This is a genomic window from Mesorhizobium sp. M0698, assembly GCF_040320455.1.
GTDB lineage: Bacteria > Pseudomonadota > Alphaproteobacteria > Rhizobiales > Rhizobiaceae > Mesorhizobium.
The window spans coordinates 332,940-388,895 of record NZ_JAMYPQ010000002.1 but is presented as its reverse complement, the minus strand read 5'-3'; the positions used below and the strand labels follow the sequence as shown (position 1 = coordinate 388,895).

Below are 55,956 nucleotides of genomic sequence, written 5' to 3'. Positions count from 1 at the left end.
GCGGCGTGCCGTCCGGCTTCGTCGCATCGAACGTTATCGCGGCATCGGCGCCGGCGACCGACACGATGGTGCGGGCAAGGTCGGCAATGGTGATGTCTTCCCCAGAGCCGACATTGATGTGGCTGTCGCCCGAATAATTCTTCAGCAGCCAGACCAGCGCGTCGGCGGCGTCGTCGACATGCAGGAACTCACGCATCGGCGTGCCCGATCCCCACACCTCCAGGGTCTTGCGGCCGGCGCGCCTGGTCTCGTGCGCCTTGCGCATCAGAGCGGGCACGACATGGCTGGAATTGAGGTCGAAATTATCGCCCGGGCCGTAGAGATTGGTCGGCATCGCCGAGATGTAGTCGACGCCGTATTGGCGCCGATAGGCCTGGCACAGTTTCAGCCCGGCGATCTTGGCGATCGCATACCATTCGTTGGTGGGTTCGAGCGGCCCGGTCAGCAAGGCGTCCTCGGAGATCGGCTGCGCCGCGAATTTGGGATAGATGCAGGATGAACCGAGAAACAGCAGCTTCTGCACCTCGTTGCGGAAGGCGCTATCGATGACATTGTTCTGCATGACGAGATTGTCCTGCAGGAAATCGACGGGAAGCCTGTTGTTGGCCAGGATACCGCCGACCTTGGCCGCCGCCATTACCACTGCATCCGGCTTGCGGTCGGCCATCCAGCGCCGCACGCCGGCCTGGTCGAGAAGATCGAGCTCGGCGCGCGAGGCGGTCAGGACCTCGCAATCCTCATCGGCCAATCGGCGCAGGATGGCCGAGCCGACCATGCCGCGATGTCCGGCCACGAAAACGCGCTTGCCCTGAAGGTCGAAGGTCATCAGCTTACCCCAATGCAGAACGGCAGCTATGCCAGTTGGCCGGCGGAGCGCCGGATCGGCTTCTCTGTTGCCGGACGCATACCGCATACAGATTTGCCCAGACAAGGCAAATCGCAAAGCCACCCGAAGCAACCTTTGGATCGGACGCTGTAGCGCTCGCGATCAGACGCCCGCTACCGCGCAGAGGCTTGTCATTCTGGCAATGGCAAGCTCGGGGTCGGCCAGCAACCCTGCCTGGTCGGCAAGGCGAAAGACATCGGCATAGTGACGGATGCCGCGCGCCGATTGCATGCCGCCGATCATCGAAAAATGCTCCTGGTGGCCGTTCAGCCATGCCATGAAGATGATGCCGGCCTTGTAATATTCGGTGGGCGCCTCGAAGATTTTGCGCGACAGCGGCACTGTCGGGGCCATCAACGCGTCATAGCCGGCGCGGTCGCCGTCGGCCAGCTTTGCCAGCGCTGCATTGGCGACCGGCGCGATCGCATCGAAAATGCCGAGCAGCGCGTGCGAATGTCTGTCGCCGTCGCCGGCGATCAGCTCGGGGTAATTGAAATCGTCGCCGGTGAACATCAGCACGCCCTCAGGCAGCCGATCCCTGAGCGCAATCTCCTTGCCGGCATCGAGCAGCGATATCTTTATGCCTTCGACCTTGCCGGCATGGCGTTCGATGATCGCGACCACCGTCTCCAGCGCAGTTTCGAAGTCGCTGCTGCCCCAGTAGCCTTTCAGCGCCGGGTCGAACATGTCGCCCAGCCAGTGCAGGATGACCTTGCCGGAGGCCTGGGACAGGATGCGGTCGTAGACGCCGATATAGTCGTCGGGGCCTTTGGCGACCGCCGCCAGCGCCCGGCTGGCCATCATGATCGCCTTGCCGCCAAGCCCTTCGATGAAGCCGAACTGTTCTTCATAGGCCGCGATGACATCGTCTAGCCTGCTGGCGCCCCCCGGCGCCAGATGGTCGGTGCCGGCGCCCGACGCAAGATCGGCGCCTTCGACGCTGCGCGCCTCGGCGATCGAGCGGCGGATCAATTCCTTGGCATTCGCCCAGTCGAAACCCATGCCGCGCTGAGAGGTGTCCATCGCTTCGGCGACACGGAAGCCAAGCCGCCAGAGGTGACGGCGAAACGCCATCGTCTTGTCCCAGTCGACCGCGGGCCTCGACCACGGATCGGTCATGGCGAGGGGATCGGCAACGACATGGGCGGCGGCGTAGGCGATGCGCGAGAAGCGAGCGCCGGCCACAGGCTGCACCGGCTGGCCGACAAGCCGGCAGCGGACACGGCCGGCGCCTTCCCCGGGCAAGGTGATGTCCATGGCTCTCTCCCTTACCAACGCCTATTAAATGGAACGTTCCAACAAATCAAGATATTTTGCCCCTGCCTCGTGCAGCGAAAATTGCTGCATCGCAGCAGCCGAAAGCCCTGCTTGCCCGAGGATTGCGCCACCGAGCCGCATTTCCCGGGTTCGCAAAAACGCGATTGACTCAAATGCGCAGCATGGATTAGATCGTTCCAATAAAATCGCACAAGAAACCACCGGGAGGACAGATCTGGATGGCCAGCCGGGCCAAGGCAACGATACTCGACATCGCCCGTGAGGCGGGCGTGTCCAAGTCGACGGTATCGCTGGTGCTGCAAGGCAGCGGGCTGATCCGGCCCGAAACCGCGCTCAAGGTGCGCAAGGCGATCGAGGACGTCGGCTATGTCTACAACCGCGGCGCCGCCAATCTGCGCAAGGCCCATTCCAACGTCATCGGCATGGTCATCAACGATCTCACCAATCCGTTTTTCGCCGAGCTCGCGGTCGGCATGGAGCGCGTCTTCCAGTCGGCCGGCGTCGTGCCTTTCATCGCCAATACGGCTGAAAACCCGGTGCGCCAGGAAGAGGTGCTGAAATCACTGATGGAGCAGGGTGTCGCCGGGCTCGTCGTGTCGCCGGCGCGCGGCACCACGCCTGGCGCGTTCCGTCGCCTTGAGACCGCAGGCGTTCCGGTCGTCTTCGTCATGCGCCGGCTTCCCGAAAGCCGTATCCCGGTGATCACGCCCGACAATCATCGCGGCGCCTATCTCGCCACCGCCCATCTGATCGGCAAGGGCCATCGCCGGCTGGCCTTCTTCGGCGGCTCGTCCGACCTTGTCGTCTATCACGAGCGCCTGGGCGGCTTTCGCGCGGCCTGTGAAGCGCTCGGCATCGAACCGGCCGACAGGCTGGTCTTCGAGGGCGAAACCAGCCGCAAGGGCGGTATTGCCTGCCTGGAAACCGCACTTGCCATGGCCGCGCCGCCGACCGCGGCCCTTTGCTTCAACGATGCGGTCGCCTTCGGCGTCTTGCTGGCGCTGCGCAAGCGCGGCCTGGAACCCGGCGCGGACTTTGCCGTCGTCGGCTTCGACGATGTCGCCGAGGCCGAGCACTATATGCCGGCGCTGACCAGCGTCGCGGTGAACACCGCCGGCCTCGGCGAGCGCGCCGCCCATGTCGTGCTGAAGATGATCCAATCGCGCACCACGCGCGCCGAGGATCATATCGGCGCCGTCAACCTCGTGGTCAGGGAAAGCTGCGGCCCCGATCGCAAGGAGCATGGCTGTGCAGGAATGGGAGACGCGGCATGACCGTCAGTTGGGGGCTGATCGGCGCCAGCACGATCGCAAGACAGTTCATGATCGGCGCCATCCGCGCGCAGAAGGACGGCGAGATCGCCGCGGTGATGAGCTCCAGCCCGGAGCGCGCCGCCACTTACGCCAGTGAAAACCGCATTCCGGCGGCGATCTCGACGCTCGACGCCCTGCTCAAATCCGATATCGACGCCGTCTACATCTCGACCACTAACGAATTGCATCTCGAACAGGCACTCGCCGCCATCGAGGCGGGAAAGCATGTGCTGTGCGAAAAGCCGCTGGCGCTGACCAGCGCCGACGCGCGCAAGATGGTCGCGGCGGCCAGGGCCGCCGGCGTTGTGCTCGGCACCAATCACCATCTGCGCAATGCCGGCTCGCATCGGGCGATGCGCGAAGCGATCGCTGCCGGCCGCATCGGCAGGCCGATCGCCGCGCGCGTCTTCCACTCTGTCTATCTGCCGGAAAACCTGCAGGGCTGGCGCATCACCAGGCCGGACGCCGGCGGCGGCGTGGTGCTCGACATCACCGTCCACGATGCCGATACGCTGCGCTTCGTGCTCGGCGACGATCCGGTCGAGATCTCGGCATTCACGCAATCGGCCGGCATGGCCGCCGGCGGACTGGAAGACGGCGCCATGTGCCTCTGGCGCTTCGCATCGGGCGTCATCGCCCAATCGCATGAGGGCTTCACGACAAAATTCGCCGGCACCGGCTTCGAGGTGCATGGCAGCGAAGGCTCGCTGATCGCCAAAAATGTGATGACGCAGAAGCCGGTCGGCTCGGTCTTGCTTCGCACGGCACAGGGCGAGGAGGAATTGAGCTTCGACCGCGAAGACCTCTATGCCCGTTCGCTGCGCGAATTCCACGCAGCGATCCGTGGCGACGGCCAGCCGTCCGCCACCGGCGAGGACGGCGTCTGGTCGCTGACATCAGCCGAGGCGGCATTGCAATCGGCCAGGTCCGGAAACGCCGTTGCCATCGACCCGAAGCTCGGGAGCGCCGCGTGAGCAAGCTCGTTTCAGCGGCTGAAGCTGCCGGCCTGATCAGGGATGGCATGGTCGTTTCCGTGTCATCGTCGAGCGGCCTCGGCTGTCCGGATGCGGTGCTGGCCGCCGTCGGCGAGCGCTTCGACGCGGAAGGCCATCCCAGGGACATCACGACGCTGCATCCGATCGCCGCCGGTGACATGTACGGCATCAAGGGCATCGACCATCTAGCCAAGCCCGGCCTGTTGAAGCGCACTTTGTGCGGCTCCTATCCGTCCGGGCCGTCATCGTCGGAACCGCCGCAGATATGGAAGATGATCGGCGACAATTCGGTCGCCGCCTATAACGTGCCGTCCGGCATCCTGTTCGACATGCATCGCGAGGCCGCGGCCAAGCGCCCCGGCGTGCTGACCAAGGTCGGGCTCGATACCTTTGCCGACCCGCGCCATCAGGGTTGCGCCATGAATGCTGCCGCCAGCGAGCCGATCGTTTCGGTGCAGCAGTTCGACGGCGAGGAATGGCTCTATTTCCGCTCGATCGTACCGCAGGTCGCGATCATCCGCGCCACCACGGCGGACGAGCGCGGCAACCTTACCTATGAGCATGAGGGTGCCTATCTCGGCGGCCTCGAACAGGCGCTGGCCGCCCGCAACAATGGCGGCATCGTCATCGCGCAGGTCAAGCGCGTCGTCGAGAACGGCACGCTGAAGCCGCACAATGTGCGCGTGCCCGGCGTGCTGGTCGACCATATCGTGGTGGCGCCCGACCAGTTGCAGACGACGCTGACGCCTTACGATCCGGCCATCTCCGGCGAGATCTTCCGGCCACTGTCGAGCTTTCGCAACGCCGAGATGAACGTCCAGAAGGTCATTGCGCGCCGCGTCGCCATGGAGCTTGCCGACGGCATGGCGGTCAATATCGGCTTCGGCATCTCGGCCAATGTGCCGCGCATCCTGCTCGAGGAAGGCCAGCACGGCAAGGTCACCTGGGTCATCGAACAGGGCGCGGTCGGCGGCGTGCCGCTGCTCGATTTCAAGTTCGGCTGCTCGTCGAATGCCGACGCCTTCATGCCTTCGCCGCACCAGTTCATCTATTTCCAGGCCGGCGGCTTCGACGCCTCGCTGCTGTCCTTCCTGCAGATCGACCGCCACGGCTCTGTCAATGTCTCGAAGCTTTCGGCGCGGCCGCATGTCACCGCCGGCGCCGGCGGCTTCGTCGACATCACCGCGCGGGCGAAGAAGATCGTCTTTTCCGGTTTCTTCAATGCCGGCGCCAAGTTGTCGCTTGCCGGTGGCGGCATCCGCATCGACCAGGAGGGCAAGGTCAAGAAAGTCGTCGGCGAGGTCGAGCATATCTCCTTCTCGGGCAAGCGTGCCGTCGCGCAGGGACAGGATATCACCTATGTCACCGAGCGCTGCGTGATGAAGCTGACGCCTGCGGGGCTGATGGTGACCGAGTTGGCGCCGGGCATCGACCTCGAGCGCGATGTGCTGGCGCAGGCCGAGATCCCGCTCGCCGTCGCCAACGACCTGAAAGTGACGCCGGATGCGCTCTACCGGGACCGGCCGATCGGCCTATCGCTCAATGGCGGCGCGTCGCTTGGAGGCGCACATGGCTGAGCGTCTGGTAACCTTTGAAACCGACGGCGCCATCGGCATTGTCACGCTGCGCCGGCCGGAGAAATTCAACGCGCTCGATATTCCGATGCTGCGGGCGCTGGAAGCGGCACTCGACGAGGCCGAGACAGCAACCGGCGTCCGCGTCGTGCTGGTCTGCGGCGAAGGCAAGGGCTTTTGCGCCGGCGGCGACGTCGAGGCTTGGGCGGAAATGAGCGCCGCCGATTTCCAGGTGCAATGGGTGCGCTACGGCCATCGCGTCTTCGACCGGCTGGCGCGGCTGCGGCAGCCGACGATCGCCGTGCTTGCCGGCCATGCGCTGGGCGGCGGGCTCGAACTGGCGGCCGCTTGCGACTTCCGCGTGGCGGAAACACAGGTGAAGCTGGGGTTCCCCGAAACCTCGATCGGCGTCGTTCCCGGCTGGTCCGGCACCCAGCGCGCCGTGCGCCGCTTCGGCGCGCAGGCAGTGCGGCGGATGGCGCTCGGCGGCGAGGTGTTTCTGGCTACCGAGGTTCTTGCTCTGGGGATTGTCGACCGGGTGGTCGAGACCGGCAAGGCGTTCGCCGAAGCCAAGGCCTGGGCCGGCAAGATCGCCGAGCGCGGCCCGCTCGCGACCGAAGCCGCCAAGCTGATGATTGCCATCGCCGAGGGCGAAGAGAGTGCTGCCGCGACCGAAGCGCTGGCCAGCGGCTTCATCGCGCTGACAAGCGATCTCAGAGCCGGCGTCGAGGCTTTCAAGGCCAAGCAGAAGCCGGCGTTCTCGAGATCTTAGGGACCTGGAAATCACATGAACGCACCCCTCAACATCGCCATGCCCGCCGAGGCAGCCGCAGCGCCGAAAAGCTACCGGCTGCTGATCGGCGGCAGGTTCGTCGACGCCCAGGACGGCCGCACACTGGAGCGTAGCAGCCCCGGCCACGGCTTCACCGTCTCGCGCTATGCACACGCCGGCGCGGCGGACGTAGAGGCTGCGGTTCAGGCCGCGCACAAGGCCTTCGAGACCGGCCCGTGGCCGCGCATGAAGGCCGCCGAACGCGCCACGATCTTGCTCAAGGCTGCTGACCTGATCGAGGCGCGGCTGGACGAGATTGCCCGGCTCGACGCGCTGGAATCCGGCAAGCCGATTGCGCAGGCGCGCGACGAGATCGGCGGCGCCGTCGACATCTGGCGCTATGCCGCGGCACTTGCGCGGACGCTTCACGGCGAAAGCTACGCCAATCTCGGCGATGCCATGCTCGGCGTCGTGTTGCGCGAACCGATCGGCGTCGTCTCCATCATCACGCCGTGGAATTTCCCGTTCCTTATCGTCAGCCAGAAACTACCCTTCGCGCTCGCCGCCGGCTGCACGGCGATGGTCAAGCCGAGCGAGATGACCTCGGCCTCGACCTTTGTGCTCGGCGAGATCCTGATGCAGGCCGGCTTGCCGGACGGCGTCGTCAACATCCTTGCCGGGTTGGGCGCCGATGTCGGCGCACCGATGGTCAGCCATCCGCTGGTCGAGATGGTGTCGTTCACCGGCTCCACCCGCGTCGGCAAGATGACCATGGCGTCTGCCGCCAACTCGCTGAAGAAAGTCGCGATGGAGCTCGGCGGCAAGAACGGCCAGATCGTCTTTTCCGATGCCGACCTCGAGGCCGCCGCCGACGCGGCGGTGTTCGGCGGCTTCTTCAATGCCGGCGAATGCTGCAATGCCGGCAGCCGGCTGATCGTCCATGAGGCGATCGCCGACGAGTTCCTCGGCGCCGTCAAAGCCCTCACCGCCAAGGTGGTTGTCGGCGACCCGCTCGACGACCGCACCAAGGTCGGCGCGATGATCTCCGCCGACCATATGGCCAAGGTCACCGGCTACGTGACGGCAGCGGAAAACGGCGGCGGCCGGATCTGTAGCGGCGGCAATCAGCTTGCTTCGAGCGCCGGCCAGTATCTTGATCCGACCATCGTTCGCGACGTCACCGAAGACATGGCCATTGCACGCGAGGAAGTGTTCGGTCCGGTGCTCTCGGTGCTGACTTTTGAATCGATTGAAAGGGCGTTGCACATCGCCAACAACACGCCCTATGGTCTATCGGCGGGCGTGTGGAGCGCCAGCATCGATACCTGCATGTCGGTGGCGCGGAATGTGCGTTCGGGAACCGTTTGGGTGAACACGTTCATGGAGGGTTACCCCGAACTGCCTTTCGGCGGCTACAAGCAGTCCGGTCTCGGACGCGAACTCGGCAAGTGCGCCGTCGAGGACTATACCGAGGAAAAGACAATCCAGTTTCATCGCGGCCAGCGCACCGGATGGTGGGTCGGCTGAGTTGGGAAGAACCCGGTGGGCATCCGCCGGTCGTGTGAGTTCAACAAGGGAGGAAGTACATGTTGCGCAAACTGCTTATCGGGACGGCTCTCGCATCGGGCGTTGCGTTCGCGGCCCATGCCGAGGACGTCAAGGAAGTCCAGATGCTGCATTGGTGGACGTCGGGCGGCGAAGCTGCCGCTCTGAACGTGCTCAAGCAGGATCTGGCCAAGGAAGGCTTTGCCTGGAAGGACGTGCCGGTGGCCGGCGGCGGCGGCGACGCCGCCATGACCGCGCTGAAGGCGATGGTGGCAGCGGGCAACTACCCGACCGCCTCGCAGATGCTTGGCTATACCGTGCTCGATTACGCCGCAGCCGGCGTTATGGGCGACCTGACCGAGACGGCGATAAAGGAAGGCTGGGACAAGTCCGTTCCCGCGGCCCTGCAGAAATTCTCCGTCTATGACGGCAAGTGGGTCGCGGCTCCGGTCAACGTCCACTCGGTCAACTGGCTATGGATCAACAAGGCGGTGATGGACAAGATCGGCGGCACCGAGCCCAAGACCTTCGACGACTTCATTGCGTTGCTGGACAAAGCCAAGGCGGCGGGCGTCATCCCGCTCGCGCTGGGCGGCCAGAACTGGCAGGAAGCGACAATGTTCGACTCAGTCGTGCTGTCGACCGGCGGGCCTGAGTTCTACAAGAAGGCCTTCAACGACCTCGACGAGGAGTCGCTGAAGTCCGACACGATGAAGAAGTCGTTCGACAATCTCGCCAAGCTCGTCACCTATGTCGACCCGAACTTCTCGGGCCGGGACTGGAACCTCGCCACCGCCATGGTCATCAAGGGCGATGCGCTGGTGCAGGTGATGGGTGACTGGGCCAAGGGCGAATTCAACGCCGCCAAGAAGGTCCCGGGCACCGACTTCCTGTGCTACCGCTTCCCGGGCACCGACGGCAGCGTCGTCTACAACTCCGACATGTTCGGCATGTTCAACGTTCCGGAGGACCGCAAGGCCGCCCAGATCGCCCTGGCCACCGCCACGCTGTCGAAGAGCTTCCAGTCGGCCTTCAACGTCGTCAAGGGCTCTGTTCCGGCCCGCACCGACGTGCCGGACACCGATTTCGACGCTTGCGGCAAGAAGGGCATGGCCGACCTGAAGGCCGCCAATGAAGGCGGCACGCTGTTCGGTTCGCTGGCGCAGGGCTATGGCGCGCCTCCCGCGGTTGCCAACGCCTACAAGGATGTCGTCTCGAAATTCGTGCACGGCCAGATCAAGACCTCGGACGAGGCCGTGACCCAACTGGTCAGCGCGATCGAAGACGCCAAGTAAGGCACCCGCCCATGTGAATGATCTCCCCGGCGCAAGCCGGGGAGATCCCCTGCGGCGAGGTTTTGCGGTTGCGCCGACCGGCACGCTTTCGTGCCGCAGAGCCCGAGACAGCAGAATTCCGGACCCGCCATACGGAATGGACAGATGAGCACAGTTGCTGAAACCAGTATCACGCTGACGCCGGAGCACGATGCCCGTCCGGGCGCCACGGTGCGCTCGCGCCTTCAGGACGCGCTGCCGAAGCTCGTGCTGGCGCCGAGCTTCGCCGCCACTATCGTCTTCGTCTACGGCTTCATCCTGTGGACGATCTATCTGTCCTTCACCAATTCCAAGACCTTTCCCTCCTATGCGATCACCGGGCCACGCGCCTATCAGCGGCTATGGCGCTGGACTTTCGAAAGCGATCCGCCGTCCTCCTGGTACACGTCGATCACCAATATGGGGATTTTCGGCTTCCTCTATATTTCCATCTGCCTGGCGCTCGGCCTGTTCCTGGCGATCCTGCTCGACCAGAAGATCCGCGGCGAAGGTGTGCTGCGGCCGATCTACCTCTACCCGATGGCACTGTCGTTCATCGTCACCGGCGTTGCCTGGAAATGGTTTCTGGACCCCGGCCTCGGCCTCGAGCAGACGCTGCACCAATGGGGCTGGACGAGCTTCCATTTCGACTGGATCAAGAACAAGGATTTCGTCATCTACACAGTGGTCATCGCCGGCGTCTGGCAGGCGTCGGGCTTCATCATGGCGATGTTCCTGGCCGGCCTGCGCGGCATCGACGGCGAGATCCTGAAGGCGGCGCAGATCGACGGCGCCACCACCTTCCAGCTCTACCGTCGCATCGTCATCCCGCTGCTGCGGCCGATCTTCCTGTCCGCCTTGATCGTCCTCGCGCATCTCGCCATCAAATCCTACGATCTGGTGGTCGCGCTGACCAGCGGCGGGCCGGGCGGTTCGGCCTGGCTGCCGTCCAACTTCATGTATGAGTACACCTTCAAGCGCAACGAGATGGCCGTCGGCTCCGCCAGCGCCGTGATCATGCTGATGACCATCACCGCGATCATCGTTCCCTATCTCTATTCCGAGCTTCGGGAGAAGCCGCGATGAGCGCCGTGGCCACTCCTGCTCGCCAGAGCACTGGCGGTATCAGCGCCAGGACGGTCAACCGTATCGTCATCTACGGGCTGCTGGCGCTATTCGCGCTGTTCTATCTGATGCCGCTGTTCGTCATGCTGGTGACCTCGTTCAAGACCATGGACGAAATCCAGAACGGCAACATGCTGGCGCTGCCGCAGGAGCCGACCTTCGCACCTTGGATAAGGGCGTGGAGCGAGGTTTGCTCGGGTCTCACCTGCGTCGGCATGAAGGGTTATTTCTGGAACTCGATCAAGATGGTGGTTCCGGCGGTCATCATCTCGACCCTGCTCGGCGCGCTCAACGGCTATGTGCTGACGAAGTGGCGCTTTCGCGGGGCGACGCTGGTGTTCGGGCTGATGCTGTTTGCCTGCTTCATTCCGTTCCAGTCCGTCCTCTTGCCGATGGCAACGATCCTCGGCAGCCTCGGCCGGTTCGGCGTCAAGCTGCAGAACGCGACCGGCCTCACCTTCGGCTTCGGCAATCCGACCGTGAACCTGGTGTTCGTTCACGTCGTCTACGGCATCGGCTTCACCACCCTGTTCTTCCGCAATTATTACGAAGCGTTTCCGAACGAGCTGGTGAAGGCGGCGCAGATCGACGGCGCCAGCTTCTTCCAGATCTTCCGGCGCATCATGCTGCCCAACTCGCTGCCGATCATCGTGGTGACGGTGATCTACCAGTTCACCAACATCTGGAACGACTTCCTCTTCGCTTCCGCCTATGCCGGCTCAGGCGACGTGATGCCGATGACGGTGGCGCTGAACAATGTCGTCAACACCTCGACCGGCGTCGTCGAATACAACGTCAACATGGCGGCGGCGATGATCGCCGCGCTGCCGACGCTCCTCGTCTACGTGCTCGCCGGCCGCTATTTCGTGCGCGGCCTGATGGCCGGCGCCGTCAAAGGATAATCGCATGGCTTTTCTGGAAATTGACGGGCTGAAGAAGCGTTTCGGAGCGGTCGAGATCCTGAAAGGCATCGACCTCGACCTGGAAAAGGGCGGCTTCCTCGTGCTGGTCGGGCCTTCCGGTTGCGGCAAGTCCACGCTGCTCAACACTATTGCCGGCCTGGAAACCATCACCGAAGGGGAAATCCGCGTCGACGGACGCACGATCAACGATCTCCACCCCTCCAAGCGCGACATCGCCATGGTCTTCCAGAGCTACGCGCTCTATCCGAACATGACGGTTGCCGGCAATATCGCCTTCGGCATGGAGATGCGCGGCGTGCCGGCCGGCGAGCGCCAGAAGGCGATCGACAAGGTGGCGAAGGTCCTGCAGATCGGCCATTTGCTGAAGCGCAAGCCAAGCCAGCTCTCCGGCGGCCAGCGCCAGCGCGTCGCCATGGGCCGGGCGCTGGTGCGCGATCCAAAGCTGTTCCTGTTCGACGAGCCTTTGTCCAATCTCGATGCCAAGCTGCGTGTCGACATGCGCATCGAGATCAAGCGCCTGCACGCCACCACCGGCACCACCATCGTCTACGTCACCCACGACCAGATCGAGGCGATGACGCTGGCCACCAAGATCGCGGTGATGCGCGACGGCGAGGTGCAGCAGTTCGGCACGCCAGCCGAAATCTATAACAATCCGGTCAACCTGTTTGTTGCCGACTTCATGGGCTCGCCGGCGATGAACCTGATCCCGGCGACGATCGGCAGCAACGGCAGCGGCTTCTCCGTCGTCATGGAGCGCGAGGCGCGCCAGCCGATCTCGCTGCCGCTGGGCAATGCGCCGGCCGGCCTGTCGGCATTCCAGGGAAAACCGATCATCTTCGGCGTTCGCCCGGAAGCACTGACCGATCCCGAGGGTGCCGAACGCAATGCCTCGAACATCGCCCGCGCCGACTGTCACATCGAGGTCATCGAGCCGGCCGGCTCGGATACGTTCGCGGTCACCAATCTCGGCGGCAAGGCGGTGGTGGCGCGGCTGCGCGCCGATGCCAAAATCCAGCCCGGCACGGTCACGCCGCTCGCCTTCAACCTGACCAAGGCGGTGTTCTTCGATCCGGCGACCGAGAAACGCATCGTCTGACCGCCATGACAAATCCCGACATCGTCATCATCGGCTCCGGCATAGGCGGCGCCACGATCGCCTCCGGCCTTGCCGGCGGTGGCGCCTCGATCCTGATGCTGGAGCGCGGCGATCCACTGCCAGCAACGTCGCACACACGCGACACCCGCGCGATCTTCGTCGACGGCCATTATCGGCCGAAGGAGATGTGGCTCGAGGCCGGCGGAGCGCCTTTCAACCCGGGCAATTACTACTATGTCGGCGGCAATTCGAAATTCTACGGCGCGGTGCTGATCCGCTACCGTAGGCAAGACTTTTCGGAGATGGAGCATTATGGCGGCGTCTCGCCGGCCTGGCCGTTTTCCTACGAGGAATTCGAGCCCTGGTATTCCAGGGCCGAGCAGCTTTTCCGCGTGCGCGGTGCGCTGGGTGAAGACCCGACCGAGCCGTTCCACTCGATGCCCTACCCTTTCGGGCCGGTACCCGACGAGCCGCCGATCGCGCGCGCCCGCGCCGAGCTCAGGAGCCTCGGCCTGCACCCGGCATCGCTGCCGCTCGGCGTCGACATCGAAGCCTGGCTGAAAGACGGCAGCACGCCGTGGGACGCGTTTCCCAACACCGGGACCGGCAAGGTCGACGCCCAAACGGGACCGCTGGCCGCCGCCCTTGCCGACCAGAAGATCAAGCTCGAGACCGGCGCCCATGTCGAATATCTCGAGGCATCGCCGGATGCGAGGACGATCATCGCCGTCCATTATCGACAGAACGGTACGCTGAAGAAAGTCGCGCCGAAGCTGGTCATCCTATCGGCCGGCGCAGTCAATTCCGCCGCCATCCTGCTGCGCTCGCCCACCCCTCAGGGCAGAGGCGGTGGCAAAGGCCTGGCCAACCGCTCCGACCAGGTCGGCCGCAACTTCATGAATCACAATTCGAGCGCCATGCTGGCGATCGATCCACGCCGCCGGAACAAATCCGTCTACCAGAAGACGCTGATGCTGAACGATTATTATCTGTCCGACGGCAAGGGCGGCAAGCCGCTCGGCAATGTCCAGCTCCTCGGCAAGATCGACGGCAACATCCTCAAGGCCAATGTCAGGCGCGCGCCCAAATTCGCGCTCGATTTCATGGCCGGCCACGCCGTCGACTGGTATCTGATGTGCGAGGACCTGCCCTATCCCAAGAGCCGCATCATGGTCGACGGCAAGGACATCGTCATGCAGTGGCGGCGCTCCAACATGCAGTCGCTCGACGGACTGACCAAGGTGATGCGCGAGAATTTCCGCGCCTGCGGCTATCCGATCGTCCTGTCGCGGCCGTTTGACAAGCGCACGCCCTCCCACCAATGCGGCACGGTGAAGATGGGCAACGATCCGGCGACCTCGCCGCTCGACCCGTTCTGCCGCTCCTTCGACCACAGCAATTTGTTCGTCGTCGATGCCGGCTTCCTGCCGAATTCGGCCGCCGTCAATCCGGCGCTGTCGATCGCCGCACAGGCGCTGCGCGTCGCCGACCACATCCGCAAGACGGAGCTTGCAACATGAGCCGCCCGGCAGCGATCGTCACCGGCGGCGCGCGCGGGATCGGCCTTGCTTGCGCCGAGGCGCTGGCCGACGCAGGCTTCGACATCCTCCTCTCAGACCTTGCCGACGAAGCCGCCGACGGGCTCGCCGCCGACATCACCGGGCGCGGCGCGAAATTCGCCTATGCCAGCAGCGACATCGCCGACCTCGACGGCCACGCAGCGCTGATTGATGCCGCGACAAGCGCCTTCGGCCGCATCGACTGCCTGGTCAACAATGCCGGCATCGGCGCCGTCCTGCGCGGCGATCTGCTCGAGATCAAGCCCGAAAATTTCGACCGGGTGCTCGGCATTAATCTGCGCGGCACCGTATTCCTCAGCCAGGCCGTCGCCAAAGCAATGCTCGGCCTGCCAAGCGATGGTGCGAGATCGATCATCACCATCACTTCGGTCAGCGCCGCCATGGCCTCGCCGGAACGGGCCGATTACTGCATTTCCAAGGCCGGGCTTTCGATGTGGGTGAAGAACCTGGCGCTGCGGCTTGCCACCGAAAACATCGCCGTGTTCGAGGTGCGGCCGGGCATCATCCGCACCGACATGACCGCGGGTGTCACCGCCAAATATGACGCGCTGATCGACGGCGGGCTGGTGCCGGCGATGCGCTGGGGCGAGGGCGAAGATATCGGTGCCGCCGTGGCGGCGCTCGCCGGCGGCACGTTCGGCTTTTCGACCGGCTCGGTCATCAATGTCGACGGCGCGCTGTCGGTGCCGAGGCTATGAACAGGGTGACGCCATGACCGACTACATCATCGTCGGCGCCGGCCCGGCCGGCTGCGTACTCGCCAACCGGCTGAGCGAAGATCCGTCGCATCAGGTGCTGCTGCTCGAAGCCGGCGGCAAGGACTGGCATCCGCTGATCCACATGCCGGCCGGTTTCGCCAAGATGACCAAGGGCATCGCCGCCTGGGGCTGGTCGACGGTGCCGCAAAAGCACATGCAGGACCGTGTCTTCCGATACACGCAGGCCAAGGTGATCGGTGGCGGCTCTTCGATCAACGCCCAGATCTACACGCGCGGCAACGCCCGCGACTACGACGCCTGGGAGAAGGAAGAAGGCCTTGCCGGCTGGGGCTATCGCGACGTGCTGCCCTATTTCAAGCGCGCGGAGAACAACCAGCGTTATGCCAACGATTTCCACGGCGACCAAGGCCCGCTCGGCGTGTCGAACCCGATCGCGCCGCTGCCGATCTGCGAGGCCTATTTCCGTGCCGGACAGGAGATGGGCATCCCCTTCAATCCCGACTTCAACGGGGTAGCCCAGGAGGGCGTCGGTTACTATCAGCTGACGCAGAAGGACGCGAAGCGCTCCTCCGCCTCTGTCGCCTATCTCCGGCCGATCCGCGAGCGAAAGAATCTCACCGTCAGGACCGGCGTTCTGGTGACACGCATCGTCGTCGACAAGGGCCGCGCCGTCGGCGTCGAGATCGTCGACAGGCCGAGCGGCCAGCCAACGATCCTGCGCGCCGAGCGCGAGGTGATCGTCTCGTCCGGCGCTATCGGCTCGCCGAAGCTTCTGATGCAGTCGGGCATCGGCCCGGCCGACCATCTGAAGGTGGTCGGCGTGACACCGGTGCACGATCTGCCCGGCGTCGGCTCCAACCTGCAGGATCATCTCGACCTGTTCGTCATCGCCGAATGCACCGGCGATCACACCTACGACAACTACGCCAAGCTGCACTGGACGGCTTGGGCCGGCCTGCAGTATCTGCTCCTGAAGAAAGGCCCGGTAGCCTCCAGCCTGTTCGAGACCGGCGGCTTCTGGTACGCCGATCCGACCGCCGCCTCTCCCGACATCCAGCTGCATCTCGGCCTCGGCTCCGGCATCGAGGCCGGCGTCGAGAAGCTGAACAATCCGGGCGTGACATTGAACTCGGCCTTCCTGCGCCCGCGCTCGCGCGGCACCGTGCGGCTGAACAGTGCCGACCCAGCCGACCGCCCGCTGATTGATCCGAACTATTGGTCCGATCCCTATGACCGCGACATGTCGATCAAGGGGCTGAGGCTGGCGCGCGAGATCATGCGGCAGAAGGCGCTGCAGCCCTATGTGCTGCGCGAGGTATTGCCGGGACCCGACCTGCAGAGCGGCGACGAGCTGTTCGACTACGCCTGCCGCAGTTCCAAGACCGACCACCACCCGGTCGGCACCTGCCGCATGGGCTACGATGCAATGAGCGTGGTGACGCCCGATCTCAAGCTGCGCGGTATCGAGGGCCTGCGCGTCTGCGACGCCTCGGTGATGCCGCGCATCCCCTCCTCCAACACCAACGCCCCGACGATCATGGTTGGTGAAAAGGGCGCCGATCTGATCCTTGGTCGCGAGCCGCTGCCGCCGGCGGTGTTTTCCACCAACCGAGCGGCATGAGGGACAAAGAATGATCAGGCACTGTGTCTTCGTCAGATTTCGCAACGATGTCGCCGACGCCGAGCGCGCGGCAATCCATGCCGATCTCGAAGCGTTGCGGGCGGTGATCGACGGCATGGGCAAGGTCGAATTCAGCGCCAATACCAGCCCGGAACCCTTCGCCCGCGGCTTCACGCACGGCTTCACCATCGACTTTCGCGACGCTGCGGCACGCGATGCCTATCTGGAGCATGAAGCGCATCAGCGAGCCGGCGCAAAACTGGTCGCGGCGCTCGAAGGCGGCACCGACGGGCTGATGGTGTTTGATCTGGAGATCGCGTGACTATCCCATTCTCAGCGCAACGACGCCGGCAACGATGCTAAGCACCGCGGCACCTCGCCATGCCGTCATCTTCTCGCCCAGCGCGAACACCGAGATCATCATGGCGAACAGGATCGATGTTTCGCGCAGCGACGCCACCGAGGCGATCGGCGCCTTGGTCATCGCCCACATCACGATCCAGTAGGCGCCGCCGCTGAGCACGCCGGTATAGATTCCGGCCTTCCAGTCGCGCGCCAGCACCGGCAGCGCCTGTGGGCCGCGAAAGACGACGCATAGCACCAGCGCCCACAGCGCATCGCAGACGAACAGCCAGGCGGCATAACTCGACGCGGTGGCGGCCAGCCGCGCGCCGCTGCCGTCCGACAGCGTGTAGCTGGCGATGAAGATCGATGTGCCCAGCGCGAAGCCGACGGCGCGCAGGTTCAATTTCTCCAGATGCGCGCCGCCGCGAAACGACAGCACCAGCGTGCCCGCGCACAACAAGAGGATGCCGAGAATGGCGAGCGGCGTCGGCATCTCGGCAACCACCACAACGCCCCCCAAAGCGGCCAGCAATGGCGCGGTGCCGCGCGCCAGCGGATAGGTCTGGGCGAAATCGCCGGCCTTGTAGGCGCCGATCAGGAACGTCCTGTAGCCCATGTGGAAGACAACCGAGGCGAGGATGTATGGCCACACTTCCGGCTTCGGCACCTCGACGAAAGGCAACGTCACCAGCGCAGCGGCACCCATGCCGAGCGTCATCAGTGTGATCGACAGGAAACGGTCGAGATGGACCTTGACCAGCGCGTTCCAGATCGCATGCATGGAAGCGGCGGCGAGCACCGCGAAAAAGACAAACAGGCTCATCGGCGGTTCATCCGCCGCCCGTCCCGATTACGATCGGCGTCTCCAGGTCGATATCGACCCAGAGCGGAAAATGGTCGGAAGCGATTTGGCCGATATCGGCGCTGACCGAGCGCACGCGCCCGGCAAACATGCCGCCGACGAAGCAATGGTCGAGCCGGCGCTTTGCCAGCCTGCCATCGATAGTCTTCACATGGGTGTGGAAATCCGCTGTCGGTTCCATTGCGACGGCGGCGGCATCGACAAAACCGTCGAGATAGGCGGCACCGCGATGATAGGGCGCGCTGCCGACAATGCGCCGGTACTCGGCGCTATCCGGCTCCATGTTGAAGTCGCCCAACCAGATCGCCGCTACGGGGTTTTCTGGCTCCTGTTCGCCATTGCTCCAGTTGCGCGCCGGCTCGTCGTCGGCGCCGCTCCATGGGCCGCCCTCGGACGGCGCGCGGCGATGCTCGGCGAGCAAATAGTCGATCTGCTCCAGCCGCTCCTCGGCCGCGATATGCGCCAGATGCAACGACAGCACCCGCACCGGACCGGCAGGGGTGCGGATCATGCATTCGAGTGCGGCATTGCGGGTGTTGAGCGGCCGCAGCGTGCGCCTGAGCGGCAGCGTATGCAGCCGCGACCAGACGATCGGAAGCTTCGACAGAACCATGGTGCCGAATTGCCGCCGCCGGTTGACGATGCGGCCTTCACGCCGGTGGCTGGCATCCATGTCGAAGGCCGGCCCGTAGACCCAATGATAGTCGGGCAGCAGTTGCGAAAGAAGTTCCCGCTGGTCGTCCTCGTTGCTGCGCAACCAGTGCCGTTCCACCTCCTGCAAGGCGACGATATCGGCGCCGGCCACGACCTTGGCACAACGCGCCAGGTCGTAGCGGCCATCGCTGCCGAAGCCGTACTGGATGTTATAGCTGACCAGCCTCATTGCTTATCCGGCTCAGTTTCCTGCTGGCAGTAGCCGTTCGCTGACAGCCTTGCAATGTGCAGCCGGGCGGAGGGAGCTTGGGCCAGATGCTAAGTGGTCAGCGGCTGGAACCGACCGGGCGGGGATGCTGCCAGTTCCGACCAGTCGATTTCTTCCTCAAGGCGGTGGTAGGCTTCGTCGCCGATCGTTCCGTCGATGCGCAAACGCTCCAGCGCATCGCGCTGGCTCTTGATGGCGTAAAGACGCAATCTGTCATACTCGGTCGCAGCCTGGGCATCCTCCGGGTTTTCGGCGATGGCGCGCTGGGCGGCATATTGCTCTCGCACCGCCCCGGCCGCGCTGGATGTCTTGCCGCTGAGCACGTCCAGCGCCGCCTGCATGATGGCGACGCGCGCCTGCGCCACCTCCCGGTCGACCGTCCGGTCGAGGTCGAGATTGAGCAGAAGCAGCAACGGTTTCAGGCTGACGCCTTGCAGCACCAATGTGCCGAGCACGACCGTGAAAGCGGCGAGCACGATCGGATCACGGCCCGGAAAGTCGGCCGGCAAGGCAAAGGCTGCCGCAAGCGTCACCAGGCCGCGCATGCCGCACCAGCCGATAAGCACGCCGCCGCGAAATGTCGGCGCGTCCTTCCGCCTGTCCTCGTCGCCCAGACGTGCCAGCGCTCTGAGGATCGCGCCGCAGCCCAGAACCCAGACGAGCCGCGATACGATGACGACGGCCAGCACAGCCAGGGCAAAGACGAACGCCTCGCTTTGTCCTTGCTCGGCAAGTCGGCCGACGATGGACCGCGCTTGCAGGCCCATCAGAACGAAGGCCAGCACGTTGAGCACGAACACCGCCGTCTCCCAGACCGAGTAGGAGCTCACACGATTCCTTGCCGGCATGCGGCGCGGCGATGTACGTGCGATCGTCATGGCATAGACGACGATCGTGATGATGGCGGAAAGCCCTATCCTGTCGGCCAGGATCCAGACGCCGAAGGTTGAGGCGAATTGCACCACGGTGCCGCTCGCCGGGTCGTCGATGCGGCCGAGTATGGCGAGAGACAACCGGCCGAGCACGTAGCCTGCGGCAAGGCTGCCGACCGTCGACAGCAGGATCATTGGAACGGCACTGCTCAACAGGATGGAGCCGGCGGCTGCGGAAACCGACATCCTGTAGATCAGCAGCGCCGTGGCGTCGTTGAGAAGGCTCTCGCCTTCCAGGATGGCGGTGATGCGGTGCGGCACCTTGAACTGTCCGAGCACGGCCGCCGCCGCCACAGCATCGGGCGGCGCTACGATCGCGCCGAGCGCTATGGCCGCGGCAATGGGCAGGCCTGCCATCGTCCAGCCGACCAGCGCGACCGTCACGGTGGTGAAGATGACGGCGCCAAGCGCCAGCAGGATGAGCGAAACCTTGTAGCGGTTGAGATCGCGCAGCGACGTGTCATAGGCCGCGTCGAGCAGAACCGGCGCGATGAACAGAGCGAGCGCCAGCTCTGGGTCGATCTCGATGGTCGGGGCAAACGGCAGGAAGGCGATGCCGGCGCCGGCCAGCGCCAGCAATGACGGATAGGGAATCTGCAGACGCCGCGACAGCGCGGTCAGGGCGACCGCGATGAGAAGCAGGACAAGGGTGAGTTCAAAAAGCGCCATGCCTTATCGTAGCGGTGAAGCCGGGCGATTGGCACTGCAAAAACGGCGACGGCTTTGGTTGCTCGTGAATGGTGAATGGTGAATGGTGAATGGTTGCTTGCAGAGGAATTTCGGCGCGTAAAGCGCATTCTTACTATTCACTATTCACTATTCACCATTCACTCTTCTCCTAATGCAGCACCAGCATGTCGCCCGACGAGAACGAAATCTCGGCCTTTTCGCCGACGGCCGGCGGCGGTGTGGCCGGGCTGTTGAACGTGTCGAGCGAAACCGTGCTGCCGCCGATACCGACGCGCACCCGGATGACCGAGCCGAGGAAATGCACCTCGGCGATTTCGCCCGAAAGGCTGGAATCGCGGCCGGGGTGTCGGCCGAGCGAGATCGCCTCGGGCCGCAACGCCAGCGACAGCGTGTCGCCGGATTTCGAGCCGTTGAGCTTGCCCTTGAGCGAGACCTCTTGCGAGTTGACGCGCACCTTGCCCGAAGCGGCGTCGGTGACCGTGCCTTCGAGCACGTTCAGCGTGCCGACGAAATTGGCGACGAATTTGGTTGCCGGCCGGTTGTAGATCTCGAACGGCGTGCCGACCTGCTCGGCCTTGCCGCCATACATGACGGCGATACGGTCGGAGATCGACAGCGCCTCTTCCTGGTCGTGGGTGACGAAGATGGTGGTGATGCCGAGCTTCTTCTGGATCGAGCGGATTTCCTCGCGCAGTGACACGCGCACCTTGGCGTCGAGCGCCGACAGCGGCTCGTCGAGCAGCAGCAGTTTCGGCTTCGGCGCAATCGCCCGCGCCAGCGCGATGCGCTGCTGCTGACCGCCGGAGAGCTGATAGGGATAGCGGTCGCCCATCTGCGGCAGCTTGATGATGTCGAGCATCTCGGCAACGCGCCTGTCGGCATCGGCCTTCGGCACGCCGGCGACCTTCAGCCCGAAGCCGATATTCTGCGCCACGGTGAGGTTCGGAAACAGCGCATAGGCCTGGAACACCATGCCGACATTGCGCTGGTTGGGCTTGAGCCGGGTGATGTCCTTGCCGGCCACGACGATCTTGCCGGCGGATGGCTCTTCGAAACCGGCGACCATGCGCAGCACCGTCGTCTTGCCGCAGCCCGACGGGCCAAGGAAGGAGACGAATTCGCCCGGCTCGACGTCGAGGTTGAAATCCTGCACCACGGTGATGGGGCCGAAGGATTTCCGCACATGCTGGATTGAGAGGAAGGGCTCGGTCATGGCTTTTTCCTTCGGGTCAGTTCGGACGGTTCGCCGATCGCGGCGCGAAACGCGACAGGATCTGGATCAGCGACATGCAGCCCCAGGTGATGGCGAAGGCGATGATGGCAAGCGCCGCCGGCTCGTAGGCGCGGTTGGCGCCGACGTTCTGCAGATAGGGTCCGAAAGCAGGCCGGTTGAGCAGGCTGGCCATGGTGAATTCACCAATGACGATGGCGAAGGTCAGGAAGGCGCCCGACAGCACCGCGATCAGCACGTTGGGCAGGATGACCCGAGTGATGATCGTGCCCCAGCCGGCGCCGAGGATCTGCGCCGCCTCAGTCAGTGTCCGCACGTCGATTGTGCGAAGCCCGGTGTCGACGGCGCGATACATATAGGGCAGCGCCAGTGTCGCATAACCGATGACCAGCAAGGCATTGGCTCCCGTCTCGCTGGCCAGGAACGGCAGCGGTGAGTTCGACCCGTACATTCTGATGTAGCCGAAGACGATAACGATGGCCGGAATGACCAGCGGCAGCAGCGTGATGAACTCGACGACGGGCCTGAGCTGCGGCAGCCGCAGACGAATCCAGTACGCCGCCGGCACCACCACCAGCACGCCAAGGACGATGGTGAAGATAGCGGCGACCACCGAATAGATGAAGGTCGCCTGGAAGCGGGGATCGCCGAGCACGACCTGATAGGCATCGAAGGAATACGCGCCGCGCCGCATGCGCATGGAGAATTCCACGGTCGCGATCAGCGGAATGAAGAAATAGGCCGCGCCCAGCGCGAAGACGATCCAGGCCCAGAATCTGCCGGACTTCATTTGAGCCACCTCTCAGAGCGCGTCCGGAACCAGATGTAGAAGACATTGGCCAGCCCGGTGATGACGATCATGCCGAAGGCGATGGCGTAGCCGAGATGGGCATTGTGCAGCACGTCACCGCGGATCTGCGCGTAGAGCAGGATAGGGACGATGTTAAGCGAGGAGCCGGTCAGAGCGTAAGCGGTGGCGATGGCACCGAAGGCGTTGGCGAACAGGAGGATGACGGTGCCGAGGAAACTTGGCCAGATCACCGGAATGACGACCATGCGCCAGAACTGCGCCTGGGTCGCGCCAAGCGTTGCCGCCGCTTCGCCCCATTCCTTCTTCAGCCCATCGATCGCCGGCACGATGATCACCACCATCAGCGGGATCTGGAAATAGACATAGGTCAGCGTCAGGCCCCAGAACGACAGGATGTTGAAACCATGGGCATAAATGTTGAAGCCGACCAAGACGTTGAGCAGCACCGTGGCGAGCCCGAGCCGGCCGAGCGTCGCGAGAAAGGCGAAGGCCAGCGGCACGCCGGCAAAATTGGAGGCCACGCCGGAAAAGGTCAGTGTCGCCGAGCGTATCCACTCCGGCAGCCCGCCGCGGACGATGGCGATGGCAATGGCAAGCCCCGCGAAAGCACCGATCAGCGACGAGGCGAGGCTGACCTTGATTGAGATCCAGTAGGCGGCAACGATCGACGGCTGCGCCAAGGCCGCTATGTTTTCGAAAGTGAATTCGCCGGCATCGTTCCGGAATGCGCCAAGCATCAGATAGAGCGTGGGCAGGATCAGGAACATGATGGCGAAGATGAAGAAAGGCGCAACGCCAAGCCATTGCGTCGGCAGCCTCATGCTGCGGGCGTCGGCAGGAGGCGCGGTCTTCCCGGCAACAGCGTGATCGGACAACGAGATATCGGTCATGCGCCGGCTACCGTCCTGGAGGTATGCCGGGCGGCGATCTAAGCCGCCCGGCTGATCTCAAGTCTTACTTGACGTTGGCGCCGACGACGGCATCCCAGTTCTTGGTGATGGCTTCCTTGGCCTTGCCCTGCTCGTCGAGCGTCGGGAACACCGCGGCTGCATAGGACTCGGCCGGCGGCAGCTTGGCCATCACATCAGCCGGGAGCTTGCCATTCTTGGCGAGGTCGTTGAAGCGGATCGGGTGACAATAGCCCTTCAGCCAGCCGATCTGGCCTTCGTCGGAATAGAGATATTCCAGCCATAGCTTGGCAGCATTCGGGTGCGGCGCGTAGGCACTAATCGCCTGAACATAGACGCCGGCGACGACACCGGTCTTCGGCACGACGACGTCGACCGGCGGATTGCCCTTCAGCGTATCACGGCCGGCAAGCGCGTTATAATCCCAGGTCACCAGGATTGGCGTCTGGCCTTGGGCAAGCGTCGCGGGCTTGCCGATGACCGGCACGAAATTGCCGGCGGCGTTGAGCTTCTTGAAGAAGTCGAGACCAGCCGTGCCGGCGGCTTCGCCGGCAGCCGCACCGCCGGAAAGGCCGGCGGCATAGACGGCCTGGATGGCCTGGTTCGAAGCGCGCGGGTCACCGGCGAGCGCCACGGTATTGGCGAATTCCGGCTTCAGCAGGTCGGCCCAGTCGGCCGGCGCTTCCTTGACCAGGTCCTTGTTCACCAGGAACGAAAGCACGCCGTAATAGTCGCCGGTCCAGAAGCCATCGGCATCTTTGGCGCTGTCCGGGATCGAGTCCCAGGTTGATACTTTATAAGCCTGGATCAGGCCATCCTTCTTTGCGGTCGGACCGAAGCTCAGGCCGACGTCGATAACGTCGGGCGCCTGCGGGCCCTTGTTGTCCTTGTTGGCCTTGATCGCCTCGACCTCGTCGCCGGAGCCGGCATCCGGGTTGAGTTCGTTGATTGTGATTTCCGGATATTTCGCCTTGAAGCCGTCGATGACCGCGCCGTAGCCGCACCAGTCATGGGGCAGCGCGATGGTGGTGAGCTGGCCTTCAGCTTTGGCTGCGGCGACCAGTTCATCCATGGACTGGGCCGACGAGATGGCAGAGGTCGCCATCAGGGCGACGGCCGAAAGGGAAAGCAGTTTTCCCGTGAATTTGAACATGTGTTCTCTCCGTTGAACTGACGCCGTTGGACGCCTGCGATGCGGTATCGTTTTCGTGTGACAGCCAGATGAAAACTTTGTGAAAGCGATGCCCCGCAGTATGAAAAAGTAAACTCTTTTTAACCGGCTGTAGCAATCGCCTCGCGATTCTTTTTCCGGCTAACTAGTTTCGATCTTGCCTTTCATCTTTCCCCCTTTCCTTTGCCTCTTTCCCAAGTCGATTTCCGATGCGAAAATTGTCTCAGACGGTGCCGGCGATGGCGTTTTCGAGCAGCGTCAGCGCCGCCTTTTTGGTCAGCTTGACGGGGTTGCCGCCGGCGGTCGGGTCGACCACCGCCATGTCGGCGATCAGGCCCTTGCGCTTCTTGTCCATGTCGAGGCCCTTGATCAGGCCGGGCAGCGCGTGCGGCACCTTGAGCTCCTTGCGCAGCTTGACAACAGCCTTGGCAAAACCGTCGAAGCCGCCCTTGATGCCGCAATAGGCGGCGAGCCGGGCTATGCGCGGCTCGATCGCCTCTCGGTTGAAGGCCAGCACATAGGGCATGAACACGGCGTTGGTCATGCCATGGTGGGTGTCGTAGAGCGCGCCGATCGGATGCGACAGCGAATGAATCGCTCCAAGCCCTTTCTGGAAGGCGGCCGCTCCCATGGCAGCGGCGCTCATCATGTTGGCGCGGGCGACCAGATCCTTGCCGTTGGCATAGGCTTTCGGCAGGTTTTCGAAGACCAGCCTGATGCCTTCCACGGCGATGCCGTCGGCCATCGGGTGATAGCCCGGCGCGCAATAGGCTTCGAGGCAATGGGCAAGCGCATCCATGCCGGTGCCGGCTGTGATGAAGCCCGGCATGCCGACCGACAGCTCCGGATCGGCAATGACGATCGCCGGCAAAAGCTTTGGATGGAAGATGACCTTCTTGGTATGGGTCGCTTCATTGGTGATGACGCCGGCGCGGCCGACTTCCGAGCCGGTGCCGGCCGTGGTCGGCACGGCGATGATCGGCGCGATCGCATCGGCATCGGCGCGTGTCCACCAGTCGCCGACGTCCTCGAAATCCCAGACCGGCCGTGTCTGCCCGGCCTGGAAGGCGATGAGCTTGCCGAGATCGAGCGCCGAGCCGCCGCCAAAGGCAATGACGCCGTCATGCTTGCCCTTCTTGAACACGGCAATGCCGGCGGTCAGGTTGGAATCCACCGGGTTCGGCTTGACCTCGGAAAATACGCCATACGGCACCTTGGCGTCGTCGAGGATCTTCAGCGTCGAGGCCACCACCGGCAGTCTGGCCAGTCCCGGATCGGTGACGAACAGCGGCCGCTTGATGCCGGTCGCCGCCAGCACCTCCGGCAGCTCCTTGATGCGTCCGGCGCCGAAGCGGACGGTCGTCGGGTAATTCCATTTGGAAACGAGTTTTGTCATTTCGACCTTCTTGACTGCTTTCGTGCTCTTGGATGTCATTAGTTCACAAAGGTGTTGGCCACACGTTCCGACCGCATCATGTACGGAACCCAGATGACTGCGGCCCATATCGAGCGCGAAATTCCGCCCACGGTGTCTGCGTCGTACGCATCGGCCAATTCTGGAACGACGGTGGGAAAAGCCAGATGCACAGCCCATGGATCGAGAACGGCATATACCGGCATCGCGAATGCCCAAATCATGTACCAGCCGGGGAATATCTGCCAGCGCTTGAACATGAAGAACAATATTAGGGCCGGGGCCGTAAGGTTTAGTATGCCGGATATCACCAATTCGGCAAGAATCAGCACACCTTGGGACAAACTGTAGGCCTGCCAGTTCTGTAACATGCCGAGATAGTCGGAATTGTGCAGTTGTACCAACCCCAGTATCGGCGTGAGCATCAACCCGAGCATCGGCAGGACAAGCCATCCGCCGATACTCTCGGGACCCTCACGATCTGGCAGCGCCGATTGTTGTGTATCCGCCATTACTCCCCCTCAACAGCGATCGCATGCTTGTCGATCGCCACCTTAGATCACCTCGCGCAGATGGTATGATTTCGGCCTGGTCAGATTGTCGTAGCCGATGGCCGACAGTGCCGCGCCCTTGCCGGTGTCCTTGACGCCGGTCCAGACCAGCGCCGGGTCGAGATAGTCGCAGCGGTTCATGAACACGGTGCCGGTCTCGACGCGATCGCCGATCGCCGCCGCATGGCCGGTGTCGCGCGTCCAGATCGAGGCCGTCAGCCCATAGGGGCTGTCGTTCATCAGCGCGATCGCTTCCTCGTCGTTGCGCACCTTCATGATGCCGACGATCGGGCCAAAGCTTTCCTCGCGCATGACGCTCATCTGGTGGTCGACCTGGGTCAGCACTTCCGGCGCCAGATAGGGGGAACCTTGCCTGTCGTTGGCCACCTTCATATTGATGTGTGCCCTGGCGCCCTTGCGCAACGCCTCGGCCTTCTGCTCGCGGATCAGGTCGGCGAAGCGCGCCTGCGCCATCGGCCCCATGGTGGTCGCCTGGTCGAGCGGATTGCCGACGACGTAATTCCTGGTCTCGGCAATGAAGCCCTCGACGAATTCATCGTAGACCTTCTCGTGGACATAGACGCGTTCGATGCCGCAGCAGCACTGGCCGGAATTGTAGAAGGCGCCGTCGACCAGATTGGCAACGGCATGGTCCATCTTTGCGTCCGGCAGCACATAGGCCGGATCCTTGCCGCCGAGTTCGAGGCCGAGCGTCATGAAGGTGCCCGCCGCCGCCTTTTCGATGGCGCGGCCGCCGGCGACCGAGCCGGTGAAGTTGACATGGTCGATCTTGCCGGAGCCGAGCAGCCTTTCAGTCTGCGCGTGGTTCAGGACGAGGTTCTGGAACAGGCCCTTGGGCAGGCCGGCCTTATCAAACGCCTGCTGAAACCGTTCGCCGACCAACAATGTCTGTGCCGCATGCTTGAGGATGACGGCGCTGCCCGCCATCAGCGCCGGGACGATGGTGTTGACGGCGGTGAGATAGGGATAGTTCCACGGCGCGATCACCATGACCACGCCGAGTGGCACCTTCTTCACATAGCGGCGAAAGCCGTCCTTCGGATTGGAGGCCATGACCGGCTTCAGGGCCGCCTCGGCGATCTCGACCATGTAGCTGACGCGTTCCCTGACGCCGCCGAACTCGCCGCCATAGCGCACCGGCCGGCCCATCTGCCAGGCGATCTCCGGCACGATCTCGTCGGTCATGGCGACCAGCGCTTCCAGCATGGCAAGCATGTATTTGCCGCGCTCGACGACCGGCGTCTCAGCCCACTTCTCCTGCGCCGCCTTGGCACGTTCGACCGCGGCACCGATCGCCTGGTCGGTGGCAAGAGGCCGTTCGGCATAGATCGAACCGTCGACGGGGGATTTTATCTTCACGGTTTCCAAGGAGGTCTCCAAATCAACAAGGCACTGTTTTGACGAAGCCGGCCGCGCCATAGGCAAGGATTGCGCGATCGCGGGTGATGATCTCGAGGTCTTTCGAGCGCGCCGTGGCTATGATGATCCGATCCGTTGGATCGTTGTGAACGACGCCGGGCAGGAACGAAGACTCGACCAAAAGCTCACTGTCGATCCCCTCGACGCTCGCTGCCCCGGTCTGCACGAACCGTTCGAACCATGCGAGCGGTGACTTGATGAATGGCAACCGGCCCTTGGCTACAAGCATGCCGATTTCCCAGGCGGACATCACGGAAACGGCGATCACGCTGCCATTTTTGCGTGCGCTGGTCACCTTCTCGACCGCAGCCCTCGTGACCGGCTGCTCCGTTGACAGCCACAGCATGAAGCATGTGTCGAGCAGAACCCCCTCACTCGTCATAGACATTGCCCCAATCCGGATCGGCGGGCGCGGTATAGTCGACGTCCGGAAGCAGGGTGAGCGTCCCGGCCATGCATCCAAACAACGGATCGGCACCCCGAGGCGGCACGATGTACTCTTCCTTGTTGCCGTTCATGTCGTCCACGAAATCCACTTGCCCCTCCTTGAAACCAGACCGGCGATCAGGCTCCGGTGGCTTCGCCGCATCATTGGAACTTCCCAGGTGCACCAATATCTCGCTTTCCTGCCGGTCGAGAATTTCAGCAATCTTGCGTATCTCGTCGACCTGCATACGCCGCTCACCGTTCAGTGTCCGCGACAAGGCGCTGTAGTGTATGTTCATGCGGCCGGCCATGCTGCGTACCGTGAGCTTGCGCTCGTTCATTCGACTCATGAACCACGCCTTGTCGACATGGGCTCTACCTTTGGGCAAACGCTGCCTCCTGCGTGTTGCTGGTGCGATAACCGCAACAATATTGCGTAAAGCGCAACGCCGTCAATACCGCTCGAACCCCCTGTGCAGTTCCCAGTCCGTAATCCGGCGGTCGTACTCCAACTGTTCCCAGTGTGCCGTGTGGACGTAATGTTCCAGCACATCGTCGCCGAGCGCCTGCCTCAGCATTTTCGATTCCGCCAGCGTCGCGGTGGCGTCGCGCAATGTCTTTGGAATTTCAGGCAGCTGCGAGGCCTGGTAGGCATCACCGACGAAGGGCTTCTGCAGTTCAAGCTTTTCATCGATGCCGGCAAGCCCGGCCGCGATCAGCGCGGCGAAAGCCAGATAGGGGTTCAAATCGGCGCCGCCGATGCGGCATTCCATGCGGATGCCCTTGGTGCCCTCGCCGCAAAGACGGAAGCCGGCGGTGCGGTTGTCCTCGCTCCACATGATCTTGGTCGGCGCAAAGGTGCCGGCCTGGAAGCGCTTGTAGGAATTGATGTAGGGCGCCAGGAACCAGGTGAATTCCTTGGCATATTTGAGCTGGCCGGCCGCCCATTGCTGGCCGAGTGTCGACAGCGTCCACTCGGCATTTTTGTCGTAGAACAACGGCGTCTTGCCGTCGGCGCTCCACAGCGAATTATGGATGTGGCTGGAATTGCCGGCGAGCCCGTAATTGTACTTGGCCATGAACGAGATCGCCTTGCCTTCGGACTCGGCGATTTCCTTGGCGCCGTTCTTCAGGATGACGTGGCGGTCGGCCATGTCGAGCGCCTCGGCGTAGCGGACATTGATCTCTTCCTGGCCTGGCCCCCACTCGCCCTTCGAATTCTCGATCGGGATGCCGGCCGCCTCCATCTCGTTGCGCAGCCGGCGCATGACGCCTTCTTCCTTGGTGGTGATGCCGATCTGGTAGTCGCCGATGTAGGGCGATGCCGTCTCGAGGCCCTGCCAGTGCTTCTTGCGGGCGGAATCGTAGGTTTCGCTGAACAGATAGAATTCGAGCTCGGAAGCGAAATAGCCGATATAGCCGCGATCCTGCAGCCGCTTGACCTGCTTCTTCAGCATGGCGCGCGGCGAATGCGCCAGGTCGTCATGGGTATGGTGGTCGAGCACGTCGCAGATCACCAGCGCCGTCTTCTCCAGCCACGGAACGAGCCGCAGCGTCGCAAGGTCCGGCTTCATGACGAAATCGCCATAACCCTTCGACCAGCTCGCCGCCTTGTAGCCGGGCACCGGTTCCATATCGATGTCTGCCGCCAAGAGATAGTTGCAGCCATGCGTCTCGTCATGCGCGGAATCGACGAAATAACGGGCCAGGAACCGCTTTCCCGCGAGCCGGCCCTGCATATCGACGATGCAGGCCAGCACCGTGTCGACCTCGCCGCTGGAGACCGCTTGCTTCAACTGATCGAACGAGAAATTTCCGGCCATTCCTTTGGCACTCCAGCGCTTGTCGTTTCGGGCTTGTCACTTTGAAAAGGAAACGGAAATCCATGGCCGGCACGATGCCGGCCATGGTCATCAGAGAGCGTCAGGCGCCGGCTTCGCCGACGGCTATCTCGGCTGCCTTGATCGCCGCCTGGCGCTTTGCGATCTGGTCGCCGATGGGCGGACCCTGGAAGCGGCGGTTCTCGAAACCGAACCAAAGCACCGCGGTCAGCACAATGAAGCCCAGGGTGATATAGAGCACTTTGTCGTTCGGCGGCTGGATGGCGATGTAGAAGATGATCGCCATGCCGATGACCGACAGGATGCAAAACAGCTTGAACAGGCCGGCGCCGAGATTCCATGGGCCGGGGTTCGGCCATTTCTCCGTTCCGAAAGCCATCATGCCGAGCACGATCGGAATAATGAAGGACAGAAACAGGAACACCAATGTCGAATTGACGACGATGGTATAGATGTTCGTGCCGCCGACCGAGATGAACTGGGCAAGAAAGACATAGATGACCTCGAGCACAGCAGCCGTCCAAATCGCATTGACCGGCGTGCGCCAGGTCGGGCTGACCTTGGCTAGCGAGGCCGAGCCGACCGGCATGCCGCCGTCACGCGAAAAGGCGAAAAGCATGCGCGAGGCAGAGGTGACCGTTGCCAGACCGCAGAGGAACTGCGCGATCAGAATGCCCAGATAGAGCAGTGTCTTCAGCCACGCCGGCAAGATTGCGTCCATCGTGGCGAAGAACACGCCCCAGCCCTGCTTGGCGCCGGCCGCCAGATCCGGAATCGCCAGTACGATCGCGCACAGCATCACCCAGCCGATCAGCGACGACCAGAGTACGGACGAAACGATTGCCCGCGGAACCGAGTGGGCCGCCCTCAACGTTTCTTCCGAAGTATGCGCCGACGCGTCATAGCCAGTGATGGTGTAAACCGGCAGCAGCAGGCAGAGCAGGAAGAGATACGTCATGGAATCGGACTGCGGGAAAACACCGCCCCCCGCATCGCCCGAATAGTTCGTGAACGTCCACAGCCGCGTGATGTCGATCGCTGGCGCAAACACCAGGCAAGCGACGATCAGCACGGCTGTCGTTGCCAGGATCAGGAAGCCGGAGGCGTCCGTCAGCATAGCCGTCAACCTGATGCCGAAATGATTGAGCAGCGCCTGCAACACCGTGATGAAGGCGACAAACCCGACGATCTCACCAGGCGTGCCGGTCATGCCGAAGGCTGCGCCGAAAGTGCCGACGAAAAAGAAAGCCGTGCCGATGTTGATCGCACCGAGCACGGTGATCAGGCCGAGCAGGTTGAGCCATGCGGTCAGCCAGCCAGTGAAACGGTTCCCCAGAATAGATGCCCAGTGATAGAGGCCGCCCGCGGTCGGAAATGCAGAGGCGATCTGGGCCATGGCGAGCGCGAAAAGTCCCGAAACCATGCAGCCGACGATCCAGCCGATACCAGCGCCCGCGCCACCAATGGACGATGTCGCTTGCGCGAAGGAATTGATGCCGCCTGAGAGAATGCAGATGATCGAGAACGAGATCGCGAAATTCGAGAAGCGGCTCATGCTTCGAGAAAGTTCCTGAGCATAGCCCATTCCATGGAGAACTTTCAGGTCCTCCTTCTTATCAACTTCACTGTAACCCGGTGCTACCATTTTGAAGTCCCCTTTTGGTTTCTTAGCTGGCCGATTGAACTGACTTTCCGACTGCGCTTGGTCTGGGGCCATTGGCCGCCTCGGGCTCCAGATTGAGAAAAATGCCGGTGAGCAGATCCGCCCATTTCCGCTGCCCGGCCGCGCCGGAGATCTCGTCGTTGCGGATTTCGATCATCGCGCAAGGCAGCCCGCGCGAGCGCGCATGGCGTTCCAGCGTGAAATAGACCCGGTCGGCCGGCGAATAGGGTTCGTTGACGCCGACGGTGACGCCGGCGAGCCGCTTCAGCGCCGCGATCAGCGGCGCCGCCAGCCGGCGGTCCTCGTCATGGATGATGCCGATGTGCCAGGGCCGGCTTTTGCCTTTGTAGAGCGGCGTGAAGGAATGGATCGAGACCAGCCTGGTCTCCCGCCCGGCCGCCAGGCGCTCGTCTACGATCGTTGCGATCCGCTCGTGAAACGGTCGCCACGCCAGCGCGATGCGCGCCTCCCGCTGGTCGGCCGAAAGTCCCTGGTTGGCCGGGACCACGGTTTTTTCGCTGGCGCTGACCGTCACTATCAGGTCCGGCGCGTCGAGCGGGCGGTTGCAGTCGATGACGAGCCGCGAGATGCAGGTCTCGACCAGCGTCGCATCGAGCGCCTCGGCCATGCGGCGCGCCACCGGCAAGGCGCCGGGATCCCAGGCGATGTGGCGGGAAAGATCCTCGGCGGCAAGGCCGAGCGTTCCGAATTCCGGTGGCAGGAAATTTGAGGCGTGGTCGCAGGTCAGCACGAAGGGGCTCGATCCGCCGGGGTTCGTCACCCTTACGGTTTCAGGCGATGCAAGGCTGGCGGGCCGTGCTGTCTCCATTGTCTGCTGTCCCCGGGGAGCGCTGTATCGTATGTTACGTATTTTGCCTCATTGCGTCCCTGCGGATGATTTCATACAGTTTGGCCGGCTTTGTCAAACGCGATTTCGATAATGCGCTAACGGCACGGCCAGGGTGGGGAAAAACATGGTTTCCAGCATTGCCGAACTGATCTCCGACCGCATCGGCACCATGCCGGCAGGCGAGCGGCGCGCAGCGCAAGCGCTGATCGCCAGCTATCCGCTGATCGGGCTGAAGACGGTCGCCGAATTCTCGGCTACGGCCGGCGTATCATCGCCCACGATCCTGCGTTTCGTCGCCCGGCTCGGCTTCCAGAACTATCCGGAATTCCAGTCGACGCTGCAAGACGAGCTGGCGGCGCAATTGCAGTCGCCGGCCTCGCGCACGCTCAATCCGCCATCGCCGGGCAGCAGCGCCGTGTCGCCGATGCTGGAGGCGACCCTCGACAACATGCGCGAGACCTTCCGGCATCTCTCGGACAAACAGCTTGCCGACATCGTCGCCAAGCTTGCCGACCGGCGCGGCAAGACATTCCTGATCGGTGGCCGCTTCACCGACCCGCTGGCGCGCTACATGGCCGCCCACCTCGCCATCATCCAGCCCAACGTTTTTCACCTCGGCGGGCAGGAAAGCGTCTGGCGCGACCGACTGATCGACATGGGTAAGCGCGACGTGCTGGTGATCTTCGACATCAGGCGCTACCAGGACAGCCTGGTCCGCTTTGCCGAGACGGCCAACCAGCGTGGCGTGCAGATCGTGCTGTTTACCGACCAGTGGCTGTCGCCGATCGCCCGCTTCGCCCGCCACGTCATCGCCGGGCGCACCGCCGTGCCTTCGGCCTGGGACTCATCCGCCGCCCTTTTCGTCGTTGCCGAAGCGCTGATCGGCGCCGTCACAAGGCAGCTCGAGGCCGACGGCGCCAAACGCATCCGCGAGCTGGAAAGCCTGCGGTAGAGCCCCTCCGGAAAGGGACGCGTTTCGCTTCGGTCTAGTCCTCTAAAAAACTGATCATCTGCAGGATCAGGATCAGCAAAAAGACGCCAAAGACAGTCGCAAAAACCGCTGCCAGCAGGACGGTGCGTTGTTTCTTACCCATGGCTTTCCCCCCGAAAGCATAGTCCCCGTCCACGAATACGAATGTCAGTCCCGCCCCACTGCTCGGCCACCTCCCAACTCCTCAAGACCCGCCTGCGGCTGGGGCGGAGGAGTAACGACGACTGGTTCACGCGCGAAATGAACAGCTTACCAAGGTGCTCGCTAACGGGCACGGCCGCATCATTCATCCGACCCATGTCACGGCCGAATGACCACCTTGCATTTCGGGCTTAACCATTCAGCCGCTAAAGCGTGCCCCACCCCAGCTACTTTACCCATGGCAAGCATGATCGAAGTTCGGCTAGCCTTGTCGACGCGAAGCCGCTTCCTGAACCAAAGCGCGGTGAACTGCACGGAGGAATTCGATGAGCTATCTGGACGAGCTGTTCTCAGTCGCCGGCAAGACGGCGCTGGTCACCGGCGCCGCGACCGGCATCGGCCGCATGGCGGCGACCGCTCTGGTCATGGCCGGCGCCGCGGTGATGATCGCCTCGCGCAAGAGCGAGGATTGCGTCAGGGTAGCGGGCGAGTTGAACGGCCTTGGCGCATCCGGCCGGGCGGAAGGTTTTGCCGGCGACGTCTCCAGCGAGGCCGGCATTGCGGCGCTTGTGGCCGAGGTCAGGGCGCGGACCGAGCGGCTGCATATCCTGGTCAACAATGCCGGCATCTCCTGGGGCGCGCCGCTGGAAAGCTTTCCCTACCATGCCTGGGCCAAGGTGTTCGGCGTCAACGTCACCTCGGTCTTCCACCTGACGCGCGAATTGCTGCCTCTGCTCGAGGCCGCCGCCAGCGATGCCGACCCGGCCCGGGTGATCAACCTCGGATCGGTGATGGGCACGCAGCCTTTGGCCGAAGATGCCTACTCCTACTCGGCCTCGAAGGCCGCGGTTCACCACCTGACGCGCATCCTGGCAATCGAGTTCGCCGCCCGCCGCATCACCGTCAACGCCTTTGCGCCTGGCCCTTTCCAGAGCCGGATGACGGCCTTCGCCACCGGCACCGAGGACCAGGCAAGACATATCGGCAACCACGTTCCGATCGGCCGCATCGGCGCACCGGATGACATTGCCGGCGCAACGCTCTATTTGTGCAGCCGGGCCGGCAGCTATGTCACCGGCGCCATCCTGCCGATCGATGGCGGGCAGTCGGTGCAACACGGGCTGACATTGTTCAAGGAATGAGACGCACGCCATCCGGCGAGTGAAATGCCGGGGGTGAAGATGGAGGACATCAGCGTGGAACCGATCAGTCTCGATGTGCTTCTGGCCAACGTCGGCAAGGAAGTCGGCGTGTCGCCATGGCGGGTCGTCACCCAGCGCATGATCGACCAGTTCGCCGATGCCACCGACGACCATCAGTTCATCCATTGCGATCCGGAACGCGCCAGCCGCGAAACGCCGTTCGGCGGCACCATCGCGCATGGCTTCCTGTCGCTTTCGCTGTTGTCGGCGATGACCTTCGAAACCATGCCGCCGCTGGAAAACAGCAAGATGGGCGTCAATCACGGCTTCGATTCGCTGCGCTTCCTGGCGCCGGTGAAGACCGGCTCGCGCATCCGCACCCGTTTCGTGCTGGCCGACGTCAAGGTCAGGCCGTCGGGGTGGGTGCAGACGGCGCACGACGTGACGATCGAGATCGAGGGCTCGAAAAAACCGGCGCTGACCGCGCGCTGGCTGACGCTGACGCTGATCGAACGCCAGCCGGAAGCGGTCTGACTCTCGTCAGGCGGAGAAGCCCAAATCTATCTGTGCCAAATCTATTTAGCTTCGGCCGCGACGTACTTCATGTGACGGCTGACCTGCAGCGCAATGTAGACGACCAGTGAACAACCGGTTGGGAACACGATCTCGTTGAGGCCGGTTGCGATCGCCTGTGGCATTGCGAGAGCAGCGTCATTTGCCGCGGCCGTCTCGATGGTCAGCACCGTGATGCCGCCGCCGAATACCGCGCCTATCAGGGCGCCTGGCAGCGCGAAATGGAGCGGACGCGGTTCTTCCTTCGATGCCAGCGACGCCAGTGTCCAGCCGAGCAGCCCGTATTCGATCGCCCGCAGCACACCTAGGGTCGTGAGCGACAGGATGGCCGGCTTTGCCGCCGCGTCCAGCGCGCTGACCATAACCTTTTGCGTCCCTTTGGCGATGCCCATCGCCAGTGGCGCCGAAATCGCACCGATCAGGCCACCGAGCGAGGCGCGCACCTTGGTGAGCGCCGTGCCGAGGCTGACGCCGGCACAGACGAAGAATCACCAGGTCACGCCTTGCGCCAGTTCGATCAGAACCTGCGTCGTCGCGGGTAGGCACCTGCCGCAAATCTGACGGTCAGAATGAGAGCTTCCATGGCGAAGCCGAGCGCGATCGCCAGCCATGCGACAGTCAAGCTTCTGCTTCGTGCCACCCTTGCCCGACGCCGTACAGCGTATATATGCTGCATCCAGCCATCAGTCATAAGGCAGTAGAAAGTTGCAGCTAAGCGTCCAGGAGCGCCGCGAAAAACAAAAGGCCGAACTGCGTTCCGAACTTGTCGACGCCGCGCACAAGCTTGTCCAGGAAGAAGGCTATGACGGCCTCACCATCCGCAAGCTCGCCAAGCGCGTTGGCTATGCGCCGATGTCGGTCTATTCCTATTTCGCCGACAAGCAGGACATCCTGTTCGCGCTGGCCGAGGATGCCTTCGAGACCTTGGCCAGGCGCATCGCAAATCATACGGCCGACGACCCGATCGAGGCGCTCAAGGCGGTGCTTGTCGAATACGCCGCCTTTGGGCTGGAAAATCCCAACGAATACCGCACCGTCTTCATGACCGAAAAAGTCAGGCCGCCAGCCGGAAAGACCTTCGCCGAAATGGAGAGCGGCAACCCGGCGATGAAAGTGCTGATCGCGAGGGTCGAAGCCTGCGTTGCCGCCGGCAGGCTCAAAGGCGATCCACGCGCCATCGCCACCATGCTGTGGGCGGTCGGCCACGGCGCCATCTCGCTGCTGATCACCTTCCCGTTCTACCCGTTCGGCGACCAGACGACGTTCATCACACGGATCGGCGACATCATGCTCGAAGCCATCGCCGCGCACGAGATTGCGCCGCTCACGCCGCCGGTCAACTGCTGAAGAGCGGCACTCCTCCCGATCTGCAGGATCTTCTCCGAACGATCCGCGCCCCGGCGCCGAGCGTTCTGCAATTCCTGCGCTCAATTTCTCCGTACATGTACGATTTTGCTTGAACTCCATAAGTCCTGGGCGTATCTGTACGCAATGCCGTACATGTACGAATCCAATAACTGGAAACCGGAGACCGACGATGAAGAAGGCAATCCTCGCGCTCGCCGCCCTGCTGGCGCTCTCTGTCGCCGCATTTGCCGGCAGCAATCAGTCAGGCAAGCAAGAAGTGACCTGCATCGACACCAAGACCGGTGCGAAGCTTGATTGCGCGCCGACCGGATCGCTTGAAAACGCCGATGCCGCGGCCCACAAGGCCGGCAGCAGGGCCCGAGGCTGGGTATCGGCATCGACCCGTGGATCGTGCCAAGCAGCTTCTGAGCCGATCGGGCGACAATACGCGGTGAGGAAACGAAAGGGCGGCAGCAATTTCCGGCCGCCCATCGTGCCGGCCTCAGCCCTGCTTTTGTCACCCCGCGCAGATCACTTCTTGCGCTTCTGTCCCACCACGCTTTTGGGCTTGCCGGGTCTTGCCGGTGCGCCGGGAATGGCCGTTCCGGTGATCGACACCGGATCGCTGGCCGGGAATGTGTCCTCGAGGCCTTCCTCGAGTTCCTCTTCGATATCCGTCCCAGTGCGCTGCTCGTCTTCGAAAGAGCGCACGGCCGGCGTCTTGACCGGCGACTTCGGCGCGGAGTTCGGCGGCATTTGCATTCTCCCTCGGCTCGCTGTCGCAGAACGGTCGGGCGCGGCGAACGTGCCTATGCTGCCGCGTCGCGCGCTGCCTCCGACAGAAAAGTAAAGACATAATCGGAAAAGGAACGCCAGCATTCGACGCGGAACGCGTCGGCCGCCGTGCGCAACAGCACGATTTCGACCTTGCCGAGAATGGTACGCGACGCCGCCCCGACCGGAAAGGCGTCGAGCGACAGATCCTGCGGGCAGCCGGCATTGATCGTCGCCGCGGCAGCCGGACCGGTAACCGATATGGCGACGTTGCGGTGCGAGATGCCGACCGCCGAATGCAGTACGGAAATGCTTGCGCAGTCGGCGCGCGGATCTTTTCCGCTCTCGTCGATGACCAGCCATTCGTCCGGCCCGAGCCACAAGGCCGTGCGTCCGGCCTTTGCCGCCGAGGTTTTCGGCCTTTGCGGCAGGACGACGCCGAGCGCTTTCGAAAGTGCCGCAATCGAGGCTTCCGGCGCGCGCAGCGATATGCGCTCGGCCGGCGGCAGCACGGCAAGTGTAACGCCGGCGGCGGAAAGCGACTGGCCGGCGAGAGCCGGACGGCGTTCGACTGAGGGTCCGGCGGCGTCGGTTTTCAAAGCGGCCTTAGCCATTGAGGCGCTCCCCCTTCTCGTCGAAGAACACCATGCCGGTGACCTCCACCTCGATCACCCCGTTCGGCATCGGCACATAGAGCGTCTCGCCCGTGCGATCGCGGCCGCCGGCGACCAGCCCCAGCGCGATCGAGCGGCCGCAATTTTGCGACCAATAGCTCGAGGTGACATGGCCAATCATCTTCATCGGGATTGCTTGCTTCGGGTCCGCGACGATCTGCGCGCCCTCCTCCAGCACCACCTTGGGATCCCTGGTCTTCAGGCCGACAAGCTGCTTGCGGCCCTTGGCGACCAGATCCGGCCGCGCCATGCCGCGAATGCCGACGAAGTCGGTCTTCTTCTTGCCGACCGCCCAGTCGAGCCCGGCGTCGTTCGGCGTCACCGTGCCGTCGGTATCCTGGCCGACGATGATGTAGCCCTTTTCAGCGCGCAGCACATGCATGGACTCGGTGCCGTAAGCACAGGCGCCATGCTTCTGGCCCTCGGCCCATAGCGCTTCCCAGACTGCCTCGCCGTAATCGGCCGGCACGTTGATCTCGAAGCCGCGCTCACCGCTGAACGACATGCGAAACAGCCTGGTCGGCACGCCGCAGATCCGGCCTTCGCGCACCGACATATGCGGCAGCGCCTCATCCGACATGTCGATGCCCTCGACCAGCGGCGCAATGATGTCGCGAGACTTCGGTCCCTGCACGGCAATCACCGCCCATTGCTCGGTGATCGAGGTCAGCCAGACGTTGAGATGCGGGAACTCGGTCTGGAGATAGTCTTCCATATGGTTCATGACGCGCGGCGCGCCGCCGGTCGTCGTCGTCACATGGAAACGGTCGGGTGCAAGCCTGCCGACGACACCGTCGTCATAGATGAAGCCGTCCTCGCGCAGCATGATGCCGTAACGGCAGCGGCCGGGCTCGAGCTTCTCCCATGGATTGGTGTAGAGCAGTTCCATGAATTTGGCCGCATCCGGCCCGACCACCTCGATCTTGCCCAGCGTCGAGGCGTCAAACAGGCCGGCTGTCTTGCGCACCGTGACGCATTCGCGGTCGACGGCGGCATATATGTCCTCGCCCGGCTTCGGGAAATACCAGGCGCGCTTCCATTGGCCGACATCCTCGAATACAGCGCCCTGGCGCTCGGCCCAGGGATGGATCGCGGTCTTGCGGGTCGGGTCGAACAGCGGACCCCGCGCGTGCCCGACGATCGAGCCGAATGTCACCGGCGTATAGGGCGCCCGGAACGTCGTCAGCCCGACCTGCGGGATCGGCTTGCCCAGCGTCTCGGCGGCAATCGCCAGGCCGTGCATGTTGGAGGTCTTGCCCTGGTCGGTCGCCATGCCATTGGTGGTGAAGCGCTTGACGTGCTCGATGGAGCGCATGCCCTCATGCACCGCCTGGCGGATGTCCTTGGCGGTGACGTCGTTCTGGAAATCGACGAACGCCTTTACCGTCGTATCCGCCCCGGCGCCGCGTGCTGCACCCAGCATGCCGCGCGACCAGCTCTCGCCGGCGTCGACCTTCGGCTTGGTGCCCTTGGCCGGCCTGCTGCCGGCGTCCTTGGCCGCCTTCGCGCCCGCTGCATAGGCCTCGTCGATCGTCGCCGACAGCCCGTCGGTACCGTTGCAGGCGCCGACCGAGACGCAGTCCTGCGCATAAATTCCGGGCACGAAGCGCTTGGTCTCGTCATTGAAGGCGACCTTGCCGCGCGATTGCGAGAACAGATGCACCGATGGCGTCCAGCCGGCCGACATCAGAATCGCGTCAACCGGGATGGTGCGCTCGCCGCCGCCATTCTTCGGCTGCACGGTCATCGACGACACCCGCAATTTGCCGCCGGCGCGGATCACCGCGCGGCCGAAATTGACCTCGATGCCGAGCGCCCTCGCCTCGTCGATCGCCGGCCCGGTCGGGTTGTCGCGCAGGTCGACAATCGCCGCCACGTTGATGCCGGCCTTTTTCAGGTCGATCGCCGCCGCATAGGCGGAATCGTTCGCCGTATAGACGCCGATATTCCTGCCGACGGCGACGCCGTAATGGTTGAGATAGGTGCGCGCCGCCGACGCCAGCATGATGCCGGGGCGGTCGTTATCGGCAAACACCATGTGGCGCTCGATGGCGCCGGTCGCCAGCACCACGTGTTTGGCGCGAACCTGCCACAGCCGCTCGCGCGGCAGGTCGCGGCCGGGGTTCTGCAGATGGTCGCTGACGCGCTCGACCAGCCCGACGAAATTCTGCGCGTAATAGCCGAAGGCCGTGGTACGCGGCAGCACGCGGACATTGTCCATCGCGCTCAACTTGGCGAGAGCCGATTGCACCCAGGAAAAGCCGTCCTGGCCTTCGATCTTCGCGCCGCTCTCGAAGCGCAGACTGCCGCCGAATTCCGCCTGCTCGTCGGCAAGGAAAACGCGCGCGCCGGTCTCGGCCGCGGCCAATGCCGCGGCGATGCCCGCGGCACCGCCGCCAAGTACCAGCACCTCGCAATGGGCGAAGCGCGCCGAATAGTGGTCGGGATCCGGCTGGTCAGGAGCGACGCCGAGACCGGCGGCGGCGCGGATCTTGGGCTCGTAGAGGTTTTTCCACGCGGCCTTCGGCCACATGAAGGTCTTGTAGTAGAAGCCGGCCGAAAGCATCGGCGAGGCAATACTGCTGACGGCACCGATGTCGAAAGCGAGCGACGGCCAGCGGTTCTGCGACTGTGCGGTCAATCCGTCATAGAGTTCCTGCACCGTGGCACGCACGTTCGGCGTCTTGCGTGCCGCGTCGCGCTTGATCTCGACCAGCGCGTTCGGCTCTTCGGCCCCAGCCGACAGAAAACCGCGCGGCCGGTGGTACTTGAACGAGCGGCCGACGAGATGGACGCCGTTTGCAAGCAGCGCCGAGGCCAACGTATCGCCCTCGATGCCGGTATAGGGGCGGCCGTCGAAGCTGAAGCCAGCTATCTTTGCCTGTTTGAGCCGCCCGGCGCCGGCAATGCGGAACGTGGCGCTCATTTGGCGGCTCCCGGCAGTTTTACGGGCTTCGGCTCGCCGGCCTTGTAGGTCATCAGGAACCTGTCGCTGACGGTGTCGCGCACGGCATTGAAGAACCGCGCGCAGCCATGCATGTGCCGCCAGCGCTCATAGATGATCCCCTTGGGATTGGAGCGGATGAAAAAGAACTTTTCAAAATCGTCGTCGCTCTCGCCGGCGATGTTTGGGGAACGCGCGATATGCGCCTCGCCGGCGTTGCGGAATTCGAGCTCCGGACGCTCTTCCTCGCAATAGGGGCAGCGGATGAGAAGCATGGTTGGTCCTACAGTTCGCCGTGGCCGACGCGAGCGCCGGCAGGTTGGTCGCAAAGCCTCTGGCCCATCGTCACGAAGGGCGCGACCAGCCGGATGCGCTCCTCAATGCTGGCTACCGGGCGGAAAAGGTCGCGATACGCCATATTGCCGACCGAAAGCGTCATCGGTTCGGTCGTCACGATGACGTAGCGCCGCTCGAATTTTTCGCCTTCCTCGAGATCGGCTGGCCGGTTCTCCATAAAGGTGACCACTCTCTGACCGGCGCTCCAGGCGCAGGCGAGTACACCCTCGTCGACGGAAAACGGCCAATCCGCTTCATTGCCGGCGCGGCTGATGGGCTGCAGGCGCACCTCCTCTGGCGTGGGGATATGGAACAGGCCTTGCTCGCCGGCGAGCATCAGCGGCATGGCGACGGCCATCTCGGTCATCATCAGTGCGCCACCGCCGCCGCCGCCGCCTCGTCGATGAGGCGGCCGGTGCGGAAGCGCTCTATGGTGAAGGGCGCGTTGATCGGGTGCGGATCGTCCCTGGCGATCGTATGGGCAAAGACATGGCCCGAACCCGGCGTCGCCTTGAAACCGCCCGTGCCCCAGCCGCAATTGACATAGAGGCCGGGCACCGGCGTCTTGGCCAGGATCGGCGAACGGTCCGGCGTCACGTCGACGATGCCGCCCCATGAGCGCAGCATCTTCATGCGCGTGAAGATCGGGAACATCTCGCAGATGGCGTCCAGCGTATGTTGCAAAATGTGCAGCCCGCCGGTCTGCGAATAGGAGACATACTGGTCGGTGCCGGCGCCGATGACGAGCTCGCCCTTGTCGGATTGCGAGATATAGGCATGCACGGTGTTCGACATCACCACGCAAGGCACCACCGGCTTGACCGGCTCCGACACCAGCGCCTGCAGCGGATAGCTTTCCAGCGGCATGCGCACGCCGGCCATGTTCATGATCACCGAGGAATGGCCGGCGGCGACCACGCCGACCTTCCTGGCGCCGATGAAGCCGCGCGTCGTCTCGACGCCGGTGACCGCGCCGTTCGGCGCCCGTTTGACGCCGGTGACCTCGCAATTCTGGATGATGTGGACGCCGCGCGCCGAGGCGCCGCGCGCATAGCCCCAGGCGACCGCATCGTGGCGCGCCGTGCCGCCGCGGCGCTGCAGGGCAGCACCCATAACCGGGTAGCGCGCATCGCGCGAAATGTTGAGCGGCGGGCAGAATTCCTTTGCCTGCTCCGGCGTCAGCCATTCATTGTCGATGCCGTTCAGCCGGTTGGCGTGGACGTGCCGCTTCAGCACCTGGATGTCGTGGATGTTGTGGGCGAGCATCATGACGCCGCGCGGCGAATACATGACGTTGTAGTTGAGCTCCTGGCTGAGCCCGTCCCACAGCTTCAGCGCATGGTCGTAGATGCCGGCGCTCTCGTCGTAGAGATAGTTCGAGCGGATGATGGTGGTGTTGCGCCCGGTATTGCCGCCGCCGAGCCAGCCTTTTTCCAATACCGCTACGTTGGTGATGCCGTGCACGGTGGCGAGATAATAGGCGGTGGCCAGGCCGTGGCCGCCGGCGCCGACGATGATGACGTCGTACTCCTTCTTCGGCTCCGGCGAGGACCACTGTTCCTCCCAGCCTCTATGACCGCGCATGGCCTCGCGGGCGATGGCGAATACCGAGTATTTCTTCAACGTTGCAGGCCTCGCAAATGGCGGCCGGGCAGATCAGCCAACCCCGGCGCGCGAGCTGTATCACTAGCGAAACCGTGCTGCCAGCCTTGCACTGTTTGCGACGGCGCTTGCCGTTTTGCGCCGTGGTGAAAAAGCCGCATCCGGGCAGGTTGATGCAATTGCCTTCCACCGCTATCCGTCGCCTGACGATCGGAGGATTATGGCGGTGGGTAACGTCTGGTGGAATCTGACATTGCGCTTCTTGCTGGAGCTCGCCGCTTTGCTCGGCCTCGGCATGGCGGGCTGGAGCCTCTCAGCGGGCATGTGGCGCTGGATCCTTGCCGTGGCATTGCCGTTCGTTGCCGCCGCGCTCTGGGGAATCTTCGCGGTGCCGAACGATCCGAGCCGCTCGGGGCGGGCGCCGGTTCCGGTGCCGGGCGGTTTGCGGCTGGTGCTCGAACTCGTCATCCTGTTCGGCGGCGCTGCCGGATTCCACCTGGCCGGTTACACGACAGCCGGCATAGCCGTCGCCCTGCTGATCGCCGTCAGCTACGCATTTTCGCTCGATCGGCTCGGCTGGCTGCTTAGGCAATAGTCGCCTTGCACTGTTTGCGACGGCGCTTGCCGTTTTGCGCCGTGCTTTCAACGGTCGCTGTTCTGAGCTTCGCCTTTTGACGGGTCAGCCGGAGCACGCTTCAGGATGGACGGGCCGATTGCATAGGTCGGCCGCAAATAGCCTTTGCGGCAATCGGCAGCGATTTTACGAATTTCCGCGTCGTCCGACTGCTCCGCCATGGCCACGAAGCGCTCGACGATCACCTCGCGCGGCCTGATAGCCACTGCCGCAGCAAAGCGCCGCAACACCGCATCCGGATTCGCGAGCAACCGTGGCAGGTCCTTGGAGCTCGGCATGATATAGTGACCATAGGCATTGACCAGTGTGGTGAAAGCCGAGTCCGGGCGAAGCGCGGCGGCATTTTCCACCGCAAGCCTTAGCTGCCAGCACTCCGCAAGGCAGATGAACTGGACGACTCTCCACTGAACGCCGGCATGTTCGTCATCCAGCCGCAGCATCACGCGGCCGAGAATGGCGCCGTCCGCAGGGGTCGTGCATCCCAGAAGCGCCTCGATTGCGTCGAACCGGATACCCGAAGATTCACTATCGAGCAGATCGGCGATCTCCGCGACGACGCAATTCATATTGCAGCTTAGCCTTGGGCTGATTTCGGCCACCAAAAAAGCGGCGGCGGCTTGCGTATGAAGGTTGTCGGACGTCAACAGCGGCCGGAGGTTTTCGAGCGGAAAGCCTTTGTGAAATTCCGATTGAAGAGCGAACGTCAACTCGCTGTCGCCCTCGTAGCCGGGCACCAGCAACTTGCTCATCATGTCTTGGGGGGTCATTGCAAATGGGTGGCGCGTCCACCCGCGAGCTTTTGGATGACGAGCCGTAGCCTGGTGGCCAGCGGACGTCAAGAAGCGCTGTCCGCGACAGCGCAGGTATCGGGTGGCTCGCGCCGCCCCGATCTGCGACCAAGCATCCCGATTGCCGGCAAGGGCCGGCGCCAAAAAGGATGCAAAAAATGCTCGCACTTATCAACAAAGTTGCCATCGTCACCGGCGCCAGCTCCGGCATCGGCCGCGCCACGGCAAAACTCTTTGCCGAGCAAGGCGCCAGGCTCGTCGTCGCCGCCCGCCGCCAGGCGGAACTCGATGCGCTGGTTGCCGAAATCGAAGACGCCGACGGCACCGCCGTCGCTCTTGCCGGCGATGTCCGTGACGAAGCCTACGCGAAAGTCCTGGTCGACCTGGCGGTCGAGAAATTCGGCGGGCTCGACATCGCCTTCAACAATGCCGGCTCGGTCGGTAGGATGGGGCCGGTTTCGGAGCTGTCGCTGGAGGGCTGGCGCGAGACGCTCGATACCAATCTGACCAGCGCCTTTCTCGGCGCGAAATACCAGGTGCCGGCGATGGTCGAACGCGGCGGCGGCTCGTTGATCTTCACCTCCACCTTCGTCGGCTACACGGTCGGCATGCCCGGCATGACCAGCTATGCCGCGAGCAAGGCCGGACTGATCGGATTGACGCAGGTGCTGGCCGCCGAATTTGGCGCCAAGGGGATTCGAGTCAACGCGCTGCTGCCGGGCGGCACCGACACGCCTTCGGCGACATTCAAGACCCCTGAATCGCGGGCCTTCGTCGAAAACCTGCATGCCTTGAAGCGCGTCGCCGAGCCTGACGAGATCGCCCGCTCGGCGCTTTACCTGGCTTCCGATGCATCGAGCTTCACCACCGGCACGGCACTGTTCGCCGACGGCGGCGTCTCGATCACCCGGACGTGAAGGTTTCGCGGTCGGCGTGGGCCCGCCAGCCGCAATGCCTGAAAAACCGGCCTTGCTTTTTCCGGCGATTTGACGATTCCGTCTTCGCCTCGAAGACGGATTGGAAACATGCTGCTGATCAGAACCTATATCGCCGCGAGCGCAATCGAAGGCGTCGGCGTGTTCGCCGCCGAGCCTATCCGGAAAGGCGCGCAGATCTGGCGGCTCGATCCGGACTTCGACCGGCTGATCCCGATGGAAAGATACGAGGCAGCGCCGCCGCACCTCAAGGAATTGCTCGACAGATATGCCTATCCCAGTCCGGACCGGCCGGGCTTCATGGTCTATGAGGTCGACAATGGCCGCTTCATGAACCACGCCGACAAGCCGAACACCGACTTTTCGCAATATGGCGGGGCCACCGCAACCCGCGACATCGCCGCCGGCGAGGAGATAACCTGCGACTACGGCGAGTTCTTCGAGGGTTTCGAGCAGCTCCACCTGGCCACGGCGTAGCGGCGCCTATCTGGCCCGAGGCGAATTTTGTTCTTGCTTTGTGCCGGCAGCTATGCTACTAAACTCGATATGGTGTTGATTCACACCAATGACCCCGCCGAGGCGGGTTTTTCGTTTCCGGATCGGGACCGCCTCTCAATCGGCTGTGGACAGAGCCCCTTGATTCTGCTATCAGCCGCCCCAATTCGTGGTGTAACGCGCCGCGGAGGCTTGCGGCTGTGGCCGCTTGCCTGTTGATTTCAAACCCGAAAGACAGGATTGCACGTGCAGGTACTCGTCCGCGACAACAATGTTGATCAGGCGCTTCGCGCGCTCAAGAAAAAGATGCAGCGCGAAGGCATCTTCCGCGAAATGAAGATGCGCGGACATTACGAGAAGCCCTCCGAGAAGCGCGCCCGTGAAAAGGCGGAAGCCGTGCGCCGCGCCCGCAAGCTGGCCCGCAAGCGCGCCCAGCGCGAAGGCCTGCTGCCGATGACGCCGCGTCCGGTCGCGGCCGGTGCTGCCGGTGCCGGTGCTCCGCGTCCGCCGCGGTTCTGACGTCAATTTTTCGTCCTTTTCCAAGGATATCCAAGGTGGCGCGATGCGGAATCGCCGCCACCTTTTTGTTGTGAGTTCGACCCGGTCCGAGAGGACCGGTTGGGAGAGATGCCGGTTCGGAGGGGGAACGGACCAGACGGCGCAGTAAGGACAGGGCAGACATGGACGCAATTACCGTAGAGCGCAGAACCGCGTGGCGCGGCCTCGCCCTGACGGCAGCCCTGCTTTCCGGGATGGCGCTTGCCAGCTGCCAGAGCGTTCCGACCGGCGAGTTCAACAACATCGACAAGGCGCAAGCCTCGAGCGAGAACATCTCCTCGCTGTCGGCGGTGATCCAGCGCAACCCCCAGGATCCGGAAGCCTACAATGTGCGCGGCTCGGCCTATGGCCGCGGCGGCCAGTACCAGGCGGCGCTGAAGGACTTCAACACCGCCATCCAGCTCAATCCGAATTTTTACCAGGCCTATTCGAACCGGGCGCTCATCCAGCGCTTCCTCGGCGATCAGGCGAGCGCGCTCGCCGACTACAACCGCTCGATCCAGATCAATTCCAACTATGACGCCGCCTATATCGGCCGCGGCAATCTCTACCGCAGGGCGGGCCGGGTCCAGGAAGCCTTCAACGATTTCCAGAAGGCCATCCAGCTCGACACGACCGATGCGCGCGCCTATCACAATCGCGGCCTGATCTACCAGAGTCAGGGCCAGCACGCCTTTGCCATCGAGGATTTCTCGACCGCCATTTCGCTGGCGCCGGATGCCTCCGAGCCTTACAACGGGCGCGGCCTCTCCTACCTTGCCATGAACGACGAGGACAATGCCTTCGCCGACTTCAACATGGCCATCAAGCTCGACGGCAAGAATGCCGAGGCCTGGTCCAACCAGGCATTGATCTACGAGCGGCGCGGCGACAAGGTCAGGGCCGCGAAATCCTACCGCGAAGCCGTGCACCTCAATCCGACCTACCAGCCGGCCAAGGACGGCCTGGCCCGCACCAGTGCCGGCTGAGCGGCCGGTTAATCGGGCCTCCGTTTCCGCACTCCGACAACCCTGCGTTTAGCTTCGCCTTGCTGGCGCCAAGTTTTCGGCGGAACGCTCGGCGTGCTCAGCCGTTTGTACAAGGCAATTTCGAAAGGACCCTGCCATGATCAAGAAACTCGCCTGTGCCGCTGCTCTCGCCACGACCGTCGTTGCCGCTCCCGCCAGCGCCAGCAAGCTCCAGCTCGGCGTGCTCGACTGCACCATCGACGGCGGCACGGCCTATCTCGTCACCTCCAACAAGGGTGTTTCCTGTGTCTTTCGTCCGCATCGTGGTGGCCCCTCCGAAGTCTATACCGGGGTGATTTCCAAGCTCGGCGTCGATGTCGGCCGGACGCATCAGGGCCAGCTGGTATGGGCGGTTCTGGCGGCGACCCGCAACCACGATGAAGGTGACCTTGCCGGCAGCTACTATGGCGTGAACGCCGAGGCCAGCGTGGTCACCGGTGGCGGCGCCAATCTCCTGGTCGGCGGCCTCGACAGCGCCTTTTCGCTGCAGCCGCTCAGTGTCCAGGCACAGACCGGCGTCAACCTGGCGGTCGCCGTCACTTCGCTGGACCTGATCCATTCGTTCAAATAGCGGCCTCTGGCAAATACGGCCGTGGCCTTTCATCATGCGCCGGGATAGGACGGTTCCGCGTCGCGTAGTCGCCGGCGCGTGGCAGCCTTTTGATTGGGCGCCTTGCGGCTTCGAAATTGACCGATGATCGCGCGGTGGCGCCAAACTCATTCTGCGCGCAGCGCTTCGATCGGCTGTAGGCTTGCGGCCTTGCGGGCGGGATAGTAGCCGAAAAAGACGCCTACAGCCGCGGCAAAGCCGATAGCCAGCAGGACGGCGCTGAGATCGATGATCACCGGCCATTGAGCGATAGACCCAAGGGCGATTGCAGCAACAATCCCAATACCAGCACCTAGAATACCCCCGAGCAGGGCAAGCGTTGCTGCCTCAACGAGAAACTGGGCAAGGATATCTCGCCGTCGCGCGCCCACCGCAAGCCGCAGTCCGATCTCGCGGACCCGCTCCGTCACCGTCGCCAGCATGATGTTCATGATGCCGATCCCGCCCACGACCAGCGAAATTGAGGCCACCGCCGAAAGCAGCAGCGACACCACGCGTGTGGTCGAACCTTCGGCATTCGCAGCTTCGGCGAGGTTGCTCACCATGAAGCTGTCTTCCTGACCCGTCCGCAACCGGTGACGCTGCCACAGGAGTTGGCGGATCGCTGCCATCGTGTCCTCGGCCGAGGTCCAATCGGCGAACTTGACGGTGATGTTGTGTACGAAGGTCGGATTGGCACGGCTCGTGCCAATGAACTGACGTCGCGCCGTCCTCAGCGGCACAAGTGCCACATCGTCCTGATCATCGCCCCACACGCTCTGGCCCTTCCGCTCCAGCAGTCCGATCACCGTGAACGGCACGTCGCGGATGCGGATCGCGGCGCCCAGCGGATCGGCTTTTCCGAACAACTTCTCCCGCATCGTCGTTCCGAGGAGCACCACGTTGGCGACGCGGTTGTTGTCCTCCGGGGTCATCTCCTGCCCGGCAATAACCCTCCACTCGCGCGCTGAGAAATATTCCGGCGTCACGCCGCGAAGCACGCCTTGCCAATTGGCGGAGCCGATCGTGAACTGCTCGCGGGCGTAGAGGAGTGGCGCCGCCACCACGACGCCGGGGATTTCCATTCCGATCGCCGCCGCGTCCTCTTCACTCAGCCGCGGCGCGCCACCGGCCCCAAGCCGCACGCTGCCCATCTTCGCACTGCCCGGACTGACGCTGATGAGGTTGGCGCCGAGGCTGCGGATCTGCGCAGTGATCCGTTCGCGCGCACCAACCCCGATCGCGATCATCACCACGACAGCGGCCACACCGATGATGATGCCCAACATGGTGAGCGCGCTGCGCATATGATGGGAGCGTAATGATCGCAGGGCGGTTCTTGTGCTACCGGACATTGTTGTACGCCAGCGCTAGACGGCGAGTGTCATCCAAAGGTCGGACTTGCTGTATGACAGGGGTGTCTGACAGAACGCGGCCGTCTCGAAAGGCTACAATGCGATCCGTATGGGCAGCTATCTCAGCCTCATGGGTGACCAGCACAATGGTCAGGCCCTCTCCATTGAGTCGGCGGAAAATTGCCATGATCTCCAGCCCTGTCTGGCTGTCGAGCGCACCAGTGGGTTCATCGGCCAGTAAAAGTAAAGGCTCCGTCACCAGGGCGCGGGCAATGGCAACGCGCTGCTGTTGTCCGCCCGAGAGTTCGGCAGGAGTATGTCTGGCCCGATCGGCGAGCCCCACCTTGGCCAGCATCGCCAGCGCTGCGCGCCGCCGCTCACCAGCCCACATGCGGCGATAGACAAGCGGCAGTTCCACATTTTCTAGTGCGCTGGCCCGCGGCAGCAGATTGAACGACTGAAACACGAAACCGATGTTCCTATTGCGGATCGCAGCGAGTTCATCGTGATGGAGTCCACCGACGTTTACCCCGTTCAGCCGATAGCGGCCTTCACTCGGACTGTCGAGGCAGCCCAGTATGTTCATGAAGGTAGACTTGCCCGATCCTGAAGATCCGATCACCGCGACGAATTCGCCTCGTTGAATCGTCATGGTCACCCCTTCGAGCGCCCACACCGGCTCTCCGCCAACACGGTAGCAATGGCGCAGCCGGTCGACGTCAATCAGAGCCATGGATACCTGACCTCACCACAACCGGAACTTGACCAGGACGGAAGACGCGTCATCGTCCCGACGCGGAGCAGTGGCAAGCCCCGTAATGACCTGCTGCCCCTCAGTCAGGTCGCCTGCCAGCACCTCTGTTGCACGACCGTCGGTGATTCCAAGCCGGAGCAAAACAAGCTTCGGCTCGCGGTCTGGCCCAAATACAAATACCTCGCCCGGGCTTCCCGCCTCTACGCCCGTTTTGGCAATGGCCGGCGCGGTCGATCGCGCCTCGTCCCCGGTATCACTCGGCGGCCGAAAACGCAGGGCCGCATTGGGCACTTTCAAGACCCCATGTCGCTTAGCCATTACCACGCTCAGATTGGCGGTCATGCCGGGCAACAGCAGCTCATCGGAATTTTGCGTACCGACCACCACTATGTATGTGACGACGTTTTGAACGACCTGCGGTGCCTTGCGTATCTGTTTTACCGTGCCGGTGAAAATTCGGTCGGGATAGGCATCGGCAGTGAAAGTAACCGGCTGCCCGAGCGCAAAACGGCTAATGTCGGCTTCCACCACGGAAGCTTCCACCTGCATCTCAGTCAGGTCTTGAGCTATGGTGAACAGTATCGGGGTCTGCAGGCTAGCCGCCAGGGTCTGACCGCCACTGACGGCGCGATTGACCACCGTGCCGGTGACCGGCGCGCGTACATAGGTGCGGTCAAGATCAATTTGGGCCTGCTGAAGCACCGCTTCCTTCTGCTTCACCTGGGCAAGCGTGTTGGCGAGCTCCGCTTCTGCCATGTTGAGGGTCGCCTTGGCGGCTCGAACGACTGCCGATTGCGACAGTTCCTCGGCCTGGGCGGCAGTCGCCTGCGCCTTGGCAGAATTGTGCGCGGTATTCTCCCGCTCCCATTCTCCCACCGCGATGATCTTCTGCTTAGCCAGGGAACGTTTGCGGTTCACTTCCTGCGCCGCACCATCGAGCGCGATTTCGGCGCGTGTAGTCTGTGCGGCTGCAGAATCATATCTGGCCTCGGCGGTCTCCATCTCTGCCCTGGCCCGCTCGATCTGCGCCCGATGTACCGAAACCTGCGTTTGCGCCATCTCCCGTTCGGCAAGGGCTTGCGCTACTCTCGCTTCGTAAATCTCCGGCTCAACCCGGGCTATCACCTGGCCTTTGGTGACCTTGGAGTTGAAGTCGACATAGAGTTCCTTCACCCGACCCGAGAGCTGAGAACCGACTTCCACCATAACTAGCGCGTTCAGCGTGCCAGCCGCCTGCACCGTTGTGACGATATCGCCGCGCTCCACGGCTTGCGAGCGATAGGCGGGGGTATCGGGCCTGATGGAGGACGGCTTGAGGAGAGCTGAGAGCTGATTGAAGGCCGACAAAACCTGGCCGGAAGTCGCCGATGGTGTCGGTCCCATGGAACTCCCGGGCGTTACCGCCGCGCCGAGGATTACCGTAACGAACAAAACGCTGCGCATCATGTTCTGACCACCTCTGAGCCGGAAGGGAAAGGTAATCCCTTCCAGCTCTTTAATCTGCACTTGGCAGTGCCGCAGAGGAATTCTACAAACCTATAGAATAAACCCATCAACAGCCAAATACATAGACGTTTATTCGAAAATTTCGGATATTACTACTTGCAGTGGCCGGGATTACCCTCGCAGGCCGTCTCGGTCTTGTTGCCAATGTTGCCTTGGCCTTCAGCCGTATCCTGCGTTGCCGTGCCGAACGCATTGCCATTCACATCCTTCTTGGTCTCATTGCACACGCAGTCCGGAACCGACCCCGTCTTTGTGCAGGAGGCCACGCCAGCGGTGCCGCAGAAGTCCGTGCACTGCGTCGCCGACACGCCAGGACAGGCGTTCTGCGCTAGCGCTCCGCCTGTTCCGAGCAACAGTGTTCCGCCCCAGAAGGCGACAACCGCGGCCACCTTTAAACCACTATGTCTGATAATCATGTTCTCCTCCGATTTTGCCAGAGCTAGAGGGTGCTGCGCAGGCCATCTCTGGCACTGGTCGGCAGCATGAGGGCGCAACAAAGCCCTCGATTCGGCTCGATCGATTATGCTGTGGGGGATGCGGAAGTTATGAGGCCGCCAGCAACGGCTTTAAGCCGCCGGGCCTCCCAAGACTCTTTCGGGTGACAAGACTCTTTCGGATGAAGGGCCCTCTGCGGCGCACAGAATCGCCGCAATACTTGGCCTGCGCAAATCGGCAGCGCCCATTGTCGTGCTCCAGTACGACTGTAAGCGGGAATATTTCTTCTTGCTAATATATTAACCATATTTGCGGAAGCTGGCAACCAGTATCTGGGATATACGTCGGTTGAGGTGCTGCTAAATCGATTGGTAGAACGGCGTGAACATCGCAATCGGCGTCAGCCAGTATCAGTTGCGCCGCAGAGCGGGTTGATCGTGGAGCCGAGATGCACGATCACCCTGGCTTCCCGCCTACATCATCATCTCAGCACACCGGAAACCGCTTGAACTCAACTGCGGTTGAGGTTTTACAAGCCGTCCCCGAAGCGCCGCGTGCCCATTTGGAGACGAAGAGCGCTCCAATATTTTAGACCAGCGTCTAGGGAAGCTCGGGGGGCTGGATGACCAAAACAAGCACAAACGGGGTCGATTGGCGCGCGCTGTGGGCGAGCGGCGACCTGGCGCGCTTCTGCTTTATCGGCCTCGGCATCCTGCTGCACGCCACCAACGAAACCATGGTAGCAACGGTCATGCCGGCCATGGTCGGCGACCTCGCCGGCGTGCAACTGGTCGGCTGGTCGCTGGCGATCTACGAGTTCGGCGCCATCGTTGCCGGTGCGGCCGCCGGACGGCTGGTGAGCTATGTCGCGCTGCGTACCAACATGATGGTCGCCGCAATGCTCTATGCCGTCGGCGCGCTGGTCTGCGCCACCGCGCCTTCGATGCCGCTGTTCCTCTGCGGCCGCCTGATCGAAGGGCTCGGTGGCGGCGCGCTGGTGTCGCTGGCCTTCGTCTCGGTCGAGCGGCTGTTTGCCCGCGCGATCTGGCCGCAGCTTTTCGGCGTCATGTCGGCGATCTGGGGTGTCGCCGCCTTCAGCGGGCCGGTGCTCGGCGCGGTCATGACCGAATTCTCGTCCTGGCGCTGGGCCTTCGGCGTCTTCACCCTCGGCGGCACGGCCATGGCGCTGGCAAGCTTCCTCGTGCTCGATACGCCTGAAGCAACGAGGCCGCAGGCGAAGGGCGGCTCGGCGCCGCCCTTCCCCTTTGCGGCACTTGGCTGCCTCGCCGGCAGCGTCGTGCTGATTGCCACTGCCGGCGTCGACATCGCCCTGCTGCGCTCGTCGCTGCTGCTCACCCTCGGCCTGATCGGCCTGGCGCTGTTTATCTATATCGACGCACTGAAGCCGCGCTCGCGCCTGTTCCCGTCGCGGCTGTTCTCATGGCGCTCGCCGGTCGGCGCGGGCATGACTATGGTCGCGGCGTTTTCGGTGGCGACCTGCTCGTTCGCGGTCTACGGGCCGCTGCTTCTGACCAGCCTGCACGGCATTCCGATCCTGACCACCGGCTACATCATCGCCGCCGAATCGATCGCCTGGTCGATCCTGTCGATCCTCGTCGCCAATGCGCCGCCAGAGCGAGAGCGGCTGATCATCGTCGGCGGGGCGCTGATGATCGCCACGGGCGTCGCCGGTTTCGCCTATACGGTGCCGGCGGGCTCTATCCCGTTGATCCTGCTTTGTGCCTTGCTGCAAGGCGGCGGTTTCGGCATCGCCTGGCCGTTCGTCACGCGTGTGATCGTGGCATCGGCCAAGGAAGGCGAGCAGACGATCGCCTCGGCCGCTGTGCCGACCATGCAGCGCATCGGTTATGCCGTGGGTGCGGCACTGACCGGCATCGTCGCCAACGCCAGCGGCTTTTCCGAAGGCCTGAACCGCGAGGCCGCGGCGAACGTCGCCGCCTGGCTGTTCCTCGCCTTCATACCGCTCGGCATCCTGGGATGCCTCGCCGCCCTGCGGATTTCGGGGACGACCGACACGAAGCCGGCGAAGCTGTCAATCTCCGTGGGGGAGATTGACTAGACAACGACCGTCTTCAGCCGGTCGGCGATTAGTGCCGCGAGCCGCGTCGCCACCTCGTCCTTGCTCATCTCCGGCCATTCCTCGACGCCGGCCTTCGAGACGATTCGCACCTTGTTGCGGTCGCCGCCCATCACGCCCGGGGAACCATCTTCATGGGAGACATCATTGGCGACGATAAGATCGGCGCCCTTTTTTGCGAGCTTGGCCTCGGCATTCCTGACCAGATCCTGCGTCTCCGCGGCGAAACCGACCACCAGCATCGGCCGCTTTTTGTGGTGCCCGACACCGGCAAGAATATCGGGATTTTCCACCATCTGCAGCGAGGGCGGCCCCTCGCCCGCCATCTTCTTGATCTTTTCCCCGGCCGAACTTTGAGTGCGCCAGTCGGCGACAGCCGCGACGAACACCGCCGCGTCGGCCGGCAGCAACTGCTCGACCGCGTCCTTCATCTCGACGGCGGTTTCGACGTGCAGCGTGGCAACGCCGGCCGGATCGGCAATGCCGACCGGGCCGGAGACGAGACGCACATCGGCGCCGAGCCTGGCCAGCGCCGCCGCAATGGCGTGGCCCTGCTTGCCCGACGAGCGGTTGGCGATGTAGCGCACCGGGTCGATCGGTTCATGCGTCGGTCCGGAAGTGACGATGATCCTCCTGCCTGCCAGCGGCTTTGGCCGGCTGTCGAGCAGCGCCTCGATCGCGGTGACGATCTTCAGCGGCTCGGCCATGCGGCCCTCGCCCACCTCGTTGCTTTCGGCCATCTCGCCTTTCGCCGGGCCGACGAATGCGACGCCGTCCTTGCCCAGCATCGCGCGGTTGCGGCGGACCGCCGGATGCGCCCACATTTTCGGGTTCATCGCCGGCGCCATCAAAACCTCCTTGTCGGTGGCGATGAGCACCGTCGAGGCAAGGTCGTTGGCGTGGCCGTTGGCGAGCTTTGCCATCAGGTCGGCGGTGGCCGGCGCCACGACCAAAAGGTCGGCCTCGCGCGACAGCCTGATATGGCCGATGTCGTGCTCGTCCTGCCGATCGAACAGTTCGGTGAAAACATGGTCGGCGGACAGCGCCCCGGCCGACAGCGTAGTGACGAACTCCTGCGCCGCCGCGGTCATCACCACCCGCACTGCCGCACCGCGCTCGCGCAGCCGGCGGATCAGGTCGAGCGCCTTGTAGGCGGCGATGCCGCCGCCGATGATCAGCAGGATGCGCTTGCCGGAGAGGATGCCTCGCGGGCTGGAGACGGCGACCACCGGCGTTGCCGGACTCTGCGAACTCGTCAGTTCGCGCAGTGTTTTCTCGATCTGGTCGATGCGACCGGCCGAACCGAACTGACCTTCGACCGCTGCGCGGATCATCACCCGCGCCTGGTCTTCCATCGACCGGCCATTCTCCGCCGCCAGTCGGCGCAGCAGGTCCTTGACCTCGTCATCAAGGTTGCGGATCGTGATGCTGGCCATCTGATTGCACCTTGCCCGGAAGTTCTGAGTGCAATGATAGCA

The 55,956-nt window shown here is 63.4% G+C and carries 54 protein-coding genes (1 of these 54 cut by a window edge); 25 read left to right on the top strand and 29 right to left on the bottom strand.

What is annotated here, in order from left to right; translation table 11 throughout:
- Together fcl and NKI16_RS06525 are read right to left on the bottom strand one after the other, a co-directional pair.
- Positions 1 to 826 carry the 5' portion of a GDP-L-fucose synthase gene (fcl, locus tag NKI16_RS06530; RefSeq protein ID WP_352620366.1) on the bottom strand. 137 nt of this gene lie to the left of the window's left edge, so 826 of the gene's 963 nt are visible here — the first part of the coding sequence; the start codon lies at positions 824 to 826; the stop codon falls past the left edge of the window.
- 162 nt (positions 827 to 988) lie between these two features.
- Positions 989 to 2,143 (bottom strand): dihydrodipicolinate synthase family protein, encoded by a 1,155-nt coding sequence (locus tag NKI16_RS06525; RefSeq protein ID WP_352620364.1) that lies wholly within the window; start codon positions 2,141 to 2,143, stop codon positions 989 to 991.
- Positions 2,144 to 2,382: 239 nt separating this feature from the next.
- On the opposite strand from NKI16_RS06525, the gene NKI16_RS06520 reads away from it, so the two are divergent.
- The 13 genes from NKI16_RS06520 (at position 2,383) to NKI16_RS06460 (ending at position 17,065) form a co-directional block, all read left to right on the top strand.
- Positions 2,383 to 3,438 (top strand): LacI family DNA-binding transcriptional regulator, encoded by a 1,056-nt coding sequence (locus NKI16_RS06520; protein WP_352620362.1) that lies wholly within the window; start codon positions 2,383 to 2,385, stop codon positions 3,436 to 3,438.
- Entirely contained in the window at positions 3,435 to 4,451 is a 1,017-nt protein-coding gene (locus tag NKI16_RS06515) for a Gfo/Idh/MocA family protein (protein ID WP_023675373.1), read from the top strand. The genes NKI16_RS06520 and NKI16_RS06515 overlap by 4 nt, the downstream gene beginning before the upstream one ends.
- A complete protein-coding gene (locus NKI16_RS06510; protein WP_352620360.1) occupies positions 4,448 to 6,049 on the top strand; it encodes an acyl CoA:acetate/3-ketoacid CoA transferase in 1,602 nt (533 codons plus the stop codon). Before NKI16_RS06515 ends, NKI16_RS06510 begins: the two co-directional genes overlap by 4 nt.
- Positions 6,042 to 6,818 carry an enoyl-CoA hydratase/isomerase family protein gene (locus tag NKI16_RS06505; protein ID WP_352620358.1) on the top strand — a complete coding sequence of 259 codons (777 nt, stop codon included), beginning with the start codon at positions 6,042 to 6,044 and terminating at the stop codon, positions 6,816 to 6,818. The genes NKI16_RS06510 and NKI16_RS06505 overlap by 8 nt, the downstream gene beginning before the upstream one ends.
- 15 nt (positions 6,819 to 6,833) lie before the next feature.
- A complete protein-coding gene (locus NKI16_RS06500; RefSeq protein ID WP_352620356.1) occupies positions 6,834 to 8,345 on the top strand; it encodes an aldehyde dehydrogenase family protein in 1,512 nt (503 codons plus the stop codon).
- Positions 8,346 to 8,404: 59 nt separating this feature from the next.
- The gene (locus tag NKI16_RS06495; protein WP_031194023.1) at positions 8,405 to 9,658 is read left to right on the top strand and encodes an ABC transporter substrate-binding protein; all 1,254 of its coding nucleotides are present in this window, start codon (positions 8,405 to 8,407) and stop codon (positions 9,656 to 9,658) included.
- 144 nt (positions 9,659 to 9,802) lie between these two features.
- A complete protein-coding gene (locus tag NKI16_RS06490) occupies positions 9,803 to 10,762 on the top strand; it encodes a carbohydrate ABC transporter permease (RefSeq protein WP_023675368.1) in 960 nt (319 codons plus the stop codon).
- Positions 10,759 to 11,703 carry a carbohydrate ABC transporter permease gene (locus NKI16_RS06485; RefSeq protein ID WP_023675367.1) on the top strand — a complete coding sequence of 315 codons (945 nt, stop codon included), beginning with the start codon at positions 10,759 to 10,761 and terminating at the stop codon, positions 11,701 to 11,703. Before NKI16_RS06490 ends, NKI16_RS06485 begins: the two co-directional genes overlap by 4 nt.
- Before the next feature lie 4 nt (positions 11,704 to 11,707).
- On the top strand, positions 11,708 to 12,823 hold the full coding sequence (locus NKI16_RS06480; RefSeq protein ID WP_023675366.1) for an ABC transporter ATP-binding protein: 1,116 nt from the start codon (positions 11,708 to 11,710) through the stop codon (positions 12,821 to 12,823).
- A 5-nt stretch (positions 12,824 to 12,828) separates the two neighbouring features.
- The gene (locus NKI16_RS06475; protein ID WP_352922348.1) at positions 12,829 to 14,343 is read left to right on the top strand and encodes a GMC oxidoreductase; all 1,515 of its coding nucleotides are present in this window, start codon (positions 12,829 to 12,831) and stop codon (positions 14,341 to 14,343) included.
- Entirely contained in the window at positions 14,340 to 15,101 is a 762-nt protein-coding gene (locus NKI16_RS06470) for a 3-ketoacyl-ACP reductase (RefSeq protein ID WP_352620352.1), read from the top strand. Before NKI16_RS06475 ends, NKI16_RS06470 begins: the two co-directional genes overlap by 4 nt.
- A 13-nt stretch (positions 15,102 to 15,114) precedes the next feature.
- Positions 15,115 to 16,743 (top strand): GMC family oxidoreductase, encoded by a 1,629-nt coding sequence (locus tag NKI16_RS06465; RefSeq protein ID WP_352620350.1) that lies wholly within the window; start codon positions 15,115 to 15,117, stop codon positions 16,741 to 16,743.
- 10 nt (positions 16,744 to 16,753) lie between these two features.
- Positions 16,754 to 17,065 (top strand): Dabb family protein, encoded by a 312-nt coding sequence (locus NKI16_RS06460; RefSeq protein WP_352448247.1) that lies wholly within the window; start codon positions 16,754 to 16,756, stop codon positions 17,063 to 17,065.
- On the opposite strand, the gene NKI16_RS06455 is transcribed toward NKI16_RS06460, so the two are convergent.
- The 15 genes from NKI16_RS06455 to NKI16_RS06385 all read right to left on the bottom strand — a co-directional run bounded on the left by NKI16_RS06455 (position 17,066) and on the right by NKI16_RS06385 (position 32,779).
- Positions 17,066 to 17,911 (bottom strand): EamA family transporter, encoded by an 846-nt coding sequence (locus NKI16_RS06455; protein WP_352620348.1) that lies wholly within the window; start codon positions 17,909 to 17,911, stop codon positions 17,066 to 17,068.
- A gap of 7 nt (positions 17,912 to 17,918) precedes the next feature.
- A complete protein-coding gene (locus tag NKI16_RS06450; RefSeq protein WP_352620346.1) occupies positions 17,919 to 18,833 on the bottom strand; it encodes an endonuclease/exonuclease/phosphatase family protein in 915 nt (304 codons plus the stop codon).
- Positions 18,834 to 18,922: 89 nt separating this feature from the next.
- The gene (locus NKI16_RS06445; RefSeq protein WP_352620344.1) at positions 18,923 to 20,473 is read right to left on the bottom strand and encodes a cation:proton antiporter; all 1,551 of its coding nucleotides are present in this window, start codon (positions 20,471 to 20,473) and stop codon (positions 18,923 to 18,925) included.
- 169 nt (positions 20,474 to 20,642) lie between these two features.
- Complete coding sequence (locus tag NKI16_RS06440) at positions 20,643 to 21,707, bottom strand: ABC transporter ATP-binding protein (RefSeq protein WP_352620342.1); 1,065 nt, start codon at positions 21,705 to 21,707, stop codon at positions 20,643 to 20,645.
- A gap of 16 nt (positions 21,708 to 21,723) precedes the next feature.
- Complete coding sequence (locus NKI16_RS06435) at positions 21,724 to 22,515, bottom strand: ABC transporter permease (protein WP_023675357.1); 792 nt, start codon at positions 22,513 to 22,515, stop codon at positions 21,724 to 21,726.
- Entirely contained in the window at positions 22,512 to 23,426 is a 915-nt protein-coding gene (locus NKI16_RS06430; RefSeq protein ID WP_023675356.1) for an ABC transporter permease, read from the bottom strand. Before NKI16_RS06430 ends, NKI16_RS06435 begins: the two co-directional genes overlap by 4 nt.
- 64 nt (positions 23,427 to 23,490) lie before the next feature.
- On the bottom strand, positions 23,491 to 24,597 hold the full coding sequence (locus NKI16_RS06425; protein WP_352620340.1) for an ABC transporter substrate-binding protein: 1,107 nt from the start codon (positions 24,595 to 24,597) through the stop codon (positions 23,491 to 23,493).
- Positions 24,598 to 24,838: 241 nt separating this feature from the next.
- Entirely contained in the window at positions 24,839 to 26,011 is a 1,173-nt protein-coding gene (locus tag NKI16_RS06420) for an iron-containing alcohol dehydrogenase (RefSeq protein ID WP_352588187.1), read from the bottom strand.
- A gap of 38 nt (positions 26,012 to 26,049) precedes the next feature.
- Entirely contained in the window at positions 26,050 to 26,541 is a 492-nt protein-coding gene (locus NKI16_RS06415; protein ID WP_352588190.1) for a DUF2569 domain-containing protein, read from the bottom strand.
- Between the two features lie 42 nt (positions 26,542 to 26,583).
- Positions 26,584 to 28,020 (bottom strand): aldehyde dehydrogenase family protein, encoded by a 1,437-nt coding sequence (locus tag NKI16_RS06410; protein ID WP_352588193.1) that lies wholly within the window; start codon positions 28,018 to 28,020, stop codon positions 26,584 to 26,586.
- Complete coding sequence (locus tag NKI16_RS06405) at positions 27,983 to 28,408, bottom strand: type II toxin-antitoxin system VapC family toxin (protein ID WP_352588196.1); 426 nt, start codon at positions 28,406 to 28,408, stop codon at positions 27,983 to 27,985. The genes NKI16_RS06410 and NKI16_RS06405 overlap by 38 nt, the downstream gene beginning before the upstream one ends.
- A complete protein-coding gene (locus tag NKI16_RS06400) occupies positions 28,392 to 28,787 on the bottom strand; it encodes a helix-turn-helix domain-containing protein (RefSeq protein WP_352588199.1) in 396 nt (131 codons plus the stop codon). Before NKI16_RS06400 ends, NKI16_RS06405 begins: the two co-directional genes overlap by 17 nt.
- Before the next feature lie 111 nt (positions 28,788 to 28,898).
- Complete coding sequence (locus NKI16_RS06395; protein WP_352588202.1) at positions 28,899 to 30,269, bottom strand: glutamine synthetase family protein; 1,371 nt, start codon at positions 30,267 to 30,269, stop codon at positions 28,899 to 28,901.
- A gap of 100 nt (positions 30,270 to 30,369) precedes the next feature.
- Positions 30,370 to 31,932 (bottom strand): amino acid permease, encoded by a 1,563-nt coding sequence (locus tag NKI16_RS06390; RefSeq protein WP_352588205.1) that lies wholly within the window; start codon positions 31,930 to 31,932, stop codon positions 30,370 to 30,372.
- 22 nt (positions 31,933 to 31,954) lie between these two features.
- On the bottom strand, positions 31,955 to 32,779 hold the full coding sequence (locus tag NKI16_RS06385) for an N-formylglutamate amidohydrolase (RefSeq protein WP_352588208.1): 825 nt from the start codon (positions 32,777 to 32,779) through the stop codon (positions 31,955 to 31,957).
- Between the two features lie 145 nt (positions 32,780 to 32,924).
- On the opposite strand from NKI16_RS06385, the gene NKI16_RS06380 reads away from it, so the two are divergent.
- The 3 genes from NKI16_RS06380 (at position 32,925) to NKI16_RS06370 (ending at position 35,608) form a co-directional block, all read left to right on the top strand.
- Positions 32,925 to 33,752: a MurR/RpiR family transcriptional regulator gene (locus NKI16_RS06380; RefSeq protein ID WP_023675348.1), complete on the top strand. Its 828-nt coding sequence runs from the start codon at positions 32,925 to 32,927 to the stop codon at positions 33,750 to 33,752.
- A gap of 506 nt (positions 33,753 to 34,258) precedes the next feature.
- Entirely contained in the window at positions 34,259 to 35,074 is an 816-nt protein-coding gene (locus NKI16_RS06375; protein ID WP_023675346.1) for an SDR family oxidoreductase, read from the top strand.
- 39 nt (positions 35,075 to 35,113) lie between these two features.
- On the top strand, positions 35,114 to 35,608 hold the full coding sequence (locus NKI16_RS06370) for a MaoC family dehydratase (protein ID WP_031211357.1): 495 nt from the start codon (positions 35,114 to 35,116) through the stop codon (positions 35,606 to 35,608).
- A 41-nt stretch (positions 35,609 to 35,649) separates the two neighbouring features.
- Here the strand turns inward: NKI16_RS06370 and NKI16_RS06365 are convergent, their stop codons facing one another.
- A complete protein-coding gene (locus NKI16_RS06365; protein WP_352922344.1) occupies positions 35,650 to 36,090 on the bottom strand; it encodes a hypothetical protein in 441 nt (146 codons plus the stop codon).
- A 262-nt stretch (positions 36,091 to 36,352) separates the two neighbouring features.
- Here NKI16_RS06365 and NKI16_RS06360 point away from each other — a divergent pair, with 262 nt between their 5' ends.
- Positions 36,353 to 36,994 (top strand): TetR/AcrR family transcriptional regulator, encoded by a 642-nt coding sequence (locus NKI16_RS06360; RefSeq protein WP_023675343.1) that lies wholly within the window; start codon positions 36,353 to 36,355, stop codon positions 36,992 to 36,994.
- Between the two features lie 190 nt (positions 36,995 to 37,184).
- Positions 37,185 to 37,844: a hypothetical protein gene (locus NKI16_RS34050; protein ID WP_502897566.1), complete on the top strand. Its 660-nt coding sequence runs from the start codon at positions 37,185 to 37,187 to the stop codon at positions 37,842 to 37,844.
- Here NKI16_RS34050 and NKI16_RS06350 read toward each other — a convergent pair.
- The 5 genes from NKI16_RS06350 to NKI16_RS06330 are packed head-to-tail and all read right to left on the bottom strand — an operon-like array spanning position 37,804 to position 43,345.
- Positions 37,804 to 38,382 carry a sarcosine oxidase subunit gamma gene (locus tag NKI16_RS06350; protein WP_352620334.1) on the bottom strand — a complete coding sequence of 193 codons (579 nt, stop codon included), beginning with the start codon at positions 38,380 to 38,382 and terminating at the stop codon, positions 37,804 to 37,806. The two genes, NKI16_RS34050 and NKI16_RS06350, sit on opposite strands and share 41 nt — an antisense overlap.
- Positions 38,375 to 41,368, bottom strand: a complete 2,994-nt coding sequence (locus NKI16_RS06345) for a sarcosine oxidase subunit alpha (protein ID WP_352922341.1) — start codon at positions 41,366 to 41,368, stop codon at positions 38,375 to 38,377. Before NKI16_RS06345 ends, NKI16_RS06350 begins: the two co-directional genes overlap by 8 nt.
- Complete coding sequence (locus NKI16_RS06340) at positions 41,365 to 41,661, bottom strand: sarcosine oxidase subunit delta (protein ID WP_352620329.1); 297 nt, start codon at positions 41,659 to 41,661, stop codon at positions 41,365 to 41,367. Before NKI16_RS06340 ends, NKI16_RS06345 begins: the two co-directional genes overlap by 4 nt.
- Positions 41,662 to 41,669: 8 nt before the next feature.
- Entirely contained in the window at positions 41,670 to 42,092 is a 423-nt protein-coding gene (locus NKI16_RS06335) for a hypothetical protein (protein WP_023675337.1), read from the bottom strand.
- Positions 42,092 to 43,345, bottom strand: a complete 1,254-nt coding sequence (locus NKI16_RS06330) for a sarcosine oxidase subunit beta (RefSeq protein WP_352620327.1) — start codon at positions 43,343 to 43,345, stop codon at positions 42,092 to 42,094. Before NKI16_RS06330 ends, NKI16_RS06335 begins: the two co-directional genes overlap by 1 nt.
- Before the next feature lie 199 nt (positions 43,346 to 43,544).
- Here NKI16_RS06330 and NKI16_RS06325 point away from each other — a divergent pair, with 199 nt between their 5' ends.
- Entirely contained in the window at positions 43,545 to 43,919 is a 375-nt protein-coding gene (locus NKI16_RS06325; protein ID WP_352620326.1) for a YrdB family protein, read from the top strand.
- A 47-nt stretch (positions 43,920 to 43,966) separates the two neighbouring features.
- Here NKI16_RS06325 and NKI16_RS06320 read toward each other — a convergent pair whose 3' ends face one another.
- Positions 43,967 to 44,890, bottom strand: a complete 924-nt coding sequence (locus NKI16_RS06320; RefSeq protein WP_352620324.1) for a hypothetical protein — start codon at positions 44,888 to 44,890, stop codon at positions 43,967 to 43,969.
- 14 nt (positions 44,891 to 44,904) lie between these two features.
- Here NKI16_RS06320 and NKI16_RS06315 point away from each other — a divergent pair, with 14 nt between their 5' ends.
- The 5 genes from NKI16_RS06315 to NKI16_RS06295 all read left to right on the top strand — a co-directional run bounded on the left by NKI16_RS06315 (position 44,905) and on the right by NKI16_RS06295 (position 48,312).
- Positions 44,905 to 45,663, top strand: a complete 759-nt coding sequence (locus NKI16_RS06315; RefSeq protein ID WP_352620322.1) for an SDR family oxidoreductase — start codon at positions 44,905 to 44,907, stop codon at positions 45,661 to 45,663.
- A 108-nt stretch (positions 45,664 to 45,771) separates the two neighbouring features.
- Positions 45,772 to 46,158: an SET domain-containing protein gene (locus tag NKI16_RS06310; RefSeq protein ID WP_023675332.1), complete on the top strand. Its 387-nt coding sequence runs from the start codon at positions 45,772 to 45,774 to the stop codon at positions 46,156 to 46,158.
- A 264-nt stretch (positions 46,159 to 46,422) separates the two neighbouring features.
- Positions 46,423 to 46,695 (top strand): 30S ribosomal protein S21, encoded by a 273-nt coding sequence (gene rpsU, locus NKI16_RS06305; RefSeq protein ID WP_023675331.1) that lies wholly within the window; start codon positions 46,423 to 46,425, stop codon positions 46,693 to 46,695.
- Positions 46,696 to 46,856: 161 nt separating this feature from the next.
- Positions 46,857 to 47,702: a tetratricopeptide repeat protein gene (locus NKI16_RS06300; RefSeq protein WP_352448270.1), complete on the top strand. Its 846-nt coding sequence runs from the start codon at positions 46,857 to 46,859 to the stop codon at positions 47,700 to 47,702.
- A gap of 136 nt (positions 47,703 to 47,838) precedes the next feature.
- Positions 47,839 to 48,312, top strand: coding sequence for a DUF992 domain-containing protein (locus NKI16_RS06295; RefSeq protein WP_023675329.1), 474 nt, complete (start codon positions 47,839 to 47,841; stop codon positions 48,310 to 48,312).
- A 146-nt stretch (positions 48,313 to 48,458) separates the two neighbouring features.
- On the opposite strand, the gene NKI16_RS06290 is transcribed toward NKI16_RS06295, so the two are convergent.
- The 4 genes from NKI16_RS06290 to NKI16_RS06275 all read right to left on the bottom strand — a co-directional run bounded on the left by NKI16_RS06290 (position 48,459) and on the right by NKI16_RS06275 (position 52,361).
- Positions 48,459 to 49,637: an ABC transporter permease gene (locus NKI16_RS06290; protein ID WP_352640830.1), complete on the bottom strand. Its 1,179-nt coding sequence runs from the start codon at positions 49,635 to 49,637 to the stop codon at positions 48,459 to 48,461.
- Positions 49,638 to 49,674: 37 nt separating this feature from the next.
- Positions 49,675 to 50,418: an ABC transporter ATP-binding protein gene (locus tag NKI16_RS06285; protein WP_352588246.1), complete on the bottom strand. Its 744-nt coding sequence runs from the start codon at positions 50,416 to 50,418 to the stop codon at positions 49,675 to 49,677.
- A gap of 12 nt (positions 50,419 to 50,430) precedes the next feature.
- Positions 50,431 to 51,945 carry an efflux RND transporter periplasmic adaptor subunit gene (locus tag NKI16_RS06280; protein WP_352620317.1) on the bottom strand — a complete coding sequence of 505 codons (1,515 nt, stop codon included), beginning with the start codon at positions 51,943 to 51,945 and terminating at the stop codon, positions 50,431 to 50,433.
- Positions 51,946 to 52,037: 92 nt separating this feature from the next.
- Positions 52,038 to 52,361: a hypothetical protein gene (locus tag NKI16_RS06275; RefSeq protein ID WP_352620315.1), complete on the bottom strand. Its 324-nt coding sequence runs from the start codon at positions 52,359 to 52,361 to the stop codon at positions 52,038 to 52,040.
- 641 nt (positions 52,362 to 53,002) lie between these two features.
- Here NKI16_RS06275 and NKI16_RS06270 point away from each other — a divergent pair.
- The gene (locus NKI16_RS06270; RefSeq protein WP_352620313.1) at positions 53,003 to 54,460 is read left to right on the top strand and encodes an MFS transporter; all 1,458 of its coding nucleotides are present in this window, start codon (positions 53,003 to 53,005) and stop codon (positions 54,458 to 54,460) included.
- Here NKI16_RS06270 and coaBC read toward each other — a convergent pair.
- A complete protein-coding gene (coaBC, locus tag NKI16_RS06265; protein WP_352620311.1) occupies positions 54,457 to 55,914 on the bottom strand; it encodes a bifunctional phosphopantothenoylcysteine decarboxylase/phosphopantothenate--cysteine ligase CoaBC in 1,458 nt (485 codons plus the stop codon). The two genes, NKI16_RS06270 and coaBC, sit on opposite strands and share 4 nt — an antisense overlap.
- Positions 55,915 to 55,956 lie beyond the last annotated feature (42 nt).

Excerpts from the sequence above, each read along its gene's own strand:
- NKI16_RS06525 (WP_352620364.1), bottom strand. The coding sequence starts at position 2,143 with ATGGACATCACCTTGCCCGGGGAAGGCGCCGGCCGTGTCCGCTGCCGG.
- NKI16_RS06520 (WP_352620362.1), top strand. The coding sequence starts at position 2,383 with ATGGCCAGCCGGGCCAAGGCAACGATACTCGACATCGCCCGTGAGGCG.
- NKI16_RS06515 (WP_023675373.1), top strand. The coding sequence starts at position 3,435 with ATGACCGTCAGTTGGGGGCTGATCGGCGCCAGCACGATCGCAAGACAG.
- NKI16_RS06505 (WP_352620358.1), top strand. The coding sequence starts at position 6,042 with ATGGCTGAGCGTCTGGTAACCTTTGAAACCGACGGCGCCATCGGCATT.
- NKI16_RS06500 (WP_352620356.1), top strand. The coding sequence starts at position 6,834 with ATGAACGCACCCCTCAACATCGCCATGCCCGCCGAGGCAGCCGCAGCG.
- NKI16_RS06495 (WP_031194023.1), top strand. The coding sequence starts at position 8,405 with ATGTTGCGCAAACTGCTTATCGGGACGGCTCTCGCATCGGGCGTTGCG.
- NKI16_RS06490 (WP_023675368.1), top strand. The coding sequence starts at position 9,803 with ATGAGCACAGTTGCTGAAACCAGTATCACGCTGACGCCGGAGCACGAT.
- NKI16_RS06485 (WP_023675367.1), top strand. The coding sequence starts at position 10,759 with ATGAGCGCCGTGGCCACTCCTGCTCGCCAGAGCACTGGCGGTATCAGC.
- NKI16_RS06480 (WP_023675366.1), top strand. The coding sequence starts at position 11,708 with ATGGCTTTTCTGGAAATTGACGGGCTGAAGAAGCGTTTCGGAGCGGTC.
- NKI16_RS06475 (WP_352922348.1), top strand. The coding sequence starts at position 12,829 with ATGACAAATCCCGACATCGTCATCATCGGCTCCGGCATAGGCGGCGCC.
- NKI16_RS06470 (WP_352620352.1), top strand. The coding sequence starts at position 14,340 with ATGAGCCGCCCGGCAGCGATCGTCACCGGCGGCGCGCGCGGGATCGGC.
- NKI16_RS06465 (WP_352620350.1), top strand. The coding sequence starts at position 15,115 with ATGACCGACTACATCATCGTCGGCGCCGGCCCGGCCGGCTGCGTACTC.
- NKI16_RS06460 (WP_352448247.1), top strand. The coding sequence starts at position 16,754 with ATGATCAGGCACTGTGTCTTCGTCAGATTTCGCAACGATGTCGCCGAC.
- NKI16_RS06455 (WP_352620348.1), bottom strand. The coding sequence starts at position 17,911 with ATGAGCCTGTTTGTCTTTTTCGCGGTGCTCGCCGCCGCTTCCATGCAT.
- NKI16_RS06450 (WP_352620346.1), bottom strand. The coding sequence starts at position 18,833 with ATGAGGCTGGTCAGCTATAACATCCAGTACGGCTTCGGCAGCGATGGC.
- NKI16_RS06445 (WP_352620344.1), bottom strand. The coding sequence starts at position 20,473 with ATGGCGCTTTTTGAACTCACCCTTGTCCTGCTTCTCATCGCGGTCGCC.
- NKI16_RS06440 (WP_352620342.1), bottom strand. The coding sequence starts at position 21,707 with ATGACCGAGCCCTTCCTCTCAATCCAGCATGTGCGGAAATCCTTCGGC.
- NKI16_RS06435 (WP_023675357.1), bottom strand. The coding sequence starts at position 22,515 with ATGAAGTCCGGCAGATTCTGGGCCTGGATCGTCTTCGCGCTGGGCGCG.
- NKI16_RS06430 (WP_023675356.1), bottom strand. The coding sequence starts at position 23,426 with ATGACCGATATCTCGTTGTCCGATCACGCTGTTGCCGGGAAGACCGCG.
- NKI16_RS06425 (WP_352620340.1), bottom strand. The coding sequence starts at position 24,597 with ATGTTCAAATTCACGGGAAAACTGCTTTCCCTTTCGGCCGTCGCCCTG.
- NKI16_RS06420 (WP_352588187.1), bottom strand. The coding sequence starts at position 26,011 with ATGACAAAACTCGTTTCCAAATGGAATTACCCGACGACCGTCCGCTTC.
- NKI16_RS06415 (WP_352588190.1), bottom strand. The coding sequence starts at position 26,541 with ATGGCGGATACACAACAATCGGCGCTGCCAGATCGTGAGGGTCCCGAG.
- NKI16_RS06410 (WP_352588193.1), bottom strand. The coding sequence starts at position 28,020 with ATGGCGCGGCCGGCTTCGTCAAAACAGTGCCTTGTTGATTTGGAGACC.
- NKI16_RS06405 (WP_352588196.1), bottom strand. The coding sequence starts at position 28,408 with ATGTCTATGACGAGTGAGGGGGTTCTGCTCGACACATGCTTCATGCTG.
- NKI16_RS06400 (WP_352588199.1), bottom strand. The coding sequence starts at position 28,787 with ATGAACGAGCGCAAGCTCACGGTACGCAGCATGGCCGGCCGCATGAAC.
- NKI16_RS06395 (WP_352588202.1), bottom strand. The coding sequence starts at position 30,269 with ATGGCCGGAAATTTCTCGTTCGATCAGTTGAAGCAAGCGGTCTCCAGC.
- NKI16_RS06390 (WP_352588205.1), bottom strand. The coding sequence starts at position 31,932 with ATGGTAGCACCGGGTTACAGTGAAGTTGATAAGAAGGAGGACCTGAAA.
- NKI16_RS06385 (WP_352588208.1), bottom strand. The coding sequence starts at position 32,779 with ATGGAGACAGCACGGCCCGCCAGCCTTGCATCGCCTGAAACCGTAAGG.
- NKI16_RS06380 (WP_023675348.1), top strand. The coding sequence starts at position 32,925 with ATGGTTTCCAGCATTGCCGAACTGATCTCCGACCGCATCGGCACCATG.
- NKI16_RS06375 (WP_023675346.1), top strand. The coding sequence starts at position 34,259 with ATGAGCTATCTGGACGAGCTGTTCTCAGTCGCCGGCAAGACGGCGCTG.
- NKI16_RS06370 (WP_031211357.1), top strand. The coding sequence starts at position 35,114 with ATGGAGGACATCAGCGTGGAACCGATCAGTCTCGATGTGCTTCTGGCC.
- NKI16_RS34050 (WP_502897566.1), top strand. The coding sequence starts at position 37,185 with ATGAAGAAGGCAATCCTCGCGCTCGCCGCCCTGCTGGCGCTCTCTGTC.
- NKI16_RS06350 (WP_352620334.1), bottom strand. The coding sequence starts at position 38,382 with ATGGCTAAGGCCGCTTTGAAAACCGACGCCGCCGGACCCTCAGTCGAA.
- NKI16_RS06345 (WP_352922341.1), bottom strand. The coding sequence starts at position 41,368 with ATGAGCGCCACGTTCCGCATTGCCGGCGCCGGGCGGCTCAAACAGGCA.
- NKI16_RS06340 (WP_352620329.1), bottom strand. The coding sequence starts at position 41,661 with ATGCTTCTCATCCGCTGCCCCTATTGCGAGGAAGAGCGTCCGGAGCTC.
- NKI16_RS06335 (WP_023675337.1), bottom strand. The coding sequence starts at position 42,092 with ATGATGACCGAGATGGCCGTCGCCATGCCGCTGATGCTCGCCGGCGAG.
- NKI16_RS06325 (WP_352620326.1), top strand. The coding sequence starts at position 43,545 with ATGGCGGTGGGTAACGTCTGGTGGAATCTGACATTGCGCTTCTTGCTG.
- NKI16_RS06315 (WP_352620322.1), top strand. The coding sequence starts at position 44,905 with ATGCTCGCACTTATCAACAAAGTTGCCATCGTCACCGGCGCCAGCTCC.
- NKI16_RS06310 (WP_023675332.1), top strand. The coding sequence starts at position 45,772 with ATGCTGCTGATCAGAACCTATATCGCCGCGAGCGCAATCGAAGGCGTC.
- NKI16_RS06300 (WP_352448270.1), top strand. The coding sequence starts at position 46,857 with ATGGACGCAATTACCGTAGAGCGCAGAACCGCGTGGCGCGGCCTCGCC.
- NKI16_RS06295 (WP_023675329.1), top strand. The coding sequence starts at position 47,839 with ATGATCAAGAAACTCGCCTGTGCCGCTGCTCTCGCCACGACCGTCGTT.
- NKI16_RS06290 (WP_352640830.1), bottom strand. The coding sequence starts at position 49,637 with ATGCGCAGCGCGCTCACCATGTTGGGCATCATCATCGGTGTGGCCGCT.
- NKI16_RS06285 (WP_352588246.1), bottom strand. The coding sequence starts at position 50,418 with ATGGCTCTGATTGACGTCGACCGGCTGCGCCATTGCTACCGTGTTGGC.
- NKI16_RS06275 (WP_352620315.1), bottom strand. The coding sequence starts at position 52,361 with ATGATTATCAGACATAGTGGTTTAAAGGTGGCCGCGGTTGTCGCCTTC.
- NKI16_RS06270 (WP_352620313.1), top strand. The coding sequence starts at position 53,003 with ATGACCAAAACAAGCACAAACGGGGTCGATTGGCGCGCGCTGTGGGCG.
- coaBC (WP_352620311.1), bottom strand. The coding sequence starts at position 55,914 with ATGGCCAGCATCACGATCCGCAACCTTGATGACGAGGTCAAGGACCTG.